Source organism: Paenibacillus allorhizosphaerae, from assembly GCF_042659105.1.
Taxonomy (GTDB): domain Bacteria; phylum Bacillota; class Bacilli; order Paenibacillales; family NBRC-103111; genus Paenibacillus_G; species Paenibacillus_G allorhizosphaerae.
In genome coordinates, this window is sequence record NZ_JBHSRV010000005.1 from 346,030 (window position 1) to 403,700 (window position 57,671).

At 53.5% G+C, this 57,671-nt stretch carries 56 protein-coding genes, 1 pseudogene and 1 riboswitch (2 of these 58 only partly in view); of the genes and pseudogenes, 43 read left to right on the forward strand and 14 right to left on the reverse strand.

Translation table 11 applies throughout. The features are described 5' to 3' along the window. The 3 genes from ACFQI7_RS20580 to galU form a co-directional block, all read left to right on the forward strand. Nucleotides 1–2,862, forward strand: partial view of a WIAG-tail domain gene (locus ACFQI7_RS20580; protein WP_377517474.1) — the 3' end only. Its footprint begins 3,081 nt before the window's first position; the window shows 2,862 of its 5,943 coding nt (coding positions 3,082–5,943); the start codon falls outside the window, past its left edge; the stop codon is at nt 2,860–2,862. A 217-nt stretch (nt 2,863–3,079) separates the two neighbouring features. Beyond that, nucleotides 3,080–3,994, forward strand: a complete 915-nt coding sequence (locus tag ACFQI7_RS20585) for a dTDP-4-dehydrorhamnose reductase family protein (protein WP_218100340.1) — start codon at nt 3,080–3,082, stop codon at nt 3,992–3,994. A gap of 222 nt (nt 3,995–4,216) precedes the next feature. Continuing rightward, nucleotides 4,217–5,122 (forward strand): UTP--glucose-1-phosphate uridylyltransferase GalU, encoded by a 906-nt coding sequence (galU, locus tag ACFQI7_RS20590; protein WP_218100341.1) that lies wholly within the window; start codon nt 4,217–4,219, stop codon nt 5,120–5,122. A gap of 68 nt (nt 5,123–5,190) precedes the next feature. On the opposite strand, the gene ACFQI7_RS20595 is transcribed toward galU, so the two are convergent. The 3 genes from ACFQI7_RS20595 to ACFQI7_RS20605 form a co-directional block, all read right to left on the reverse strand. Beyond that, complete coding sequence (locus ACFQI7_RS20595) at nt 5,191–5,559, reverse strand: beta/gamma crystallin family protein (RefSeq protein ID WP_218100342.1); 369 nt, start codon at nt 5,557–5,559, stop codon at nt 5,191–5,193. 173 nt (nt 5,560–5,732) lie between these two features. After that, the gene (locus ACFQI7_RS20600; protein ID WP_218100343.1) at nt 5,733–6,884 is read right to left on the reverse strand and encodes a glycosyltransferase; all 1,152 of its coding nucleotides are present in this window, start codon (nt 6,882–6,884) and stop codon (nt 5,733–5,735) included. 41 nt (nt 6,885–6,925) lie between these two features. After that, the gene (locus ACFQI7_RS20605) at nt 6,926–8,779 is read right to left on the reverse strand and encodes a glycosyltransferase (protein ID WP_218100344.1); all 1,854 of its coding nucleotides are present in this window, start codon (nt 8,777–8,779) and stop codon (nt 6,926–6,928) included. 218 nt (nt 8,780–8,997) lie between these two features. Between ACFQI7_RS20605 and ACFQI7_RS20610 the strand changes: the two genes are divergently transcribed. The 7 genes from ACFQI7_RS20610 to ACFQI7_RS20640 are packed head-to-tail and all read left to right on the forward strand — an operon-like array spanning nt 8,998 to nt 16,307. Next, complete coding sequence (locus ACFQI7_RS20610) at nt 8,998–9,969, forward strand: phosphotransferase (protein ID WP_230415194.1); 972 nt, start codon at nt 8,998–9,000, stop codon at nt 9,967–9,969. A gap of 15 nt (nt 9,970–9,984) precedes the next feature. Continuing rightward, nucleotides 9,985–11,067, forward strand: coding sequence for a glycosyltransferase (locus tag ACFQI7_RS20615; protein WP_218100346.1), 1,083 nt, complete (start codon nt 9,985–9,987; stop codon nt 11,065–11,067). 2 nt (nt 11,068–11,069) lie between these two features. Continuing rightward, on the forward strand, nt 11,070–11,915 hold the full coding sequence (locus ACFQI7_RS20620; protein WP_218100347.1) for a glycosyltransferase family 2 protein: 846 nt from the start codon (nt 11,070–11,072) through the stop codon (nt 11,913–11,915). Between the two features lie 27 nt (nt 11,916–11,942). After that, nucleotides 11,943–12,803 (forward strand): GT-D fold domain-containing protein, encoded by an 861-nt coding sequence (locus ACFQI7_RS20625; RefSeq protein WP_268966835.1) that lies wholly within the window; start codon nt 11,943–11,945, stop codon nt 12,801–12,803. A gap of 40 nt (nt 12,804–12,843) precedes the next feature. Next, a complete protein-coding gene (locus ACFQI7_RS20630; RefSeq protein ID WP_218100349.1) occupies nt 12,844–14,175 on the forward strand; it encodes a UDP-glucose dehydrogenase family protein in 1,332 nt (443 codons plus the stop codon). Further along, nucleotides 14,172–15,128, forward strand: a complete 957-nt coding sequence (locus ACFQI7_RS20635; protein ID WP_218100350.1) for an NAD-dependent epimerase/dehydratase family protein — start codon at nt 14,172–14,174, stop codon at nt 15,126–15,128. The genes ACFQI7_RS20630 and ACFQI7_RS20635 overlap by 4 nt, the downstream gene beginning before the upstream one ends. Before the next feature lie 21 nt (nt 15,129–15,149). Beyond that, the gene (locus ACFQI7_RS20640) at nt 15,150–16,307 is read left to right on the forward strand and encodes a YheC/YheD family endospore coat-associated protein (RefSeq protein ID WP_218100351.1); all 1,158 of its coding nucleotides are present in this window, start codon (nt 15,150–15,152) and stop codon (nt 16,305–16,307) included. Between the two features lie 141 nt (nt 16,308–16,448). On the opposite strand, the gene ACFQI7_RS20645 is transcribed toward ACFQI7_RS20640, so the two are convergent. The 4 genes from ACFQI7_RS20645 to ACFQI7_RS20660 form a co-directional block, all read right to left on the reverse strand. Then, the gene (locus ACFQI7_RS20645; RefSeq protein WP_218100352.1) at nt 16,449–16,778 is read right to left on the reverse strand and encodes a hypothetical protein; all 330 of its coding nucleotides are present in this window, start codon (nt 16,776–16,778) and stop codon (nt 16,449–16,451) included. Continuing rightward, a complete protein-coding gene (locus tag ACFQI7_RS20650; protein ID WP_218100353.1) occupies nt 16,765–17,121 on the reverse strand; it encodes a hypothetical protein in 357 nt (118 codons plus the stop codon). The genes ACFQI7_RS20645 and ACFQI7_RS20650 overlap by 14 nt, the downstream gene beginning before the upstream one ends. Before the next feature lie 29 nt (nt 17,122–17,150). After that, entirely contained in the window at nt 17,151–17,441 is a 291-nt protein-coding gene (locus ACFQI7_RS20655; protein ID WP_218100354.1) for a nucleoside-diphosphate sugar epimerase, read from the reverse strand. A gap of 137 nt (nt 17,442–17,578) precedes the next feature. Next, the gene (locus tag ACFQI7_RS20660) at nt 17,579–18,592 is read right to left on the reverse strand and encodes a ketoacyl-ACP synthase III (protein WP_218100355.1); all 1,014 of its coding nucleotides are present in this window, start codon (nt 18,590–18,592) and stop codon (nt 17,579–17,581) included. 216 nt (nt 18,593–18,808) lie between these two features. On the opposite strand from ACFQI7_RS20660, the gene ACFQI7_RS20665 reads away from it, so the two are divergent. The 13 genes from ACFQI7_RS20665 (at nt 18,809) to ACFQI7_RS20725 (ending at nt 27,784) form a co-directional block, all read left to right on the forward strand. Beyond that, nucleotides 18,809–19,684, forward strand: a complete 876-nt coding sequence (locus ACFQI7_RS20665) for a sensor histidine kinase (RefSeq protein WP_329958248.1) — start codon at nt 18,809–18,811, stop codon at nt 19,682–19,684. Continuing rightward, entirely contained in the window at nt 19,659–20,330 is a 672-nt protein-coding gene (locus tag ACFQI7_RS20670; protein WP_218100356.1) for a response regulator, read from the forward strand. The genes ACFQI7_RS20665 and ACFQI7_RS20670 overlap by 26 nt, the downstream gene beginning before the upstream one ends. 82 nt (nt 20,331–20,412) lie before the next feature. Next, nucleotides 20,413–21,069: a YcnI family copper-binding membrane protein gene (locus tag ACFQI7_RS20675; protein ID WP_218100357.1), complete on the forward strand. Its 657-nt coding sequence runs from the start codon at nt 20,413–20,415 to the stop codon at nt 21,067–21,069. Between the two features lie 146 nt (nt 21,070–21,215). Further along, a complete protein-coding gene (locus ACFQI7_RS20680) occupies nt 21,216–22,073 on the forward strand; it encodes a peptidoglycan-binding protein (protein ID WP_218100358.1) in 858 nt (285 codons plus the stop codon). Between the two features lie 253 nt (nt 22,074–22,326). Continuing rightward, nucleotides 22,327–22,941, forward strand: a complete 615-nt coding sequence (locus tag ACFQI7_RS20685; protein WP_218100359.1) for a DedA family protein — start codon at nt 22,327–22,329, stop codon at nt 22,939–22,941. Between the two features lie 157 nt (nt 22,942–23,098). After that, a complete protein-coding gene (locus tag ACFQI7_RS20690; protein WP_218092967.1) occupies nt 23,099–23,320 on the forward strand; it encodes a helix-turn-helix domain-containing protein in 222 nt (73 codons plus the stop codon). Nucleotides 23,321–23,620: 300 nt separating this feature from the next. After that, nucleotides 23,621–23,827: a cold-shock protein gene (locus ACFQI7_RS20695; RefSeq protein ID WP_218100368.1), complete on the forward strand. Its 207-nt coding sequence runs from the start codon at nt 23,621–23,623 to the stop codon at nt 23,825–23,827. Nucleotides 23,828–23,839: 12 nt separating this feature from the next. Further along, entirely contained in the window at nt 23,840–24,034 is a 195-nt protein-coding gene (locus tag ACFQI7_RS20700) for a hypothetical protein (RefSeq protein ID WP_218100369.1), read from the forward strand. A gap of 81 nt (nt 24,035–24,115) precedes the next feature. After that, complete coding sequence (locus ACFQI7_RS20705) at nt 24,116–24,385, forward strand: hypothetical protein (RefSeq protein ID WP_218100370.1); 270 nt, start codon at nt 24,116–24,118, stop codon at nt 24,383–24,385. Between the two features lie 342 nt (nt 24,386–24,727). After that, complete coding sequence (locus ACFQI7_RS20710) at nt 24,728–24,928, forward strand: cold-shock protein (protein WP_054796919.1); 201 nt, start codon at nt 24,728–24,730, stop codon at nt 24,926–24,928. A gap of 73 nt (nt 24,929–25,001) precedes the next feature. Continuing rightward, nucleotides 25,002–25,232, forward strand: coding sequence for a cold-shock protein (locus tag ACFQI7_RS20715; protein WP_218100371.1), 231 nt, complete (start codon nt 25,002–25,004; stop codon nt 25,230–25,232). 105 nt (nt 25,233–25,337) lie between these two features. After that, nucleotides 25,338–25,418: riboswitch (ZMP/ZTP riboswitch) on the forward strand. A gap of 72 nt (nt 25,419–25,490) precedes the next feature. Beyond that, entirely contained in the window at nt 25,491–26,990 is a 1,500-nt protein-coding gene (locus tag ACFQI7_RS20720; RefSeq protein WP_218100372.1) for a cyclodeaminase/cyclohydrolase family protein, read from the forward strand. A 206-nt stretch (nt 26,991–27,196) separates the two neighbouring features. Beyond that, nucleotides 27,197–27,784 carry a glycerol-3-phosphate responsive antiterminator gene (locus ACFQI7_RS20725; RefSeq protein WP_268966836.1) on the forward strand — a complete coding sequence of 196 codons (588 nt, stop codon included), beginning with the start codon at nt 27,197–27,199 and terminating at the stop codon, nt 27,782–27,784. Here the strand turns inward: ACFQI7_RS20725 and ACFQI7_RS20730 are convergent. Then, the gene (locus tag ACFQI7_RS20730; RefSeq protein WP_218100373.1) at nt 27,781–29,454 is read right to left on the reverse strand and encodes a glycerol-3-phosphate dehydrogenase/oxidase; all 1,674 of its coding nucleotides are present in this window, start codon (nt 29,452–29,454) and stop codon (nt 27,781–27,783) included. The genes ACFQI7_RS20725 and ACFQI7_RS20730 overlap by 4 nt on opposite strands. Before the next feature lie 283 nt (nt 29,455–29,737). Between ACFQI7_RS20730 and glpK the strand changes: the two genes are divergently transcribed. The 4 genes and pseudogenes from glpK to ACFQI7_RS20750 all read left to right on the forward strand — a co-directional run bounded on the left by glpK (nt 29,738) and on the right by ACFQI7_RS20750 (nt 34,737). After that, a complete protein-coding gene (gene glpK, locus ACFQI7_RS20735; protein ID WP_230415189.1) occupies nt 29,738–31,231 on the forward strand; it encodes a glycerol kinase GlpK in 1,494 nt (497 codons plus the stop codon). Nucleotides 31,232–31,381: 150 nt separating this feature from the next. Continuing rightward, nucleotides 31,382–32,051, forward strand: a pseudogene (locus ACFQI7_RS20740) (YqjF family protein). A 338-nt stretch (nt 32,052–32,389) separates the two neighbouring features. Next, complete coding sequence (locus tag ACFQI7_RS20745) at nt 32,390–33,565, forward strand: DNA sulfur modification protein DndB (RefSeq protein ID WP_218100375.1); 1,176 nt, start codon at nt 32,390–32,392, stop codon at nt 33,563–33,565. Continuing rightward, nucleotides 33,565–34,737: a DNA sulfur modification protein DndB gene (locus ACFQI7_RS20750; protein WP_218100376.1), complete on the forward strand. Its 1,173-nt coding sequence runs from the start codon at nt 33,565–33,567 to the stop codon at nt 34,735–34,737. Before ACFQI7_RS20745 ends, ACFQI7_RS20750 begins: the two co-directional genes overlap by 1 nt. Before the next feature lie 139 nt (nt 34,738–34,876). Here ACFQI7_RS20750 and ACFQI7_RS20755 read toward each other — a convergent pair whose 3' ends face one another. Next, nucleotides 34,877–36,091 carry an ROK family transcriptional regulator gene (locus tag ACFQI7_RS20755; RefSeq protein ID WP_218100377.1) on the reverse strand — a complete coding sequence of 405 codons (1,215 nt, stop codon included), beginning with the start codon at nt 36,089–36,091 and terminating at the stop codon, nt 34,877–34,879. A 230-nt stretch (nt 36,092–36,321) separates the two neighbouring features. On the opposite strand from ACFQI7_RS20755, the gene ACFQI7_RS20760 reads away from it, so the two are divergent. Together ACFQI7_RS20760 and ACFQI7_RS20765 are read left to right on the forward strand one after the other, a co-directional pair. After that, nucleotides 36,322–37,059 (forward strand): class I SAM-dependent methyltransferase, encoded by a 738-nt coding sequence (locus tag ACFQI7_RS20760; protein ID WP_218100378.1) that lies wholly within the window; start codon nt 36,322–36,324, stop codon nt 37,057–37,059. Beyond that, the gene (locus ACFQI7_RS20765; protein WP_218100379.1) at nt 37,059–38,048 is read left to right on the forward strand and encodes an MBL fold metallo-hydrolase; all 990 of its coding nucleotides are present in this window, start codon (nt 37,059–37,061) and stop codon (nt 38,046–38,048) included. Before ACFQI7_RS20760 ends, ACFQI7_RS20765 begins: the two co-directional genes overlap by 1 nt. Here the strand turns inward: ACFQI7_RS20765 and ACFQI7_RS20770 are convergent. Continuing rightward, the gene (locus ACFQI7_RS20770; protein ID WP_218100380.1) at nt 38,036–38,191 is read right to left on the reverse strand and encodes a hypothetical protein; all 156 of its coding nucleotides are present in this window, start codon (nt 38,189–38,191) and stop codon (nt 38,036–38,038) included. The genes ACFQI7_RS20765 and ACFQI7_RS20770 overlap by 13 nt on opposite strands. A 219-nt stretch (nt 38,192–38,410) precedes the next feature. On the opposite strand from ACFQI7_RS20770, the gene ACFQI7_RS20775 reads away from it, so the two are divergent. Next, entirely contained in the window at nt 38,411–39,493 is a 1,083-nt protein-coding gene (locus ACFQI7_RS20775) for a Ger(x)C family spore germination C-terminal domain-containing protein (RefSeq protein ID WP_218100381.1), read from the forward strand. Beyond that, nucleotides 39,490–40,128, forward strand: a complete 639-nt coding sequence (locus ACFQI7_RS20780) for a hypothetical protein (protein ID WP_218100382.1) — start codon at nt 39,490–39,492, stop codon at nt 40,126–40,128. Before ACFQI7_RS20775 ends, ACFQI7_RS20780 begins: the two co-directional genes overlap by 4 nt. Nucleotides 40,129–40,219: 91 nt before the next feature. On the opposite strand, the gene ACFQI7_RS20785 is transcribed toward ACFQI7_RS20780, so the two are convergent. After that, entirely contained in the window at nt 40,220–40,735 is a 516-nt protein-coding gene (locus ACFQI7_RS20785; RefSeq protein ID WP_218100383.1) for a phosphatidylglycerophosphatase A family protein, read from the reverse strand. A gap of 15 nt (nt 40,736–40,750) precedes the next feature. Beyond that, nucleotides 40,751–41,623 (reverse strand): sensor domain-containing diguanylate cyclase, encoded by an 873-nt coding sequence (locus ACFQI7_RS20790; protein ID WP_218100384.1) that lies wholly within the window; start codon nt 41,621–41,623, stop codon nt 40,751–40,753. Between the two features lie 231 nt (nt 41,624–41,854). Here ACFQI7_RS20790 and ACFQI7_RS20795 point away from each other — a divergent pair, with 231 nt between their 5' ends. The 3 genes from ACFQI7_RS20795 to ACFQI7_RS20805 all read left to right on the forward strand — a co-directional run bounded on the left by ACFQI7_RS20795 (nt 41,855) and on the right by ACFQI7_RS20805 (nt 44,466). Then, complete coding sequence (locus ACFQI7_RS20795) at nt 41,855–42,901, forward strand: GerMN domain-containing protein (protein ID WP_218100385.1); 1,047 nt, start codon at nt 41,855–41,857, stop codon at nt 42,899–42,901. A gap of 196 nt (nt 42,902–43,097) precedes the next feature. After that, on the forward strand, nt 43,098–43,859 hold the full coding sequence (gene rph, locus ACFQI7_RS20800) for a ribonuclease PH (protein ID WP_218100386.1): 762 nt from the start codon (nt 43,098–43,100) through the stop codon (nt 43,857–43,859). Further along, entirely contained in the window at nt 43,840–44,466 is a 627-nt protein-coding gene (locus ACFQI7_RS20805) for an XTP/dITP diphosphatase (protein WP_218100387.1), read from the forward strand. The genes rph and ACFQI7_RS20805 overlap by 20 nt, the downstream gene beginning before the upstream one ends. 105 nt (nt 44,467–44,571) lie before the next feature. Here ACFQI7_RS20805 and asnB read toward each other — a convergent pair whose 3' ends face one another. Continuing rightward, the gene (gene asnB, locus ACFQI7_RS20810) at nt 44,572–46,416 is read right to left on the reverse strand and encodes an asparagine synthase (glutamine-hydrolyzing) (RefSeq protein ID WP_218100388.1); all 1,845 of its coding nucleotides are present in this window, start codon (nt 46,414–46,416) and stop codon (nt 44,572–44,574) included. A gap of 314 nt (nt 46,417–46,730) precedes the next feature. On the opposite strand from asnB, the gene ACFQI7_RS20815 reads away from it, so the two are divergent. The 7 genes from ACFQI7_RS20815 (at nt 46,731) to ACFQI7_RS20845 (ending at nt 53,985) form a co-directional block, all read left to right on the forward strand. After that, nucleotides 46,731–47,072 carry a hypothetical protein gene (locus ACFQI7_RS20815; protein WP_218100389.1) on the forward strand — a complete coding sequence of 114 codons (342 nt, stop codon included), beginning with the start codon at nt 46,731–46,733 and terminating at the stop codon, nt 47,070–47,072. Between the two features lie 186 nt (nt 47,073–47,258). After that, nucleotides 47,259–48,167 carry a hypothetical protein gene (locus ACFQI7_RS20820; protein ID WP_218100390.1) on the forward strand — a complete coding sequence of 303 codons (909 nt, stop codon included), beginning with the start codon at nt 47,259–47,261 and terminating at the stop codon, nt 48,165–48,167. Between the two features lie 160 nt (nt 48,168–48,327). Then, nucleotides 48,328–49,629, forward strand: a complete 1,302-nt coding sequence (tig, locus tag ACFQI7_RS20825) for a trigger factor (protein ID WP_218100391.1) — start codon at nt 48,328–48,330, stop codon at nt 49,627–49,629. Between the two features lie 355 nt (nt 49,630–49,984). Beyond that, a complete protein-coding gene (gene clpP, locus ACFQI7_RS20830; RefSeq protein ID WP_218100392.1) occupies nt 49,985–50,575 on the forward strand; it encodes an ATP-dependent Clp endopeptidase proteolytic subunit ClpP in 591 nt (196 codons plus the stop codon). Nucleotides 50,576–50,590: 15 nt separating this feature from the next. Then, on the forward strand, nt 50,591–51,847 hold the full coding sequence (gene clpX, locus ACFQI7_RS20835) for an ATP-dependent protease ATP-binding subunit ClpX (protein ID WP_218100393.1): 1,257 nt from the start codon (nt 50,591–50,593) through the stop codon (nt 51,845–51,847). Between the two features lie 116 nt (nt 51,848–51,963). Then, nucleotides 51,964–53,073 (forward strand): flavodoxin-dependent (E)-4-hydroxy-3-methylbut-2-enyl-diphosphate synthase, encoded by a 1,110-nt coding sequence (gene ispG / locus ACFQI7_RS20840; RefSeq protein WP_218100394.1) that lies wholly within the window; start codon nt 51,964–51,966, stop codon nt 53,071–53,073. A gap of 120 nt (nt 53,074–53,193) precedes the next feature. Next, the gene (locus ACFQI7_RS20845) at nt 53,194–53,985 is read left to right on the forward strand and encodes a divergent polysaccharide deacetylase family protein (protein ID WP_230415191.1); all 792 of its coding nucleotides are present in this window, start codon (nt 53,194–53,196) and stop codon (nt 53,983–53,985) included. Nucleotides 53,986–54,124: 139 nt separating this feature from the next. Here ACFQI7_RS20845 and ACFQI7_RS20850 read toward each other — a convergent pair whose 3' ends face one another. Beyond that, nucleotides 54,125–54,838: an N-acetylmuramoyl-L-alanine amidase family protein gene (locus tag ACFQI7_RS20850; protein WP_218100395.1), complete on the reverse strand. Its 714-nt coding sequence runs from the start codon at nt 54,836–54,838 to the stop codon at nt 54,125–54,127. Nucleotides 54,839–55,065: 227 nt separating this feature from the next. Here ACFQI7_RS20850 and lonB point away from each other — a divergent pair, with 227 nt between their 5' ends. Together lonB and lon are read left to right on the forward strand one after the other, a co-directional pair. Next, nucleotides 55,066–56,769: an ATP-dependent protease LonB gene (gene lonB / locus ACFQI7_RS20855; RefSeq protein WP_218100396.1), complete on the forward strand. Its 1,704-nt coding sequence runs from the start codon at nt 55,066–55,068 to the stop codon at nt 56,767–56,769. Between the two features lie 108 nt (nt 56,770–56,877). Next, nucleotides 56,878–57,671 carry the start of an endopeptidase La gene (lon, locus tag ACFQI7_RS20860; protein WP_218100397.1) on the forward strand. It continues 1,537 nt past the right edge of the window, so only the first 794 of its 2,331 coding nucleotides appear in the window; its start codon is at nt 56,878–56,880; the stop codon falls past the right edge of the window.

A 57,671-nucleotide genomic window follows, 5' to 3' on the forward strand; every position in this document is an offset into this window, starting at 1 on the left:
TCGGAGAAGGTGGCGTCGGGATCGATCGGAACGGATCAGTTAGCCGAAGGCGCTGTGACGTCGGAGAAGGTGGCGTCGGGATCGATCGGAACGGATCAACTGGCCGAAGGCGCCGTGACGTCGGAGAAGGTGGCGTCGGGATCGATCGGAACGGATCAACTGGCCGAAGGCGCCGTGACGTCGGAGAAGGTAGCTGCGGAATCGATCGGGACGGATCAGCTAGCCGAAGGTGCCGTAACGATAGAGAAGCTGGCAGCAGGCGCGGTCGGGGCGGATCAACTGGCCGAAGGCGCCGTGACGTCGGAGAAGGTGGCGTCGGGATCGATTGGAACGGATCAGTTGGCCGAAGGCGCCGTGACGTCGGAGAAGGTGGCGTCAGGATCGATCGGAACGGATCAGTTGGCCGAAGGCGCCGTGACGTCGGAGAAGGTGGCGTCAGGATCGATCGGAACGGATCAGTTGGCCGAAGGCGCCGTGACGTCGGAGAAGGTGGCGTCGGGATCGATCGGAACGGATCAGTTGGCCGAAGGCGCCGTGACGTCGGAGAAAGTAGCGTCGGGATCGATTGGAACGGATCAGTTGGCCGAAGGCGCCGTGACGTCGGAGAAGGTGGCGTCGGGATCGATCGGAACGGATCAATTAGCCGAAGGCGCCGTGACGTCGGAGAGGCTTGCGGCGAGATCGATCGGAACGGATCAACTGGCTGAAGGCGCCGTGACGTCGGAGAAGGTGGCGTCGGGATCGATCGGAACGGATCAGTTGGCCGAAGGCGCCGTGACGTCGGAGAAAGTAGCGTCGGGATCGATCGGAACGGATCAGTTGGCCGAAGGCGCCGTAACGTCGGAGAAGGTGGCGTCGGGATCGATCGGAACGGATCAACTGGCTCAAGGCGCCGTGACGTCGGAGAAGGTGGCAGCGAGATCGATCGGAACGGATCAATTGGCCGAAGGTGCCGTGACGTCGAAGAAGCTTGCAGCGAGATCGATCGGAACGGAACAACTGGCCGAAGGGGCCGTAACGTCGGGGAAGCTTGCAACGAGATCGATCAGAACGGATCAACTGGCTGAAGGCGCCGTGACTTCGAGGAAACTGGCACGTGAAGCCGTAGGAACGGATCAATTGGCTGAAGGTGCGGTCACGTCGGAGAAGCTGAGGGCGGGAGCCGTAGGTACGGAACAACTGGCCGAAGGTGCCGTAACATCGGGAAAGGTAGCAGCGGGATCGATCGGAACGGATCAACTGGCTGAAGGCGCCGTGACGCCTGAGAAGGTGGCAGCGGGGTCGATCGGAACGGATCACCTGGCCGCAGGTGCAGTGACAGTGGAGAAGCTGGTGGCGGGAGCCGTCGGAACGGAGCAGTTGGCCGAAGGCGCCGTAACGTCGGGGAAGGTAGCAGCGGGATCGATCGGGACGGATCAGCTGGCTGAAGGTGCCGTGACGTCGGAGAAGCTGGCATCCGGATCAATCGGAACGGATCAACTGGCTGAAGGTGCCGTGACGCCGGAGAAGCTGGCATCCGGATCAATCGGAACGGATCAACTGGCTGAAGGTGCCGTGACGCCGGAGAAGCTGGCAGCAGGATCGGTCGGAACGGACCAACTGGCCGAAGGCGCAGTGACAGTGGAGAAGTTGGTGGCGGGTGCCGTCGGAACGGAACAGTTGGCCGAAGGTGCCGTGACGTCGGCGAAGGTAGCAGCGGGATCGATCGGGATAGATCAATTGGCAGAAGGCGCCGTGACGTCGGAGAAGCTTGCAGCGGGATCGATCGGAACGGATCAACTGGCCGAAGGCGCAGTGACAGTGGAGAAGCTGGTGGCTGGAGCCGTCGGAACGGAACAGTTAGCCGAAGGCGCCGTGACGTCGGCGAAGGTGGCAGCGGGATCGATCGGGACGGATCAACTGGCTGAAGGTGCCGTGACGTCGGAGAAGGTTGCGACGGGTTCGATCAATACGGATCAACTGGCTGAAGGCGCCGTAACTTCGAGGACGCTGGCACGTGAAGCCGTGGGAGCAGATCAGTTGGCCGAAGGTGCGGTCACGTCGGAGAAGCTGAGGGCGGGAAACGTCGGAGCGGATCATCTGGCCGAAGGCGCCGTGACGTCGGAGAAGGTGGCAGCCGGATCAATCGGAACCGATCAACTGGCCGAACGCGCCGTAACGTCGGAGAAACTCGCGGCAGGGGCTGTCGGAACGGATCAGCTCTCCCAACGAGCGGTCACGGGAGAGCACATCCGGGTGGATTCAATAGAAGGCATTCACCTCAAGCAGGAATCGCTCTCCGGTTATCATCTCATCCCTGGTACGGTATCTGTGCTCCATCTGGAGCCGATACTCCAAACGCTGATCGGCGAGCTGTGCGCCGAACGCGCAGCCGCACTTGCATTGCCATTTTCCGAGGAAGAGCGGGCCATCGTTGAGGCTGTGGAAAGCAATTTTCCTCAGGAAGACGCTATCGCTGAAAACTTTTCATGGCAAGAAATGACCGGAGCAGCGGTATCCATATCCGCGGTTTCCGAACTGGAGACGGAAGCGTTCACGCTAGCGGAGCCACCGCTTCAGCAATCCGTCAAATTGCCAGTGGCGTCGCAGCAGTTCGGACTCGCGACATTCCTGCTTCAAGACGGGGCAGATGCCGTGAGCATCCATTTAGCTTTCGATCATCCTTTTGCCGACGTCAGCTACGCGCTGGTAGCGACGACAGATCAGGCCGGCTGCTATGCCATCGTGAGCAGCAAGACTAACGGCGCTGCGGAACTTCAGATCGTCCGCAGGGATGGAAGCCGGCGCAGAGGTAAAGCGGCAGGTGCCGCCGACCTGTCAGGAACGGTCAACTGGATAGCCATCGGAACGGTTGAAGCATAACGATAAAGTTTTCCCGATGAAGCCCGCGGAAACGCCGTACGGCGCATTCCTCGGGCTTTTCCTTGCCCTTGTGCAGGCGATTAGGCAAAGGCCAATTTTTCGCGTGTACTCCGTATACGTCTGTCGATCGCTCTCGAAGGGGCATATGATAATATAGCGATACCAATTGGAATAGGGGTAACCAAAATACATCCGATATGCGTCAAGGAGTCGCCCAATGGCAGAAGCCGCTGTTATTTCATTCGACCGCGAAGCTCCGCTGAGAGAGGAAAATTGGCCCATGAGGATTGTTGTCATCGATAGCAAGTCATTAACAGGACATATGATATGCCAATATTTATTGGAACGAAACAGGCACGAACTGTACTCTACTACTAAGGATCCCGGGCGTTCTCCGAATCGGTTATATCTCGACCCCCTCGACTCGCTGATGGTTGAGAAGTTACTGCAATCGCTTCGTCCCGACGTGGTCATCAATTGCTCCGGTATCGTATACGATGAAGCGCGCCAGCACGAGGTCGACGCATACCGGGTTAACGGCTTGCTGCCGCATCAACTCGCCGAACTCGCAAGCAGGCTCGGATTCAAATTGATTCACCTTAGCACGGACAGTGTTTTTGACGGGGAGCGCGGCTCATACGAGGAACGCCACGTGCCGAACGGCAGCTCCGTCTATGGCAGGACAAAAGCGCTTGGAGAATTGATCCAGCCGCCGTCCTTAACGGTGCGAACCTCTTTGCTTGGCCCTGCGGCAGAGGGACGGGAGGAAGGGCTGCTGAACTGGTTTTTACATCGAAAAGGGACGGCGCGAGGGTTTGCTAGCGTGTTGTGGAACGGCATCACGACTCTGGAGCTCGCCAAATTTATTTCTTATGTCATCGATAACGCCATTGAACTTGGCGGTATCGTTCACTTGACAGCCTCGCAAACCATTTCAAAGCATGATTTGCTGCTGCTGCTTCAGGACGTGTTCGAACAGCGTGACATTTCCATTCATGCCGACGATTCGGTCGTATTGAAACGAACGCTTGCGTCTACCCGGCCGGATGTCCGTTACCCGACCCCGTCCCACATCGAAATGATTACGGAGCTTCGCGACTGGATGATCAAATATGAAATGCAAGGGCGCTGAGTATTCAATCAGCGTCTTTTTTGCTGCCGCTTATAGTACAACTCTCCGGAAAAACCGTTTTATCGCAGGACATACGCCAATTTTCCTAAGCAAGGTTATTGGTCTATGTCTTGTCTAGGTGATAGGGCATATCATTTAAGAAGTGGTTTAGTTTTGTGGTTGTCGATTTGACAAGCGCTTAGGCCATGTAGAAGTAAACATGCAGAAGGAAGGTGAGACCTGATGAAGGTCCGTAAAGCAATCATTCCGGCCGCAGGCCTCGGAACGCGATTTTTGCCGGCCACCAAAGCGATGCCCAAAGAAATGCTGCCAATCATTGATAAACCGACGATTCAATTTATTGTGGAAGAAGCGGTGGAGTCAGGCATTGAAGATATTATTATTGTAACAGGCAAAGGAAAGAGAGCGATTGAGGATCATTTCGATGCCGCTTTCGAACTGGAGTACCACTTGCTGCAAAAAGGCAAGCTCGAACTTCACGAGAAAGTGCAACGACCGTCGCAAATGATCGATATTCACTATATTCGCCAAAAAGAGCCGAAAGGCCTCGGTCATGCGGTTTGGTGTGCTAGAAAGTTCATCAAGGACGAACCGTTCGCCGTGCTGCTTGGCGATACGTTCCTTAATGCGAATCCTCCTTGCTTAAAACAAATGATCGACTACTATGACCGCTACAAGACATCCATTATCGGCGTACAGCCTGTGGAACGAAGTCAGGTGTCCAGCTACGGCGTTGTGGATGCCCGCCGGCTGCAGGATCGGTTATATATCATCGACCGGCTGGTAGAGAAGCCGAAGCCGCAGGAGGCGCCGTCCAACCTGGCGATGATCGGAAGATATATACTGACGCCTGCCATCTTTGAAATATTGGAATACCAGGAAGCGGGAGTAGGCAAAGAGATTCAGCTTACGGATGCCATTGCCACGCTGAACTTGCAAGAGGCCGTCTATGCATGCGAAGTAAGCGGCATTTGGCACGATGTCGGCGATCATCTCGGGTATATTAAAGCGATGCTGTGGATTGCACTGCATCGCGACGATTTGAGAGAACCGGTCGTCCGGTATTTGAAGCAACTGCTGGACGGCAGCTCGGGAGAAAACGGCAAGCTGCTGCGAAAGGAATCGTAAAAAAGCAAACGGGACGGAGCATATATATCCGCTCCGTCCCGTTTTTGTTTCATCCTGCTGCGATCATATTATTGACGAATGATCAAAATATCGCGAGGAGGGGTGCCCGTTCTGCGGATGGTGTTGATTTCGCTATTGCTCAAGTTCCGCCCGATGAGGAGAAGTGACTCGGTTCTATCGTTGAAATCGCCCAAGCTAGCGACGTTCTGGGTGCCGCGAAACACGCGAAAGTTCCCTTGAAAATTATCGCGGGAAAATAAAACCAATGTGACTTCGTTTCTGGATACGACATTCCTCAGCCGGAAGCTGGAAAGCATTTGATCGAAGCGAATCGCCTGCATGTTGGTGATTGCCACGCCTCCGCGTCTGAACTGAACACGACGGCCTCCGAAGTTGTTGTCTTCGAAAATAGCCAATCTTACGTCTCTATTTGCCAATGTTAGAAACCTCCTTTGTATTGATAATACAGTCTATGCATGTTTCCACGGGATGCACTGGACGAGTAGCCTGTGGCATAAGCCAAAGTTGTGAGACGACTCGCGAGCAAAAACGGGACGAAGCAGATGTGCTGCTTCGTCCCGTTTTATTTTCAACCCTGCGAGGTATTGGCCTAACGATGACTCGCGTTTCTAATAATCACTTCATCGTAAAATGATTTTTGTTTTTCCAGCTGGCGCGATAAATTGAAATCCGCCTCCACTTTTTTACGCGCTTCCAGCCCGTAACTTTTCCATGCCTCGGGATGCCCGGCTAACCAGATCATCGCTTTGGCCAGCTCCGCTCTTGACTTCTCGGGGACGAGCAGCCCGGAAACTTTATGCTTGACGAGCTCCGGAATTCCTGCGTGGGTCGTGGAAATGACAGGCATTCCCGTAGCCATGGCCTCCTTGACCGTGTTCGGAATCCCCTCCTGGTTTCCTTCCTTATCGGTGCAGCTCGGCGCGCAAAAGATATGGGATTGGTAATACTTCTTCTGTATATCGTGGTAACTGACCCAAGGGATGATCTGGACGCTGCGGCCCAATCCGTAAAGGCGGATCAGCTTACGGTATTCCGCTTCGCAAGGCCCTTGGCCGATCAAAGTCAGTTTGACTAGCGGAATTCGTTTTTTGACGACGGCGAAAGCGTAAATCAGATCGGCAAATCCTTTTTTCTCTACGAACCGGCCAATCGCCAGAAAACGGATCTTTTTCCCGGGCTCCCACTGGCGGGGACGGTCCTGGAACCGCTCCAAGTCGACGCCTCCGTACAGGACGCGCACTTTTTCCTCGGGGCATCCGAGTTTGACGATCATTTTTTTCAAATGATTGCATACGGGGAAAAACAGATCGCCGGTCTGAAACAGCTGTTTAAGTTCGGCACGGCCTTGTTTTTTCTTCGGGTATACGGTGGCGTCTTTGCCGCGAAAGCTGACGAACAGCGGGATGTCGTGCTTTTCTTTTAAAAACAAAAATTTCGGAGCGAGCGATCCATGGTGAATATGGACGCCCGAAATATGAAGATGCTTAAGCAGACCGGGCTCACGCTTAATATCTTCCAGCGAGACAATGGATGTCGCGGGCGCCGCATCGGATACGTTGAGCAGCTTCAGACGGTCGGATTCTTCCGATGGAGAAGCTACGGAGGCAAACGGAATTTCTGTCTGTTTCGAAATGGCATCTTTGGTCAGCATAATGCCTTTATACCCCTCAACACGACAAATTTGCGCTGCCACATGACCGTCTTCCAATGAATATTTGTGGTGAAGAATTACTGGATTCACGGGTGTTCCTCCCTATGGTTTGGTATACATCGGATTTACGCTTACACTCGATTCCTGTAGCGGCGCAGCGAATACCTCCGCCTCTTGGTGTACTTTCTGGCAAGCGCGTGCAAGGTGGTCGTTTTCCACCTGTACAGTTTCGTTGCAGTACGCCTGATCTTCAGATGGCGGCGGTAAGAGGGAATGAATTTCCGTTTGTGTCTGCGGTATACGGCGAGCGGCGTTTTTTGGCAATACCCCCGGTAATAACGTGCCAGGCGGAGCCACATATCCCAGTCCTGCGAGTACCGGTAATTGGGATTGAACAGCCCGACTTTGTCGAAACAGCTTCGGCGTATGACCGCTGTCGATGTCCGGATGGTAAATTTTCGTTTGTAGAGATAATACCGAAATTTATTGAGTTTGGAAGGCGCTTTGACGTTGCGGACGATTTTTCGCTTTTTGCCGTCTCTTCGATCGTAATACCAGCTGTATAAAAACCGGCAGTTCGGATTTTTATCCAAATACTGCTTGTTTCGCTGCAATTTATTCGGGAGAAAGACATCGTCCGAATCCAAAAATGCGACGTATTGGCCTTTGGCGAAACGAATGCCCGTATTTCTAGCCTCGGAAGGACCGCTGTTTTTTTGGTACACATACCGGACGCGCGTGTCGTACGACTGAACCACTTTGGCCGTGTTATCCGTCGACCCGTCGTCAACGACAATGACTTCGAAATCTTTGTATGTTTGCTTCAGGACGCTCTCAATCGCTCGGCCGACATATTGATCGCGGTTGTACGTCGGGATAATAACGCTGAAAAAAGGGACTTCGCGTTCCCGGGCTTCATGGGTATGGATAATCCGGTCGAACAGTTGCTCCAGTTTGCCGATTTGTGCTTTCCGGTTGAACTCGGACTCGATTTTGGTTCGCGCATTCCAGCCTAGCTGCTGCCAGGTTTCCGGCTGTCGAATGACCCCGATCAGTTTATCGGCCAGTTTCTTCGAGCTGTTCTCGGCAACCAAGTGTCCGTTTATCCCGTCATCAATCAATTCGGGGATGCCGGCGTGGAAGGTCGATATGACGGGAAGTCCGCAAGCCATCGCTTCTTTCAGCGCATTAGGAATGCCTTCCTGGTTGCCCATACTGTCTTTTTTGCTCGGAAGACAGAAAAGATGGGCTTTCTCTAATTGCTCGGCTACCTCCTGATGCGATAAAGCTCCTTTAAACTCAATATGGTTTTCCAAACGCAGCGACTTGCTCAATTGCTGCAGCCTTCTTCTTAATCTCCCGTCCCCGATCATGATGAGTTTGGTTTGCGGGAACTGCCGATGCACTTGCCGGAATGCCCTGATCAGTACGTCGGGTCCTTTCTTTGCCACCAGGCGGCCTACGTAAACGATGTTCACCGGCCCTTCCTCCGGAAAAAATCTTTCCTTATAAGTGAATTGCTCCACATCGATACCGCTGTAATACACTTCGATTTTGTCGGCCGGACAGCCGTGCTTGATTAATTCCCTTTTCATGGCTTGGCAGGGGACGGTAAAGCAATCTCCTATTTTAAACAAGCGCTGCAGCGACGTTCTGTGCTTCTTCATTATATTGGAACCGGGCGTATCGTAACCGTGAAACGAAGTGACGAGCGGGACTTTCCATTTTTGCTTGAAGGGGATCATCCGTATGCCTGATGGAGCAAAACGGGCATGGATGAGCTGAAACGAACGATTTTGCAGCATCATGTTCAATTTCACGAACCGGGGGTCGATATGGACTTGTGCATGAGGAAATCGGTGTTCGTTCAGCCGCTTCCGGCAAAAGACGTAAGGATCGTATTTTTTCATTTGCCGGATTTCTCCGTAAATAAATGTTTCGCTGATCGGTAAAAAGGTGGATCGTATAACAGCTATACGGTTCAACGAAGAGCCTCCCTTACCTATTGATGGTTTCTTATAATCTTATTCTTCTAGGGATTTGGATGTATAGACGACCGTGGAGAAAATACGGTGATTTATCAATAGGAGGCATTTGTCAGCAGGGGAGCTTTGCCCACACATTATATATGTACGTGAATACTGTGTTAGGGAAATCAATAAAAGCAACGGAGGCGGGGACACTGGAGGAGCTATTGCGGCAAGTGCAGAGGGAGTTCGGATTCAAAGCCCAGACCTGGAACTTACTCAAACATATAGCCCAGTCCAGCCTGGTTGCTCGAATCATTGCAAAAGACGGCAAAAGCTATTTGCTTAAAAGCCTCTTTATCCCTGAGGAACGCCAGCACTTTATTGTGAAGTCCGAGCAGCTGTTGGCACAGGAAGGAGTGAAGCTTGCACGTCCGATAAGCACGGTGAACGGAGACCCGTTCATGATCTATAACCAAATGCCGTACGTGTTATATGAATGGATTGATGGCAAACCTGGCGTACTCCGCAATCGCAGCGCCTTTACGGCGCTCATTCAAGTGATGGCCCGGTTTCATAAGCGGTCCAGCCGGGTGGTTTATCCGGATGATGTCACCGTATACGGGCACCTGCATTGGGAAAAAGAATACCGGGAACGCATTCACTCCATGAAGCGTTGGTCTCTGGCCAACGCATCGCCGAAATCGCCTCAAAAGCACATGCTGCGCCACTTTCTACCGTTTTTTGAGGAAATGGCCGAAAGAGCGCTGAAGGAGCTGATGAAAAGCGATTACGAGAACTACATTAACGGACATGTTGCCGCCAAAAGTTTGATCCATGGAGACTATCACCAAAAGAATCTCATTAACCGTAAGGGAGAGTGGATTCTGATCGACTTTGAAGACGTTCGTTACGATTTTCCCTCGAAAGATATGCTGCGCCTTTACGGCATGTATACCAGAAGACATCCTTTCGATGCCAAAACATTCAACGGCATGATGGAAGCGTATTACAGCAAACATCCGCTGCCCGCAGGAGCCAAACATCTGATGCTCACCGATTTCCTATTCCCGCATATTGTCGAGAGAACGCTGCGCAAGAAGGATTACGTACACATGAGCCCGGAAATGCTGGAGCACCGATTGCAGCAGGAAAAGCGCAAAGCGATGTACGTATCCTCGATCTTGTCCGACAAACAGCGGCACTAAGCCAAGGGGGTGATTATGTTGAAGAAAATTGCTTTTGTTCGAACTCGTTATCTGCCTGCATCTGAAACGTTCATTTACGAAGAGTTGAAAAATATAAGAAGGTTTAAGGCAATCGTATTCGCGCGAAAAAGATTCAATTTGAAACGGTTTCCGTTTCCGAGAATCAAACGTCTGCCCCGCAGCACAAAAAAACTGGTGCGAGCCTTCCGCAGGAAGCGAATCCGTCTCATCCACGCGCGCTTCGGTCCTGCAGGCATTCGCATGATGAAGGTGAAGCGCCGTCTTCGCATTCCGATGATTACGTCTTTTCACGGATTTGATTTGCCGGCCAAAATAAACCGCAAGAAAAAGTATTACCGCAAGCTGAGAAAGCTGTTCAAAGTCGGCAACAAGTTTACGGTTCCATCCCGGCAAATGAAACGGCAGCTACGGCGATACGGATGCCCGAAGAACAAAATTAAAATTATGTACAGCGGGATCAACGTGAAAAAATTCCGTTACATTAAACGCCACACCTCTACCAACAATGTGACGATCATCTCGGTAGGCCGGCTGCATAAAAAGAAAGGCTTCCGATATTTAATCCGCGCTTTCAAGAAAGTGCATGCAAAAGCACCGTCAAGCCGGTTAATTATCGTTGGCACCGGAGTGGAACGCAAGAACCTGAAGCGGCTCATCAAGAAGAAAAAGCTGAAGGGTTCCGTTCGCCTGAAAGGCTTTGTTCCCCACAAACGGCTGATGAGGTTATTGAAGCGCGCGGACATTTTCTGCTTGCCGTCCATCACGACCAAAGATGGAAATCATGAAGGCATCCCGAACGCGATTAAAGAAGCGATGGCAACGGGACTTCCAATTGTCGCCACTCGTCACGGCGGTATCCCGGAGCTTGTCACCAACGGCCGTGAAGGGTTTCTGGTACCGGAAAAAAATGTGCGTAACTTGGCAAGAAAATTGAAGCACTTGGTCAAAAATCCGTCGTCACGGCTGAAGATGGGGAGAAGAGGGCACAGAAAAGTGGCAAAGCGGTTCAATTCGAGGAAACAAGTCAGAAGACTGGAATCCATTTATCGCCATTTAATTAAGAAGGGACGAAAATAATCATGGATCAAACCGAAGGGCAGGCCAGAGCTCGGATTTCGGGAAAAAAATCGGGTAGAAAATCGCCTTTGGTTACCGTCGTGATTCCGACCTACAACCGCGCCAAATTCATCAAACGGGGGATCAAGAGCATCTTACGCCAAACAACCGGCCGTTGGAGGTTGCTCATCTTGGATGACGGTTCTACCGACAAAACGGCGAAAGTCGTCAAACCGTTCTTGAAAGATCCCCGAATTCGCTACGTCAGACGCAGAAAGAACCGGGGTGTGTCCGCAACGCTGAATCGCGCCTTATCCATGGTCAAAACCAAATATTTTTCGCAGCTGGATGCGGATGACTGGTATGAGCGCCGTACGCTGGCGACCTGCCTGAAAAAGATGAGGAAGTCGAGCCGCAAAGTCGCTGTCGTTTATGGAAACGAGAAAGTATGGAAATTGAAGAAAGGCAGGCCGAGATATAAAGGCACGAAGGTCAAGCGTCAAATTCACGGCAAATACGACTTTATTACGTTCCACCCGATGATCTATCCGCGGTTTTACCGGACCCAGGCGCTCCGCAGCGTCGGAGGCTGGTCCACGAAGGTGCCCCAAGGCGGCCGCTTTGCCGAAGACAGGCAAATTTTGCTTAAGCTGGCGGGACGCTATAAATTCAAAGCGGCGCACAAAGCGTTATATAACCGGTTGCGGCACAAGAACAACAATTCGAGGATTCAAAACCGGAAGAAATACGCCAAAGTAACCAAGTACCTGTACAAAACCGCTTTAAAACGTTGGGGCAACCGGTATAAAGCGAAGTTCGTCTGGAAGAAAGGCCGGCTGAAAGTAGGCCGGATCGTCAGAAGACGTTAAAAAACGATAGAATAGCGGGGAACAGCGATGGGCAGAGACCAGCAAAACTGGTTGTCGACTTTGGAAGTGATTGAGGAGATCGAAAAGGCCATGGAACAGAAAAAGCCTCTCTCCGTTGTCCGTGTCGGTGACGGGGAGAATCTCTGCCTGGCCCAATATAAGGTGTGGCCGATACGGAAAGTTCTTGCTACACGCTGGGCCAGATTGTCGCGCAGCACGAATTGGAAAGGGGTTCGCCTGCCGAATATCGAGCTGCGCGACAGTTTGATCAAATCGATCAAAAAAGCGGACATTGTCGGCATACCTTACCGAAACGATAAGGAAATATTGGCGGAGCAGCATCAATATTTGCGTCCTTTGACAGATGCCTGCTTCGGCAGATTCGATATCGAGCCCGCCAAGCTTTGCCATACGTTTATTAACCGGCACATGGTCGAGTACTTGCAATTTTGGGAAATGCTGCGAGGCAAACGCGTCGTCGTCATTTCCCGGTGGGCCAATCAGTTCAAGCGGTTGGTCGGGAAAAAATACGGCGATTTCGACATCGAGATCGTTAAAACGATCCGGATCGACCGCTATGAAGAAATACCTGCGGTGGTGCAAAAGATGAAATCGGTGGAATGCGATATCGTCTTTATTTCCGCAGGCGTCAACGCCGTCATTTTGGCGCAAAAGCTGGCGGAAAAGCAGGGAAGGGTTGCTGTTGACTTCGGCAAATCCGCAATATTTATGATCAAAGGGAACCCGAAAGTCCGGGCATGGAGTCCGAAGCGTGACGGCGGCAAGCGAATACCGGAGAAGCCTTCGGTAGAAGCGGAAGCGCAAATATCCGCAGAGCGGTCCGACGAAACGGAAGATCCGGGCACCGTCCCTCCGTCTTCCGATTGAGTGCGGCCGGACACGACGTTATTGCAAAGGAGAGAGAGACTTGAAAGTTACTGTCGTCGGTTCGGGATACGTCGGTACGACAACGGCTCTCGTACTCGCCGGTCTTGGACATCAAGTAATCGGTTATGATATCGACGCCGGCAAAGTCGAGAGGCTGAATGACGGTGAGCTGCCGTTTACGGAACCCGGACTGGACCAGATGCTCCGGGACCTGCTCGGAAGCGGGCGAATTACGTTCACTTCCGACAGCCGGAGCGCCGTGACGGAAAGCGAAATCTTGATGATTTCGGTCGGGACACCATCGATGCCAAACGGCGGCGCCGACCTAACGTATTTGCGTCAAGTGTTGGATACGATCGCAGCGCATATCGATGGACCGAAAATCGTTGTCACGAAAAGTACGGTGCCGATCGGCACGAATCGCTGGATGAAGCAGCGGCTCTCGGATATCATCGATACGCAGAAATATCCGGTTGAGGTCATATCGAACCCGGAATTTTTACGGGAGGGCGAAGCGCTGTACGATTCGCTCCATCCGTCCAGAACGGTGATCGGCGGGGAGAACGAGTCCGCGATGGAACAAGTGAAGAAGCTGTACGAATCGTTGCAAACAACTTATCTCGTCTGCAACTATGAAACGGCTGAAATGATCAAATACGCCTCAAACGGTTTCCTGGCCGCCAAAATTTCGTTCATTAACGAAATCGCCAGGTTGGCCGACCGGGTAGGGGCGGATATACGAGGGGTAGCCAAAGGAATGGGTATGGATCCTCGCATATCGCCACACCACTTGTATGCCGGGATCGGGTACGGCGGCTCCTGCTTTCCGAAGGATGTCGACGAACTGCTTTACTTCGGCAGCCAGCAGAAGACGGAATTGCACTTGCTCCGTCAGGTCAAGCGAATTAACGATTCGCAAATCGCCTGGTTTGCCGATAAGATGCAATCGATCCTTCCGTTGGAGGGCAAACGGATCGCCGTGCTGGGCGTCGCTTTTAAGGAAAATACGGACGATCAACGGGAATCTCCGGGCATCAAGATGATCGAGCAATTATTAGGTCGGGGCGTGCAGGAAATCCGCGTCATCGATCCGACGGTTGCTTCTTTGGAGCAAATTCATTGGAGCAAAGGATTCGATCGCACGCAGTTGTCGAGAGTGGGCGTGTTGACGGATGCCCGGGAAGCGGTTGCGGGCGCTCATGCGGTTGTGCTCGCGACCCCTTGGCCGCAATTTGCCGACTATCCGTGGGAAGAATGGGCGCAAATCGCCGAAAGCACCTACTTCTTCGACGGACGCAACTATCTCGATCCTGTGGAAATGCGCAGCAAAGGCTGGCATTTCACGGGCATCGCCAGAGGTGAAACGACATGAACATTGTGGTTACCGGGGCGGCGGGTTTTATCGGGTCGCATTTATGTGAAGCATTGCTCAGTCAGGGTCATCTCGTGAAAGGCATTGACCAGCTACAACCGGCGTCTGCTCTGAAGATCAAGGAAGACAACTTGAAAAACGTGCTGGCGCATCCGAACTTTGAATGGCAGCCCGCCGACCTGCTCGGCATGGATTTGGACCGCGAGATTGACAAGGCCGATATCGTGTTTCATCTGGCGGGTCTGGCCGGCGTCCGCAACAGCTGGGGAAAGACTTTCGCCGATTACTTGCAGGCAAACATTTTGCTTACGCAAAAAATTCTCGAAGCGTGCAAGCAAGCTTCCAGGCTCAAAAAGCTGGTCTTCGCTTCATCCTCCTCCGTCTATGGCGGAGGAGGCGGGCAATATAATTCCGAGTCATCGCCGACACAACCCATCTCCCCATACGGGTTAACGAAACTGGCAGGAGAGCAGCTTTGCTATCTTTACCATAAACAATACGGGGTTCCGTATACAGCGTTACGATATTTTACCGTGTACGGGCCGAGGCAGCGCCCGGACATGGGCTTTCATCGTTTTATGAGGAACGCGTGGCTGGGACAGCCGCTGTTGATATACGGCAACGGAGAACAAACGCGCGACTATACGTATGTAAGCGACTTGGTTGACGCCAATATCAAAGCGATGCACTATGCCAAGCACGGCACGGTGTTTAATATCGGCGGCACCGAAACGGCGTCAATCAATGAAGTGGTGCAAAAAATCGAACGGCTTGCCGGGAAACCGCTGAACATCACGTATTCGCCGGAACAGCCGGGAGACCCGTTCGCAACCAGAGCCGATATTGCGCTGGCAAGCGCGGAGCTTGGATATCAACCGAAGGTTTCGCTGGACCAAGGCTTGGGGGAGCAATGGAGTTATATTACCGCGCTTTATGAAAACCAAAATCCGTAATTTTTGAACGGAGGTTATGCGATGATCGGAATACTATATCCGCCCTCGCTCCTGAAGCGGCTCATGAGCGGTCAAAGCAGCTTTGAGAAGCCGGCCTTTTACATCGCAGCAGCCCGCAAAGAGGGAGAAGAAATCATTTTCTTTTCGCTGTTTGATATCCATTGGAGCAAAAACACGGTGCTGGGCTGGACGGGAACCGCTCGAGTGGAGAGGCCGCTGCCCGCTGTCATCATCAATCGAACGAGAACGAATCTCCTGTACGTCAAAAGGGCGATCTTGCGTTTGAAACAGATGGGAAAAGTCATTTTCAACCAGCATAATGTCGTTTCCAAACTGAGAATTCATCGCATTTTATCCGAAAACGAATTGCTGCTGCCGCATCTGCCGATGACCGACGATGTGACCTACGATTCGGTGAAACAGCTTTTGGATCAAAACGCATGTCTGTTTTTGAAGCCGCGCACCTCGTCCGTCGGGAATGGAATTATTCGCGTCCGCAAAGAGAACGAGGACATGATTGCGGAAATCAACATGCTCGGGCGGACGAAGCGGAAAAAAGTAGGGATTCACCAGCTCGTCAACATCGTCAAAGCGAAGAAACAAAATTACTTGGTGCAGCAGGGAATTGCGATGATGAAGTACAAGGACAGCCCGGTCGATTTCCGGGTATCGGTGCAAAAGAACGGCAGCGGCGTTTGGCAGTATACCGGCATGGTGGGAAAAGTGGCGAGAAAGGGAGCCATCGTCACCAATATTCACTGCGGAGGAGACTCGCTGAAAGCGTCCGAGTTGTTCGAGCATTGGGGCTGGAACGCGGCAGGCGTCGAGCAGAAAATCGCCAGAATGGCGCTCCGTATCGCATCCACGCTGGATGAAGAACTGCCTCACATTGCCGATCTGGGACTGGACATCGCCATCGATGAGGCGCAGCATCCGTGGCTCATCGAGGTGAATTTCCGGGATTTGCGGATCACATTCCAAATTGCGGGGGAAAGGGAGAAATGGCGGGCTACCTTTGCGACTCCGGTGAAGTATGCCGCGTATCTCAACCGTCAAATCAAAGCGCGGGAGCGGATGAACCGGCGGGCGCAGAACGCGGCGGTCGCCGCGAAGGGCACGGCAGGGGAGTCCGGTGCCGTGCCCGCAGACCGCCCGGGAGCGGAACCTGCGCTGCCGTAACGACCTCCGGCAAAGTCAAAAAAAATCTTCCTCAGCATAACGTGAGGAGGATTTTTTCGAGCGCCGAAGGACGAGCCTGGCCAAAGTATGTGCGCTGCGCTCGGCAGCAAAAAAAAACGGAGATGGTTAGCTCCGTTTCCATTAAGCTTCCGTTGGATCGACTTCTCTCGTATCGCTGTCGGAGCCGTGCCGGCGGTTCGCCGCACACCCTGCTGCCACCATGGGATGGATCCAGGGCTTTCCCGGCAGCCCGAACGTTTTGCGGCGAATCCGGATGCCGATCATTTTGACAGCGATTTGGCGTTGGTACCGGCTGATGGCATCGATTTGCTCGATCAGCGTTTTGCCGGCGTTCGTGCTTTCCGCGGATTCGGCCATAACCTCGATGATTTTGGCCAAGGCGCGCTGGCTTCGGGCCAGAGAGTTCAAAATATGAAGCTTGGCGCGTGTCGTTTCATCAGCCGGATGCATCGTTGGTTCCCCCGAGTGACATCATGTCTCCGAAGTTCTCCGTGCCTCCTGCCGCTTCCGGGGCTACCGGTTCCGGCTCGGTAAGCAGCGCCTGGAGATTTTTGGCGAGCGCTTGCTCCATTCGCGTCAAGCCGTTAATCACTTCGAGCAGCTGATTATGGATTTCTCCGGTTCTTCTTACCTGCTCGTAATGATTCATAAAATGGGATGAATCCAAATGATTGCACACCCAGTGCTTGGAGCGGGCGGCTTCGAACGCCTGCGCATCCAAGATCAAGGCAATGTTATGCTGAAACTCTTGTATCGACCGCAACATTTTATTATAAGAGGCGGATCTGCTCATGTCATACCCTCATTTCCGTCATCCATATACTATTCTCCATCATTCGGAACAACAACCTCTTTCATAACCATGAGCAAATTATCTGCTATGGCATCTTCCAGGTCCGCCAAACCGACCAAATAGGATGCGACGATCCGGTTGACGCTGAGCGTACATTCCGTCAGCATGTCGATACTGCCGAAGCTCGGGTCTTCCTTGGGGATGTCGGTTGTCATTTGCGCCATGTGGTTGACGATTTGACGGTTGGCCTCGATAATCCGTGTCATATTCCAATGAGAAGAGGCCATATGTTCGATGATTCTGGTAACCTGACGCTCCACCTACAGACCTCCTTCATAAAGATATCTCTACATATCTATATGCAGGGAAGCGAATCAAGTGCCATGACATGAGCCCAGTTCAACTGCTGATTGTCCGCTTGCGAGTAAACAGGATTGCTGCGTGCGTCAACCGTAATTTACGCTAGCGTCCTCCAGTTCAGCAGCAGCCCGCCGTAAACAAAGCCGCTCCCGAAGCCAAACAGCAGCACGGTGTCGCCTTCCTTGATGCGTCCTTCCCGGATGCCCTGGTCGAGCGCCAGAGGAATGGTCGCCGCCGACGTATTGCCGTACCGTTCGATGGTATGAAGCGTCCGTTCCAGCGGGATGCCGGTCTTCTCGCAAACCGATTCGATAATCCGCAGATTGGCGCTGTGCGGAATGAACCAGTCGACGTCGGACGCCTCGATACCGGCCATCTCCGTCAGCTCCGCTACGCCCTTTGGAACGGTCTGCACGGCGAATTTATACACTTCACGGCCGTTCTGTACCAGTTTTTCGCTGTCGTGAAGCCGGATGCCGTTCAGCGAAGAGGCGGTGAACGTTTTGTACAGATGCACGCCTCCGCTGCCGTCGGTTCCTCCGGTATAAGCGAGGAAGGAAGGCTGCTGCGCTGCGGAATCATCCCGCTCCACCAGCACCGCACCCGCGCCGTCCCCGAATAAGATGCAGGTGGTGCGATCGGTGTAGTCCGTTATTTTAGAGAGCGTCTCCGCGCCGATAATGAGCACTTTGCGGTGGAGACCGGAAGATACCATGCCGTCGGCCAGATGCAGCCCGTACACAAAGCCGGCACAAGCCGCGCTGAGATCCATTGAGGTCGTCTGCGTGATACCGAAATGCGCCTGCACCAAACAAGCGGTGCCAGGAAATGTGAAGTCGGGCGTGCTGGTACAGACAAGCAGCAAGTCTACATCGCCCACGGTAGTATTGTAGCGGTCGAGCAAATTTTGCACCGCTTTGATGCACAGATGGCTCGTATACTCCTCATCTTCGCTGATGCGGCGTTCGCGGATGCCTGTGCGCGGGACGATCCATTCGTCGCTCGTATCGACCATTTTCGCCAGATCGTCGTTCGTCAGCTTACGTTCCGGCACGTACGTGCCGATAGCGGTAATGCGGGATCGGGAAGCGGATGTTGCAGCGTTTGTCACAGGAGATCACCTCATAATTAAAAGATTTGATGAGATTATTACTAAGATTTAATACTAAGTATTAGTACCAAGTACTAAAATAAACTTACACCAACTTGCTGCTTCTGTCAATGTATGGATGTGGATGCATGCGTTTCTCCGTACTGCAAAGGGTGCGTTTATTTTGGTGGTCGTTGTATAATAAGACAACAAAGCTTGGGGAAGGCGGGATTGCCGGTGAAACGTAAACCGAGCGCAGGACCGACCTATGTGTCGATGCGCACGTTAAAAATTTTATCTATTCTTCTTCCTCCGACGCTGATTGGAGGATTTGAATATTTTCGCCACGATTTTTTACTGCATGAGCTGTCCATGGAAACCGGAAATTTGTACATTACGCTGTTGACGCTGCTTCTGTCGTTTTTATTTACGACGTGGATGTTCGGCCGGATCCGAACGATGAACGCCCGGTTGTCCAAGGAGCAGGCAAAGCGCGCCGTATACGAGGAGCGGGAACGTCTTGCGCAGGAGCTGCACGATAATATTGCGCAAATTTTATTCTTTTTGAACGTTCAGTTAAAAAAAGGCCAGATCGACGAGGCGCGTTCGGCGGTAACGGAAATCGACCTGCACTTGCGGCAGGCGATCTTCAACCTGCGCACACCGCCGGAGGAGGGCGAGAATTTCGCCGCCCGCCTTCGCGCCTGGCTGAAAGAATGGAGCGCGCTCAGCGGCATCGCCGTCGAAAGCCGCATCTCCGAATCGGCCGAAAGTCTCGCACCATCCACGGAGGTGCCTCTGTTCTCCATCATCCGCGAAGCGTTCACGAATATCCGCAAGCATTCCATGGCCGATCAGGCGATGATTGAGCTGGGGAAGACGGATGACGAGGGCGGCTGGCGTCTGTACATTCGAGATAATGGTGCGGGCTTGAGCGGGGAGTCATTACCGGAAACGGGCGGCCGGTACGGTCTCTCGATGATTCGGAAGTGGGCTGAGGAGCTCGGCGCCACGCTAGACATTCACTCTTCCCGGGAGCATGGCATGGAATTGACCGTGACGGGACCGATAAAGAAAGGGGCAGCCGATGAAATCAAGAGTGCTCGTAGCTGACGATCATCCGCTTGCACGTAAGGCGGTTCGTTCGTTAATCGAAGGGGTGGACAGCTTCGAATGGGTCGGAGAGGCCGGAAGCGGGGCCGATGCCATCCGGCTGTGCGGAGAGCTGCTGCCGGATTTGGTGCTGATGGATATCCGCATGCAGGACATGAACGGTTTGGAGGCGACCCGTCGCATCAAACAGATTTATCCACATATCCGCGTCGTCATCCTGACGGTATCGGACGATGCGGCTGACTTATTCACGGCCATCCGGTACGGGGCCCAGGGCTACCTGCTGAAAAACATGGACCCGGACGATTGGATCACCTACCTGCAGGGGCTGCTGGACGAAGACAGCGAAATTTCCCGGCGCATGGCCGATCGTCTGCTGCAATCGTTTCGCACGGCTCATGAACCTCCTGTGTCGGAAATAGGCCCAGTCGTGCTGTCGCCCAGGGAATGCGAGATTTTGTCCTGCGTCTCCAGCGGCCAAAGCAATCGGCAAATTGCGGAAACGCTTGTCATTACCGAGAACACGGTAAAAAATCATATTAAAAATATTCTTGCCAAACTCGAGCTCGACAATCGGGTGCAGCTTACCGCTTATGCCGTACGTCACGGCTTGACACAGATCAGCCATAAACCGGGGGGAAAATAGCCCGATCGAGTCATGTTGCTTATCCAGCGGATTACGGTACATTGTTAATGGAGATAATGACCGCTGAAAGGCAGGAAAGACGATGAGAAAAATATCCGTATTATTTTGTGCCATTTTTTTAATTTCGATGCTGGGGGCCACGCTGGCAAGCGCGCATGTGACGGTGCTGCCGAATGAGTCGACGCAAGGGGCATATGAGAAGTTTGCCGTCCGCGTACCGAACGAAAAAGACATTCCGACGGTAAAGGTGGAAGTGAAGTTTCCGCTGGACGCCGTATCCGTCTCCCGCTTTGAACCGAAGCCGGGCTGGAAATACGATTTGAGCAAGGACGCCAACGGCAAAATTACCGGCGTGATCTGGACGGCGACCGGCGAAGGGCTTGGTGCAACGGAATTCGCAGAGTTTTACATGCAGGGCAAAGTAGCAGATAACGCAGCTTCGATCTCTTGGAAGGCGTATCAAACCTACAAGGACGGCAGCGTCGTCGAATGGGTCGGCGCCCAAGGCTCCGACAAGCCTGCTTCCGTCACGAAGGTGAACCCGAAACCGGCCGGCGCGTCAGCCGACAGCCACGGCAACATGACTGCGGCTCCGGGAACCGCCGGTGCACAGACCGGTCATCCGGAAACGGGCGGGGCGCCGTCCTCATCGGTGCCGTTGTACTTGTCCATCGTGTCGCTCGCGCTGGGCGTGGTTTCCCTGATCGTTGCGATCTCGGCAAAAAACAAGCGAAAATAATAAGGAAGTGCAATTATGGGCGAAATTGCTCGGAAGGCTCCGGCAATGCAGCATAATGGGTTCGTTTCATAAAATTGCCCGGCACGGGGGAACATGGAATTGGATAATGAAATTCAATTGCATACCTTTGGGAGGAATTGAACCGCATGCTGCAAAGCTTTCGTAAAAGAAAAACAACGATGCTGCTGGTTGTTTGCCTCATCGTAAGTCTGATGTTTTCCGCTTACGCTTTTGCGTTCGGCAAAGGCACCCAAGGCCCGGACGTCTACGCCGTTCAAGGGATGCTGAAGTCGCTTGGATATTTCCAGGGCAGCATTACCGGGTACTACGGCTCTTCGACGGAAAACGGCGTGAAGCAGTTCCAGAAAGCTTACGGGCTTCCAGTAACCGGAGCGGTGGACAGTCAAACGCTGCAGTCGATTTTGTGGGCGTACGGCAACTTGAAAATTCCGAAGCAGCCGGCGCCTCAACCGACGCCAAATCGTGGTCCGACACCAAGCCCTGTGCCTACACCAAACCCTGGCCCGACGCCGAGCCCTGCGCCGGCACCGAATCCTGTGCCGACGCCGAATCCTACGCCGCCCCCGCCCCCTGCCCCGACGCCGGAAACGGGCCCGGAGCTGTCCGCGGAAGAGCGGCAAATGATCGACCTCGTGAATAAAGCGCGCGCGGCAGCCGGGCTGCCGGAGCTTGCCTTCGATGGGGAGCTATCCAAAGTGGCTCGGCTCAAAAGTCAGGATATGGTGGACAAAAACTATTTCTCGCACCAGTCTCCGACATACGGCTCTCCGTTTGATATGATGAAGCGGTTCGGGATACGCTACAGGACGGCAGGCGAGAACATCGCGTGCAATCAGAACGCCCAAGCGGCTCACAACGCACTGATGAATTCGTCCGGGCATCGGGCCAACATCCTGAGCAAAGACTTTACGCATATCGGCATCGGGATCGCAGACGGCGGTCCCTGCGGCCAAATGCTCACGCAGCAGTTTATCGGCAAATAATCGATATACCGCAATCCCGGCCATTCTATCGGCCGGGATTTTTTGCCCTTTTCTCGAGTGCACACGCACTTGGATCGCAAATTAGGCAAAAAGCCTGTTTTCATAATATTAAGAAAAACTTTAGAATTAATAGTACTTGTTCCGAACATTTTTAGGTTATGCTAAGAGGTAAGACTGAATCCTATACACGCGAGCATTCTTTCAATATTTTCATTGTTTTCATTATTTTCGTCATATAAAGGGGAAAAGTTTAATGATAAACGATATGCTGCTTTCGATGATCGGACAATACGGCTATGCCGCGTTGTTTTTCGCTTTATGGCTTGGTATCGTAGGGATGCCGATTCCGGATGAAGGCATTGTAATGACGGGCGGTGCGATCGCCGCAAGCGGACTTCTCAAGCCGGTGCCCGCGTTTCTATTAACTTATCTCGGCGTCGCTTCAGGGCTTTCGCTAGGCTATGTGCTGGGCCGGTTTATCGGCACGCCCGCCATGGAGAAGCTGAAGCGGAAGAAGAACATGGTCAAATACATTCATCGATGCGAACAGCTTGTCACCAAATACGGCAGCTTTGCGCTCGTCGTCAGCTATTTCTTCCCGGTCGTTCGGCATGTGATGCCGTATATCGTCGGGGTGAACAAAATGCGTTTCCGCACGTATGCCCTCTACTCGTACACGACCGGATTCGTATGGACGCTGCTGTTTTTCATCGCCGGCAGCTTGGCGGGCAGCCATGCGGCGGCCGTTGCCGATGTCGTCTACCGATACGGGCTGAAGCTGCTATGGATTCCGGCTGCGGCCATCGTTATCTTCATCGTGGTAAAACGGTTTTCCGCCGTCAAAGCGGAAAGGAAGCCGGCGGAGTAATTTCATGAGCTACTGAAGTGGGCATCCGTGACGGATGCCCATTTTTTATATACGACCCATACTTACAGCACCAATGGCGCCGCCTTTTCATAAAATGTTTTGACTGTATCCCTAGACCTTGTATTGAAATAAAAACCCGGGCAAGGAGGGGTGACACTTGAAGGGCGAACATAAAAGCAAATTTCTATTGACGAATCGCGAACGCGAAGTTTTCGAGTTGCTGGTACAAGACAAAACGACGAAAGATATCGCGCAGCAGTTGTTTATAAGCGAGAAAACTGTGCGTAATCATATTTCGAACGTGATGCAGAAACTAAACGTAAAAGGCCGTTCGCAGGCAGTAGTAGAGCTGATCAAGCTTGGGGAGCTGCAAATCTGATCGATTAGTCGAAGCTGTGGATCCAGTTTAAGGAATCAACCGCACCCAGCCTTCTTTTTAACCTTTCCGGCTATGGAAAGTTTAAGAAGAAGGCTCTTTGGTTTTCGGAATGGCAGGAAACGATGCTGAGCAAATTTTGTTTCGTTGGATTATTCCCAAAATGATGCTATAATGGATCATATTCGCGTATCTGAAAATCACACGTTATAAAGAGTATCGGTCTTCTGAAAGGTACTTTTTATTATGTGTGATTTTTTTTATTACGATATGTGAAGCAGAACGAACATGGGAGGATACGATATGCAAACAGGTACGGTGAAATGGTTTCATAACGAAAAAGGTTTTGGCTTTATAGAGGTTGACGGAGGAGGAAACGACATATTCGTGCACTCCAGCGCGATTACCGGCGATGGATTCAAATCATTGGTCGAAGGACAAAAGGTGCAGTTTACGGTGGGGCAAAGCATACGCGGTCCCCAGGCTGAAAATGTCGTAAAAATATATTAAGGGTGAAAGCTGATGTTTACAAAGAATGAATGGCTTGTAGACCCAGCCGATTTTGACAATGCGATGTTTTTGGAAATTCCGGTCTCGGTATGGCGCGGAAATCAGTATATTGATTACGGAGGTGTTATAAAAAAGCATGACGCTGTTGCCGTTTTTATTGACGGCAATTGTTTTCATAAAAAGGAATTCAGATTTAAGATCAGATAAACGAACATTGCGGCACAAAAAGAGTTATTCGTTCTACTTTTTCGTCCCCTTGAATAAGGATACAGGAAGGAGGTGTCGTGAATGGTCGTATACAATTATAACGAAGTACCGAAAGAACTATTGGTAGATCACTCGTACACATTGCGACAAATTAGATTGTTTATGACCGTCAATAAAAATTGCTTGTTTCTTCATAAAGACTTGAACGCGCTGGATGCGGAATCGAATAAAAAAGTATCCGTCGTTTCGAGAGACGAGTACTACATTCATCAGTATGTAGAACGTTCATACCTGATCCCGTACGAGAAGAAGGTCGTATTTTTATTAAGCCAAGCGGATGATGGGACATAATGTGGCGAGTCAAGGCAAATACGCAGGATATAGCTGATAAGGCGTGAAAGCGAACGTCCCCGTAGCATAGAAACGTTACGCGAACATGGCGCCTTGTCCGGGGAATCTCTCGGGTTGCGGCGTTCTTGTTTTTTTGGGATCTGTCTGGGTTACGAAAAACATGAAAAAACAATTTGCTTTTCGCTTATATGTGTGATAGTATTACCTTATCATATATTTGAAACCTGAATTCACATATTGCAAAGGGTATCATTTGTGCGATGGAGCCTTTTTCAATGTGTGAATTTTTTATTTGATTCAAGAATAAAAAGTACATGTTAAATAAAATTTGGAGGTAATACAATGCAAACAGGTACAGTGAAATGGTTTAATGCGGAGAAAGGTTTCGGCTTTATCGAAGTGGAAGGCGGCAATGACGTATTCGTTCATTTCAGCGCCATCACGGGCGACGGGTTCAAATCGCTGGATGAAGGCCAACGCGTAGAGTTCAATGTAGTGCAAGGCAACCGCGGCCCGCAAGCCGAAAATGTTGTAAAGCTGTAATAGCCCAAATCAAACTGCCCTTAACAATGTGTTGAGGGCAGTTTTTCTTTTAGATCAGAAGGAGGGGTTATTCGTGTATTTTCAGAAAAGATCGTCTGAGCCTGTTCCAAAGGAAAATACGATGATATGGTCATGCGAACAAGAAGGCTGTAAAGGCTGGATGCGCGACAACTTTTCTTTTGCATACGCACCCACCTGCCATCTGTGTCAGTCCCCGATGGTTAGCAGCATGGAAATGCTTCCCTTGCTGGTAAACTCGAATATCAACATGAAATTGCTAAAGGAAGGCGTGCGGATCTTGTAGCTGCAGCCGCGCATAATTTTGCCAGTTCAATGAACGGTTCGACCTTCTTATTATATTACCTATGTTGTCAAAATTCGTTTTTTTCGCTATGATGGGGATAACAACGAACTCGTGCGCAACTGGCGATAAAGGTGGATCACCACCGGGGAGCGCAAGGGATAACGGCCGGTCGCCTGGGCAAAGTATTTGGTTCTTCGGAATCGAATACTTTTTTTGTTTTCCGATGATGGATTCAGGAAAAAAGAGGAGGCGCACAGGATGGGATTGCGGATGAGAGGAAAGGAACCGGCCGATTTGCTTGCGGCCGACATTGCAAGGCAGGCGGAGGATTGGAAAGCGAGAGGGCATGAGCCGCGCATCGTTACACTGCTGGTCAAGGGGGACCCGGCTTCGGCTTATTACGCGGAAGCGAAACGGAAGGCGGCCGAACGGCTCGCCATCCGTTTCGAGCTGCACGAATTCGAGCCGGATGTGCAGGAGTCGGCGCTGCTGCGGGCCATTGCACAATGGAACGGCGACCGGACCGTCCACGGCATCATGGTGGAGCTGCCGCTGCCGCCGCATCTCGATACATCTAGCGTGACGGCGGCGATCGATCCGCTCAAGGACGTAGACGGCGTCACGCCGGTGAACAAGCTGGCGCTGCAGTCGGGCGCGGACGGCATCTACCCGGCGACGCCGCTCGCCTGCATCCGGCTGCTGAAGCATTACGGCTACGAGCTTGCGGGGAAGCATGCGGTCGTCATCGGCCGGGGAGAGACGGTAGGAAAGCCTCTGGCGCAGCTGCTGCTCCGGGAGCAGGCGACGGTTACGGTGTGCCATTCACGCACCCCGGATCTGGCGAGGCATATTCGGCAGGCGGATGTTTTATTTGCCGCAGCGGGTCGCAGGGGGCTTATAACGCCGGATATGACGCATAGCGGCCTTGTCATCGTGGACGCAGGGATCAACGAAGGAGACGATGGGCGAATCACAGGGGATACGGCGGTGGAAACAGCAGACGCCGTTGCCGCAATGAGTCCGGTGCCCGGGGGTGTCGGAGGCGTTACGACCATGATGCTGTTCCATAATCTGATGCTCGGCATGGAGCGTCAGCTGGCCCACGGGATCTCTGAGGCGGATCGGCCGTTTGAACAAACGATAGGCGCTTTTCTCACGGCAGCAGCTTCCTCTGCGCCAACGCCGGGCGGAGGCGGCGTCGCCGCCGTCGCTTGCGCGCTTGGAGCCGCCATGGGGGCGATGACTGCGAAGCTGTCCGTCGGTCCGAAATACCGCGAATGGGAAGAGCGCATGAAGGAAGCGGCGCGCAGGCTGGATACGGTTGCAGCGGACTGTGAGCATGTCGCGGCGGGAGACGCGGACTCGTTCCGCCATTACATGAAGGCGCTGAAACTGCCGAACCAATCACCGGAAGAGAAGGAACTGCGCAAGCAGGCGATTGCGGCAGCCGCGGAGCAAGCGACGAAGATTCCGCTGGAATTGATTCGTCTTTGCGTTGACACACTACAAATAATCGACGGGATGAAAGAAGGAGCCAATCCCAATGTGCTGTCCGATCTTGGCATCGGCGCCGTTCTTGCCGAAGCCGCCGCGCAATCGGCGTGGCTGACCGTGCACATTAATTTACCGGCCATCCGCAATTCGGAGACAAGGCAACGATTCCGAGATATGGCGAATGAACGGATGGAAGCGATCCGCTCAAGGAAAGAAGCCGTTCAAGCGATGGTGATCGGCCGGTTGAAGGAAGACCGAGGCTAAAGGAGAGGAAGATCCGCCACGGCAGGCAGCCCGGCTGAAATGAGCCGACTTGACTTAGTGGGTCGATCGTAATATGCAGCTTCGGGGGCCAAGAAAGAACGGTTGCCGCCTCATGGGGAACGGGTCGAACGGCGGGAATGGATTTACAGTTGCCGTTCGACAGGATATGATAAAGTCAAACTACCTACCCCGAAGGAGTGGCATGCTTGCTAAGTTCCCACTTTCACGGCCAAAAGGTTTTACCGGCGATTCGGAAAATGAAGGATTTGGAGCATCTGATGTCGTCCAACTACACGACGCTCGTTCTTCTCGACAGCCATATTGCGCAATTGGCCAGTATCGGGCAGCTTGTAAGAAAGCACCGCAAACAGCTGCTTGTACATGTAGACCTGATCAACGGACTGAAAAATGACGATTACGCCATCGAATTTGTATGCCAAACGATGCGGCCCGCAGGAATCATCTCGACCCGCTCCAGTGCGGTGATGACGGCGAAGAAGCACAAAATCCTCGGCATCCAGCGGCATTTTCTGCTCGACTCGACCGCGCTGGATATGACCTACAAGCTATCCGATAAGATCCAGCCGGACTATATCGAAGTCATGCCCGGCATTATGCCCCATATTATTGCGGAAATGCGGGAGCGGATCGATATCCCGATCTTGGCGGGCGGACTGATCCGGACGCCCGGCGATGTCGATCTGGCGCTCGGTTCCGGAGCGATCGCCGTGACCACATCGCTCAAAGAGCTGTGGGACGCATTCGCCGATCAAACGCCAAAGGCGCAGGATTAATCCTGCGCCTTTGGTTCGACTGCATCATGGATCAGCGTATCGAGCAGACGGGTATGAGCCCCGGTCTCTTCTTCAGACCACCCGAAACGGTTTGCCATGTAATTAATGACTTGCGTCTTCCACTGTTTCGCCCAAGCGATATCAAAGTACACGGCACCGGTACGGCGAATAAAGAAGTCCGCCGGCGTAGCCGTCATTTCTTCCTCGATGCTGTAGAGCAGCGAAGCGAACACGTCCTGCGGCAAGCCGGCTTGTTCCGCCTCTTGTTTGGCACTCAGTCTGCCGTATACAAGGCCGATATTGGAGCCGTAGCGCTGAGTCAGCTTGGCGGCTTGCTCGCGGCTCAGTCCATACTGATGCACGCCTTCTTCCGTCTTTGACTTCAAGTAAGCGGCAAGCCCTTGCGAACCGCCGACGTCGCCGCCGGAGAGACGGACTTTATCCGTCGTACAACCCGGATAGGAGCCCTTGCCTTCTTGCTGCAGCTGATTCGCCACCATGTCGACGATCCGTTCCGCCATCTTTCTGTAGCCTGTCAGCTTCCCGCCCGCGATCGTCATCAGACCGGACTTTGCAAGGAAAATCTCATCTTTCCGCGACAGCTCGGAAGGGGATTTGCCGTCTTCATGAATGAGCGGCCGCAGGCCGGCCCAGCTCGACTCGACGTCTTTGTTCGTCAGCTTGATCGTCGGGAACATGAAGTTGGCGGCAGCGATAATATAATCGCGGTCGGCCACCGTCATGCGCGGATGCACGATGTCTCCCTCGTAGTTCGTATCGGTTGTGCCGACATACGTTTTGCCGTCGCGCGGAATCGCGAACACCATTCGGCCGTCCGGCGTATCGAAGTAGATCGCTTGTTTCAGCGGGAAACGGCTGCCGTCGATGACCAGATGCACGCCCTTGGTCAAGTGCAGGCGTTTGCCGAACTTGGAGCCGTCCTTTTCGCGAATCGTATCGGCCCATGGCCCTGCGGCATTGACGATTTTGTGAGCGTAGATTTCGTAAGACTCGCCGCTCAACTGATCGACGACGCGAACGCCTTTCAGCTTTCCGTTATCGTACAGCAGTTCTTCCGCTTTCGCGTAGTTTACGGCAAGCGCGCCGCGGCTTACCGCCGCTTTCATCGTCTCGATCGTCAGTCTGGCATCGTCCGTGCGGTACTCGACGTAGTAGCCGCCGCCTTTCAGCTTGTCGGTGCGAAGAAGAGGCTCGCGGCGCAGCGTTTCTTCCTTGGACAGCATGATGCGGCGTTCGCCGCGTTTGACGCCTGCAAGCATATCATAAACGTACAAACCGACGGAGCTGGCAAGCTTGCCGTACGTGCCTCCCTCGATTACCGGCAGCATCATCCATTCCGGCGTCGTGACATGCGGCGCATTTTCGTATACGATGGCACGCTCTTTACCGACCTCTGCCACGATCTTGAACTCAAGCTGCTTCAAGTAACGCAACCCGCCGTGAATCAGCTTGGTGGAACGGCTCGACGTGCCGGAGGCGAAATCCTGCATCTCGATCAGGCCGATGTTCATTCCGCGGGTGCGCGCGTCAAGCGCAATGCCTGCGCCGGTAATGCCGCCCCCGATGACCAGCAAGTCGAGAGGTACGGCAGCCATTTGCTCGAGCAGCTGGCTTCTTCGTTCACTGGAAAATGTGATTGCGTTTGTCATAAGTAAGATCTCCCTTTTCAGTAATCTGTCTCAAAGACATAAAAAAAAGAGAAGACGCGGACAATGCTCTTCGGCATAAACATGCCGGGAGTTTGTATCGCGGTCTTCTCTGGTTCTCTGACCTTGATTAACTTGTTGGTATCATCATAGCACGTAGCGAATGCGAAAGCAACCATTTTTCATCGGTTTTCAAACTACCATTGACAGCGAAAAAGAGCGTATGTTAGATTGCGAGTGCAAGCAAATCGGAATCGATTCATTCGTTCATTGGGGAGGGAAAGCTGTGACAAAACCTGGTTATATATTATCCCTGGATCAGGGAACGACGAGCTGCCGCGCCATATTATTCGATCATGAAGGCGCTGTCATTCATACGGCACAAGAAGAGTTTCGACAAATTTTTCCGGAGCCTGGCTGGGTGGAACACGATGCGGATGAAATTTGGAAGGTACAATGGAAAGTAATGAAGCAGGTCGCCGCGAAAGTACCCTCAGGATCGATCGCCGCGATCGGTATAACGAACCAGCGGGAGACGACGGTCGTATGGGACCGCGTAACCGGCAAACCTCTGCACAACGCCATCGTTTGGCAGTGCCGCCGGACGAGCGCGCTGTGTCATACGTTAAAGGAACAAGGCATGGAGTCTTCGATCAAGGAAAAAACCGGCCTGGTGCTGGACCCGTACTTTTCCGGGACGAAGCTGAAATGGCTGCTTGATACGTTCCCGCATATTCGCGAGAAAGCGGACAAAGGAGAGGCGCTGTTCGGAACGATTGACTCCTGGCTGATCTGGAACTTGACCGAAGGAAAAGTGCATGCTACCGATGTATCGAACGCGTCGCGTACGCTGCTGCTCAACATTCATACCTTGCAATGGGACGATGAGATACTGGAGCAGCTTAACATTCCGAAGACGATGCTGCCGGAAGTCCGGCCGTCCAGCGGTTTGTACGGGCATACGGCGCTGCTTGATCCGCGGCAGCCGGTGCCGATTGCCGGCGCGGCCGGAGACCAGCAGGCGGCGTTGTTCGGTCAAGGCTGCTTCCGCGAAGGCATGGCGAAGAACACATACGGCACCGGCTGCTTTATTTTGAATAACACGGGGGATAAGCCGGTGCTCTCGAAGAACGGCCTCCTGACAACCGTAGCATGGCAAATCGGGGATCGCGTGGACTACGCGCTCGAAGGCAGCGTTTTTATTGCGGGCGCCGTGATCCAATGGCTCCGCGACGGTCTCGGCGTGATCGGCGATGCGGCGGAAACCGAAGCGCTTGCGCGCTCCGTCGAAGACACGGAAGGCGTCTATTTTGTTCCGGCCTTCGCCGGCCTTGGTACGCCGTATTGGGAGCCGGACGCCAGAGGCATGATCACCGGTCTGACCCGGGCATCGGGCAAAGCCCATCTGGTGCGCGCTTCGCTGGAAGCGATCGCTTATCAAAGCCGCGACGTGCTCGAAGTCATGCAGCAGGAAACGGGCGTACGGCTCAGCGAGCTGCGCGTGGACGGCGGCGCCGTGCGCAACGGCTTCCTGATGCAGTTTCAGGCCGATTTGATGGGCGTTTCGGTCGTCCGGCCGAAAGTCACGGAATCGACCGCTCTCGGCGCCGCGTTCTTGGCTGGTCTTGCGGTCGGCTTCTGGGGCGGGTTGTCCGAGCTTGAGCAGCTCAAAGGACTCGACCGGGTATTCCAGCCGGAGCGCGACGAAGCGTACCGCGAAACGAAATACGCCGGTTGGCGGCGGGCGTTGTCATACCAATTGAATCTTCGGGAAGTCTAATACCTGACTGACAGCTGACGGAAGGAACCGAGTGAGGCCGAACCGGTTCTTGAGGGGGAACGAGCGTTGGAAAGGAACGACGATTGCAAGCGAACATCCTGCGAGGTGCACAGCCGGCGTCCTTGGCCGCTGCCTTCATGGCCATGGATCATGAAGCAGACATGGCGCGACTTGCTGTTTGCCCACTGGCCGGTTCGCCCGCATGCCGCCGGAGCTTCCGCTGGATACGTACGGCGGAGAAGCGTGGATCGCCGTAGTGCCGTTCCATATGAGCGGCATACGCCCGCGCTTCCTGCCGCCGCTGCCGGGAGCAAGCCGCTTCCCGGAAATCAATGTACGTACGTATGTGACGCTGCAGGGAAAGCCCGGCGTTTATTTTTTTAGCCTGGACGCATCGCATGCGCTGGCCGTGAAGCTGGCCCGGCGGTTTTATCATTTGCCTTATCGTCTTGCGAACATGCGCGTGGCTGTGCAGCCAGGTTCCGGCGAAGTCCATTATTTCAGCAGCCGCAAGGGCGGAGGTGCGGCGTTCGAGGGGACATACCGGCCGATTTCCGCCCCTTTCCGGTCGTCCGCCGGTTCGCTCGAGTACTGGCTGACCGAACGTTACTGCTTGTATACGCTGGACGGGGAACGAAACGTGCTGCGCTGCGACATCGATCATGAGCCTTGGCCGCTGCAGCTTGCGGCAGCCGACATTTCGCTCAACACGATGGTACCGGGACAATGGCATGACTTGCTGACGGATACGCCGCCGCTGCTTCATTTTGCGAAAAAACTTGACGTACGCATCTGGCCGATTCTACGGGGCAACTCGTAAGCGTCGGCTTTTTTTTATGCAAGAAAACCCTCATATCCTCCTGCATCCCGCGCATCATATATATTCCAAACCTCCCATATGCTGTGCCACGTCGCGCAGAAGTTTAATTCGGCACCCCATCTGCGTTATAATCAGTTATGGAGCCCTTTGATTCCATAGACCGAGATTGTGTAACCGAACCGGTATGTCAAGCGCCATATTATCAAAAAATGGACCAAAATCTCCCAATATCCTGAATGTTTCGGTACTTTTCGGTGTATAATGGAATTATATGAACCTATTTATAGTAAAATACTATAACGCTTAACTTTCCAAGTGAGCCAAGGAGGAATATGGTTATGGATCAAATCTCTTCTCTGTCGGAACTGCTGGCGGAGCAGAAAACATCGTCTTACATCGAAATCCCGGGAGTCGCCTCCAGAACGTTCGGTCAAAGGACGCTGTCCACTACATTGCCGATGAGCAAGCTTTTTGCCATCTATGAAGTCGATTTGGAGGTTCAGCGTTCGATCGTTCCGCAAAACTTGTCCAAAATGATGGATTATATCATGCTGTATCTGGATCACGGACAGGGCATCTATTTTCCGGGCATCATTTTGTCGGCGCGCGGTGCGGGCGAATACGACGAGGATGCGAAGATGTATCGTCTGCAAGCGATCGAGAAGCTGTACATCGTTGACGGGCAGCACCGTCTTGCTGCGTTCCGCCGTTTGATGGAAACGCTGCAGAGCGCGATGGCGCGAGCCAAAGACCGCCGGGAATACGACCGGATGGAAGAAATTTCAGCCAAGCTGAGCAAGCTGTATGCATTCCCGATGTCTACGATGATCTATCTTGACATCAATGCAAGACAGGAACGCCAGCTGTTCTCCGATATCAACAAGCTTCCGCGCAAGATCGGAGGCAACCTGGCCGTGCTTCGCGAGCAGCGCCGATTCTATCACGTGCTGGCTACGCGCCTTGCGCTGGATGCGCCTGTCATGAAGCAGCTGTCCGTCGATATGTTTACCGAGCGGGGCAAAGGGCCGGAGTACTTGTTCTCGTACCATTTGCTGATCGAGATCATGACGGGGCTGTTCGAAGGCCGCTTGAAATCGGCTGCGCGCAACAACGGGTACTACTTCGAAGAGAAAGAAGTGGAAGAGCATTTGAAGCTGGCTTCCTTTTACTTCGAGCATTTGCTGAAATATTTGCCGGACCCGGCCAAAGGCGAGCTCTGCTGGTCGGAAAACTTGCAGATCGCGCTGTCCATGTTCTTCCACGGCGAAGTGACAAAAACCGGCACGTTCAACAAATATGCGCTGCAGTACGTTTCGAAAATATTGCCGCACATCGATTGGAACGCCATTTATACGGGAGATGAGAAAGACCGCCTGCCCAGACGTTCCCGCATCATGAAGGCGTACCAGTTTATCAAAGAATTTTACGAGGAGCATCACCTGTTCCTGATCCGGGAAGACGATATAATCGATGAAGATATGACAGGTCAAAGCACGAAGGAGGATGCGAGCTGATGGAAGGTTTGAATCTGAAAATGACGATACACCCGTTTTGCGGAAAATATGGTTTGGCTACCGTACCGGTTCAAGTGCAGGATCTGCTCAACTATACGATGATCGATCCGATGGTACAGCGGAAGCTAAGCGCCGGACAACGGCGGAAAATCGCCAATTATTTGCAGGAACGCGAGCTCGACCGCGTCTTCTTCGGGCCGGTTACGCTCAGCTTGCGCGACGTAAGCAGCCTGGCCAAAACCGAAAACGGCCTGTACCTGCGTCCGGGTTCGAAAATCAGTATTCTTGACGGGCAGCATCGCATCCTTGCGCTCGGCTACGTCAACGATCAAATTTTGAAGGAAGCACGGAGCCTGGAGAAGAAATTGGCCGCCGCCAAAATCAAGCAGCGGAAAATGCCGGACGACGCCGAGGCAAAGGAAGAGCTGGAGCAGTTGCAAGGCCAAGTGGAGCAATTGGAGCGCCGCCGTCTGGAATTGATGGAGAGCGAGCTGGCTGCGCAAATTTACATCGGGTTGAGCGAAGAAGAGGAGAAGCAGCTGTTCGGCGACATCAACTCCAAGGTGCAGCTCGTCAGCAAAGAGCTCGGCCATTCGTTCGACTCGATCGATCCGCTCAATCTTGTCATTCAACAGGTCGCCGATCATAACGTATTCCTGAAGGCCGCCGGCGTCGAGCGCCGAGCCAACTTGACGGCCTACAATAAAAATTTTTCGTCGTTCAGCTGGCTCTATTCGACAGCGGTCATGCTGTTCACCGGCAAAATGCAGCCTTCGTATGAGCTGGCTCGCAAAATCAAGAACGATCCGTCTACGTTTATCGAGATTTTGCATCAGTTCTACAGCACGCTGCTGCCGCTGATGCCGGAACAGCCGGGACTGCCGCAGTACAGCTCGTCGGCTCGCGCAATGCAGGAAAGCATCGCGCTGTATGCGCACCGCCACCTGTTCTTGGACGGCAAATACGTGAAAAACTGGACGTCCTGCCTGAGCATTTTCGAAGGCTTCGATTGGTCGCACGACAACGAGCAGCTGATCGAACGGTTCGGAGTGCTTGATAACGGCAAACTGAACCTGATTCACGAGAAGTCGCTGCGCAAGCACGGCAAACTTGTACGCTTCTTCCAGGAACTGCACGGCGATCCGGTAGAAGAAAACGAAGCGACCGCGTAATCAAGCGGCGCGTCGCTCTCAAGGACTCGCCGCACTAAGCCGCATAAGTAAAAGCTCCGCATTTTCATCGATCGACTCGATGGTGAGCGGAGCTTTTTTGCGCACAAGCGGGCTTGCTGTTTTTGCGCTTAACAATAGTTCAGCTCAGTTCCGTCAATTTGCCGACAATCATGAGCGCCGCCCCGGTGGCAACCGCCTCTTCGCCGAGCGAGCCTTGGCTGAACACAACTTGGTATTTGGGGTAATAATACGCTCTCTGAATCGCAATGCGGGTGGCGTTATGGAAGAAACCGGAATGGCTGCTGATCAGGGAGCCGCCCAGGATCACCTTCTCCGGATGCAAAATATTGAGCAGGTTGGACAGGCCGATCCCGAAGTAAGTGGCCGCTTGGGTGAACAACTCGACCGTCAGCGGATCGGTTTCCCGGAGCGCCTGCTGCAAATGCGCGAATTGAATTTTGTCCGGGTCGCTCTCCATGCGGAGAAGAAGACTGTCCCGGCCTTGCTTGAGCCGAGAACGCGCTTGCAGCTCCAGCGCATGGATGGAAGCGTACGATTCCAGCGATCCGAAGTTGCCCTGACCGAGCAGGCGAGGACCGTCCGTCTGGATAATCATCTGGCCGATCGAGCCTTCCATGTCGACCGCGCCATAGACGACTTTGCCCCCGGTCATCATCGCCGAACGCAGGCCGACGCCGACATGCACGTACAGCAGATGCCGGTAGTCCCGGTCCCGGTCCGTCCACGACTCGCCGAGCAGTGCCGCATTCGCGCCGTTATCCAGCAGTACGGGGATGCCAAGCCGCGCTTCCAGTATGCTTTGGATCGGAAGGTTGCCCCAGCCGGAAGAGGGAAAGTAAATCGGGTCGAGCAGGACGCCGGATTCCCGGTCGAGCGGTCCGACTGCGCCAATCCCCATGCCCAGAACCGAATCGGATGCAAGGCTGCGGCTTGAAAGCATGGCCGCAGCGGCTTCGGAGACTTGCTCCAGCAGTACGGACGGTGTCAATTGCTCGGTCATCTGCCAGTGTTTGGATGCCAGCCTGTTCATCGCAAGGTCGAATAAGCTTAAACGGGTATGCATGCGGGAAATATCGAGACCGAGTACGTAGGCGTATTCAGGGTTCGTTTCATACAAAATCGGCCTGCGGCCGCCCGTCGAATCGCCGAATCCCGCCTCCCTAATCACTCCTAGGTCGGTCAGCTCCTCTAACGTGCGGGTCAAGGTACTGCCGGTCAGTCCGCTTCGTTCGAGAAGCTCGATTTTGGAAACGGTGCCCGCCCTGCGGATAATTTCAAACAGTTCTTTCTGCTTGCGGCCTGCAAGCCTCGATTCAATCGGCATTTGTTCCATTACGTGTCTCCGTCCTTGGAAGATTCCGGAATGTCTAAACTTAATTTACTCTATACTTAACCGGGTTGTCCATCCTGCCGCAAGATGCGGTTCGAGAAACGGGATTATCGATTTGAAGAAGTTGTGCTTTTCCGCGCGGAAATCTGGTAAAATAGGGCTTGACGTCACGTGGCACGCCGGAAATACAAGGTGACACAGCATGGTTTTGATGCAGAAAGGAAGAGTCGGACATGTCGGAATGGTATGAAAAAAGTTTCGGAGACGATTATTTGCTCGTATATAAGCACCGCGATTTGCAGGGAGCGTACGAAGAAGTACGCAGCATGATGGAATGGCTGGAGCTGCCGGAAGGCGCGGAAGTGCTCGATTTATGCTGCGGTATGGGCCGGCATTCGATGGCGCTGAACAGTTTCGGTTTTAAAGTGACCGGCGTCGATCTGTCCGAAGTGCTTCTCGCCGAGGCGAGAAGGCTGGATACGGACGGTGAAGTCAACTGGGTTCACGGCGATATGAGGGACGTGCCGCTTGCAGGCCCGTTCGCGGCCGTAGTCAATCTGTTCACCTCCTTCGGCTACTTTGATGCGGACGCCGAGAACGAGCGGGTTCTTCGGGAAATGTACCGCCTGCTGGTGCCGGGAGGACGATTTATTATCGATTACTTGAACCCGGAGTTCGTAAAGGCGAGCGTGGTACCGCATTCGGAACGAAGGGACGGAAACCTGCGGATCGTGGAGGACCGGCGTATCGAGGACGGCTTTGTGCGGAAAAGAATCGTGCTGCAGGGGGATGGGGAAGCGGAACAGCGCGTATACGACGAGCAGGTGAAGCTGCTCGGCCGGGAATGGTTCCAGTCGCATCTGAACGAGACGGGTTTGGCCGTCGATGCCGTATACGGCTGCTATGACGCTTCGCCGTACGAGCCTGCGACCTCGAAGCGGCTCATCCTGGTCGGACGGAGGGAATCGTGATGACCGGACATGCTTCTGCCGCTTCCGCCGTAAAAAAGCATGGAGATATCGTGCAGGTCAAGGTGCCGCTGCCGTTTCCGCTGCGCTGGGTGAACAGCTATCTCGTTCCCGGCCGCAGCGGCTGGACGCTCATTGACCCGGGGCTTCGGACGGAAGCCGCCGAAGCGCTGTGGGATACGGCGCTGGCCGAACTCGGCATCGCCTATGGCCAAATCGAGCGCATCGTGCTCACCCACCACCATCCCGACCATTACGGTCTCACCGGGTGGTTTCAGCAGCGCTCGGGCGCGCCCGTCCTGTTGTCGCGTACGGGCCTGGAGCAAGCCCGCCGCCTGTGGGGCGACGGGCAGCCGATGACGGAACAGTTGCTTGCGCTGTTCCAGGGCCACGGCCTGCCGCCGGAGCTTCGTGAACCGATGCGGGAGCACATGGACGGCTTCGTGCCGTCCGTGTCCCCGCAGCCGGACGTCACCGCCCTAGAGGCGGGCGACACCGTGTGTCTCGGCGACGACGCGTACGTGTCGATCTTGACGCCCGGCCATGCGGCGGGGCATCTATGCTTTTACCGGGCGGAGACGGGGGTGCTGTTTTGCGGCGATCACGTGCTGCCGCAAATTTCGCCGAACGTCAGCTATTTGCCCGGCGGCATCGACGAGAACCCGCTGGACAGCTACATGCGCAGTCTGCGGGACATCGCCGGGCTCGAAGTGCGGCTCGCTTTCCCGGGCCACCGGGAGCCGTTCCCGCATTTGGCGCAGCGTGCGCACGAGCTGATCCGCCATCACGAGGAACGGCTGGAAGGCATGCGCCAGCTGCTTGCGCAGCCGAGGACGGCTTACGACGTATGCCGCCTGACCTTCGGCGACCGTCTGAGCTTGCATCAGCTCCGGTTTGCGCTGTCGGAGACGATCGCGCATCTGATTTGGCTGCGGGAAGCGGGACGAGCCGAGGAATACGGGCGTGACGGCGTCGTTTGTTACAAACAGTAAGTAGACAACTCCAGATGCGGCGCGCTTCTTTTCGCGGGAAAAGAAGCGCGCCGCTTTTCTTTTCTGCCGTCCGCCATTCGATACGAACGTCGCTTCGCTGCATCCCAACCCGTGCGAATTCGCCTGATGTGCATTTTCGCCATTGCAGCAGCGCATCCCACTCATTCTTGGCGTTTCTACACTGGATGGCAGCGCCCCGACTCCATAAATGAAGACCGGCAGGACAGCACCGCCAGGTTCTCTCGCTTTACAGTCGGCGGGACATGACAAATGCCGCCCTCCTGTGCGTTCCGTGCATAGGAATGCCGTAATTTGGGAAAAATTAACGGACGATGTTGTTGAACAGGGAAGGGGGTACGCAAGTGGATCGCCAGCTTGGCTTGATCCGTCGCCGACAGACATCGGTGTTGATGGTGTTAACGGCCTCGATGCTGCTGGCCGGTTGCGCCTCGTCCGGCTCCGGATCGCCTCGCGCGATGGTGGAGGAGCGCGGTTCGATTACGGTGGTAGGCGTCGATACGGGCGCCGGCGGGATGAAAATGACGGCTGCGGAAATGCTCCCAGCCGGATCGCAGGATCGGCTGCAAGCTTACGGTACGCCAATCGTGCGTACGCAGTCATTCGTTTCATTGGCGGATGCGGTATGGCAGTGGGAGCGGAAAGGCGCGCCGCAGCTTGTTGTTATAGGCGAGGAATGGGTGCGCATGCACGGATTCGCTTCTTCGTGGGCGAATCAGATCGCCCGCCTCGGATTCAAGGACGGACGCAGGCCGCTTGTAGCCGTCACGGAAGGAGCGGCGGAACATATCGTTCGCAGCAGCACCGCAGCGAGAAGCAGCGCCGCTCTTCTGCGTCAGGCAGACTGGACGGCAAACCCGCTGCGAGCGCGGTCCGTAAGCTACGAGGAAGATTTGGTTCTTCCATACTTAACGAGAACGCAGGAGCACGATCGTGCGGAGAAGGTTTCAGTACAGGCTGTGCTGTTTAAGAAAGGGCAGCTTGCGGGCATGCTCTCTCCGCAGCAGAGCGGTATGCTTTCCTGCTTGCGGGGGGCCGCGAACTTGCCTGAACTTTCGTGGCCGATGCCTGAGGCTGACAACGGAGCGGCTATGCTGGAACGCGTCTCCTGCCGTTCCGAAGTGCGGGGCAACGGCAGCTTAACCGGCCCCGTCCTTACGGTCGATGTCGCCGTCCAAGGAGAAAGCGCCGCATTCGGTTCGGCATCCGCAGCGCAGGCCGAAAGCGCCGCGCGGGCGCTGCTTGCCGCAATGACCGCGCTTGTCCGCGATTTGCAGGAGCGCCGCATCGATCCGCTCCATGCAGGCGATTCTTTCCGCCAGCAATATGCCGGCGTATGGTCGCCGGATCGATGGCGAGAATCGTTTGCCAAAGCCGAGGTGAGGCTGTCGGTCAAATTGAACCTGATCGGAGGAACGAACCCATGAACAAGACAATCACGACATTGAACCATCGAAAGCTGACGAAAACGGCTCTCTGGTTTTTCGTGCTCATTGCCGCTTTTTCCTTGACGGCCGGCTGCGGCAAGCCGCAAGCAAAGCCCGGTGAGAATGCCGGGCAAGGGGCGGCGAATCCTCCGCAGCAAGGAGGAACGGCGGGACAGCTGCCGCAGACCGGGACCGGACAGGGCCAGGGCCAAACCGGCCAGCCGTCCAAGCAGCCGGAATCGGCTCCAAAGCTGACGACGATCGCTTACTCCGACGCGGATAAGCAGATCTTGACGGCAACGGCCAAATCGTCCGGAGTGAAGACGGTCTATATTCCGCAGCAGGGGGCGACGGACGATAAGCTGGATGTCGTTCGCGGCACCGCCAAGCAAATGACGCTGCAGTATTTGAAGATGGTCGTTGTTGAATCAGCGGAGCAATTGGTCCCTGTCGGTAAAGTAACGGACCAGACGGAAGCGAAGCTGAAGAACGGCACAGCGCAATGGATGAGCGTTAACGGTCAACCGACGCTTTACGTTAAGCTGGGGGATACGTTCATCTCGATCAGCTCCGCCAAAGCCGTTTCGAAGCAGGAGCTTGAAGCGATCGCCGATACGCTGACTCCGCTGAAATAAAAATGCTCGGGTGCATCCCGATCGCGCAAAGAAGCCTTCACCGCTATCCGTCCGGGTGAAGGCTTCTTCTTTATGTTGTTTGCGGGCTTGATCAGTGTCCGCCTTTCTCCCGTTCTTCCTGTTTGCGGTGTGCGATCCGGGAGCTGGCTGCCGCCGCGATCGCGCCTACGATATCGTCGAGAAACGTATGTTTGTGCTTGCCGGTTTTATCGTTCAGCATCTTGAGAATGCCGGGCTTTATTTTATCGATGTAACCGAAATTGGTCATACCGATACTACCGTATACGTTCACGATGGACAGCGCCAATATTTCATCGCAGCCGTACAGTCCTTCGTCGTTTTCGATCATTTCCTGGAGCGGAGAGAGCAGCTTTCCTTCTTCGGCCAGCAGATCAAGCTGAATTCCGGTAAGAACCGCATTTTGCACCTCGCGTTTGGTCAGCACTTGTTCCACGCTTTGCACACATTCCTCCATGATCAGCGTTTCGTAATAATCCTTTTGCAGGAAATAAGTCAGCTCGGCAATATCTTCGATGCGAACGCCCCGGCTGAGCAGCCATGCCCTGGAAGCCTCGGCTACTTTTTTACTGTTCAGGCTATAGGTCAACAGAAAGGCCTCCTCTTATTCAGTGTTCGAGTAAAAATGAAAATGGTTTTTTCCTTGCAGTTTCGATGCGTACATGGCGGCGTCCGCGTTTTGGAGCAGCGTCTCGCTGTCATCTCCGTGCTCTGGGAAAAAAGCGGCGCCGATGGAACAGGTCAGCGTAATTTTTTGCCCGTTCAAATCGAACGGCTGGTTTAACGCATTGGAGATGCGCCGCGCAATTTTGGCGATATCGTCCGGCAGAAGAAACTGCTGGAGCAAGAGCACGAATTCGTCTCCGCCCATGCGGGATACCGTATCCGGTTCGCGGATCGAGTGGGACAGACGGGAGGCGACTTTGGTGAGCAGCTCATCGCCTGTCGCATGACCGTACGTATCGTTTATATTTTTAAAATCGTCCATATCCAAATACATGACGGCAAGCTTATGTTGGTATCGCTTTGCGGTATGAAGCGCTTGCGACATCCGGTCCTGAAACAGCCTCCGGTTCGGAAGTCCGGTTAAAGGATCGTAATAAGCGAGCCGGGTCAGGCGGTCTTCCATTTGCTTGTATTGCGTAATGTCTTTGGCCGACAGCGCAGCCCGTTTCTGCCCGTCCGGCGCGAGGAAGGCATATCCGCTGCCTTCCAGCCACACGCACAAGCCGTCGGGCTGCACGACCCGGAACGCCGCCCGAAAAGGAACGTACAGGCTGAACAGCCGATCGCAGGATGCCCTCACACTTGCTAAATCGCTTTCGTACACCGTCTCATACAGGCCGATGCCAGCGCAGGACGCAGGAGCAACGCATACCGGTAACCCGGAGGCGCCGAATATCCATAGCCAGTCCGGAGATTGCTGCACGGCTGCCCGTAATAATCCATCGGCAAAATCGGAAAGATGGTCATCCATGCGTCAGAATCACCTCTATTTGGAAAAAAGACATCTTTATTATAGTCTTCCGGTACCGGTGAAATCAAGGATCATCCGCGCCTAAAGTACCAAATCGATTGCCGGGGAAATGCGGACAAATTGTTGTCATAAACTTGTCTCCGGGCCGTATACATTAAGTAAAACGGACGAGTTGCAACGAGCCCCGGCCACCGCCGAGATACGTTGACAACAGCACAAGGAGGAAAAGCAATGAAACCGTATAAATGGACAAGGTTGGCCGCTGTAACCGGAATAGGCGTAATGTTGGTGACATCCGGCTGCTCGGTTTTGAAGCCGAAGGAACAATCTCAGCCGATTGATCCTCCGCAGGCCGGGTCGGACGCCGCCGCAACCAGTGCGAAAGCTGCCGGCGTTACGATTGCCAATCCGATGCAAGTTACCGTGTACGCCAAAGACGAGAAAGGGTTTGTCGCCCCGATCGCCATCCAGGTGGAGAAGACCGAAAGTACGGCCAAACGAGCGCTAGAATATATGGTCGAGGGCGGACCTTCCCAAGGGCAGCTGCCGGCGGGCTTCGTCAGTCTTTTACCGAAAGGCACGCAGGTCAGAGGGATCAATATCGTGAAGGATCAAAAGCTTGCTATAGTAGATTTCTCCAAATCGTTCACGGATTATAACCTTCAGGACGAACGGAAAATATTGGAGGCCGTTACCTGGACGCTGACCGGTTTTCCGACCGTAGAGAAGGTGCAGATCCGGGTGGAAGGCAAAGCGCTGAAAGAGATGCCGGTCGGCGGCACGCCGCTGGATGAACCGTTAAGCCGATTGATGGGCATTAATCTTGAGAAGCCGGAGAGCGTCGAATTCGGCCAATCCACACCGGTTACGCTGTATTTCCTGAATCAGAATCAAGCCGATTATAAATACTATGTTCCGGTCACCAGGCTGATCCAACGGACGGATAACGTCGCGGAAGCGGTCATCAAGCAGCTCATTGCAGGCCCGGACGCCAAAAAAGGGCTGGCCGCCGTCATGACGCCGGGCGCCGAGCTGTTGAAAGTCAGCAAGGCGGAAGATATCATCACCGTCAATTTTTCGGATAAGGTGCTCGGACCGGATAAGAAGGCGCCGGCAGAGGCGCTCAAAGCGGTCGTCCTTTCTTTGACAGAAAACGCGGGCGCTTCGTCCAAGGTGCAAATTCTTGTGAACGGCGACGCCAAAGTGAGCGCGACCGACAACCAGAACTATGCCAAGCCGGTTACGCGTCCGGCTACGGTAAATCAGGTCAAATTGTAAATATTCCGGTCGAAGCGATTCGATCGGAACGATAGAACGACGTCCTCTCGGCTGCCAGTGAGATTTATTCGCACTGCGGGAAGGGCGTTTTTTTTCGAAAAGGGAACGGAAGAGCACGACATCTATCCACGTTTGGTTTTCCATATGCGCTCTGGTACAATGAAAACGGTAAAGCAAAGGAGGTAACATTGAACCGATGAGAAACGATGGAAGAGCAGCAGATCAGGCGCGTCCTGTGAAAATTACGACCCATTATAACAAGCATGCGGAAGGTTCCGTGCTTATCGAGGTGGGCGATACGAAAGTCATTTGCACCGCCACGGTGGAAGAGCGGGTGCCTCCTTTTATGAAAGGGCAGGGGAAAGGCTGGATTACGGCGGAATACTCCATGCTTCCGCGGGCTACCGCCGTGCGCAATCAGCGCGAGTCTGCCAAAGGGAAGCTGGGCGGCAGGACGATGGAAATTCAGCGCTTGATCGGCCGTGCGCTGCGCTCCGTAGTGAATTTGGAAGCGCTGGGCGAGCGCTCCGTTACGCTTGACTGCGATGTCATTCAAGCTGACGGAGGCACAAGGACGACCTCGATAACCGGCGCCTTTGTGGCCATGGCGATAGCGATTGACAAGCTGGTACGTGAACGGCATTTATCCCGATATCCGATTACCGATTTTTTAGGCTCGATTTCCGTAGGCATTATTCAAAATCAGGCGCTCTTGGATTTAAATTATGAAGAGGATTCCAAAGCAAAGGTCGATATGAACGTGGTGATGACGGGCACCGGCAAATTTGTCGAAGTTCAGGGAACAGGCGAGGAAGCGCCATTCTCCAGGCAGGAGCTGGATGAGCTGTTGGCGCTGGCCGAATCGGGCATCGCCTCGATGATCCTCGAACAAGAGCAGGCGCTCGGACCGATCGCCGACCGCATCAGGGGGGCTTCCGGTGCTGCCGCTAGGATCTGAAATCATCATCGCCACGCGGAACAAAGGGAAGATGAAAGAGTTTGAACCGATGTTCCTGCGGCAAGGCATCGCAGTCCGAAGCCTGCTTGATTATCCGGATCTTCCGGATATCGTCGAAGACGGCCACACGTTCGCCGCCAACGCGTTGATTAAGGCGAGAGCGATCGCGCTCAAGTTTGGCGTTCCTGTTGTCGCCGACGATTCGGGCTTGTGCGTAGACCGGCTCGGCGGCGCTCCGGGCGTCTATTCTGCCCGTTATGCGGGGGAGCCTTCGGACGATGCGGCCAATAACCGGAAGCTGCTCGCGGAGCTGGCCAAGCTGGAAGACAGCTCTCCGTCGGCAGAGCCGGCCCGGCTCAGCCCCGCCCGGTTCGTATGTGCGATCGCGCTCGTCGATCGGGCGGGTCATCCCGTTGCCGAAGTCGAAGGCTCTTGCGATGGCGTCATCATCGATAAACCGCGCGGAGAGCACGGCTTCGGCTACGATCCGTTATTTTACATACCCGAATTGGGACGAACGATGGCGGAGCTGACGGTGAACGAGAAAAACGAGCTAAGCCACCGCGCGCAGGCGCTCGGCAAATTGTGGGAAGCGTTATCCAAGTAAGCAAGGGACAGCGCTAAAAACAAGGGACGGCATGCGGATTGAAACATTTCCGCATGCCGTCCCGTTTTGTAATAACGTCATGGAAAAGCTGAAAGCGGCCACCGGTTACCGGATGGCCACTTTATATTTACGAAGCCACATGTCTACTTGCGCAAGGTAGGCAAACAGCTGCGGGCCGGTCATCAGCTGTCCGAACCAGGGCAGATTGAATTGCCCGTTGTCGTTTTCGGCCAGCGCCCTGATTTTGGCCGTATCGATAAATTGCAGCAGCGGCGATGAGCTGTCGTTCAATATATCGAGCACCCAGGAGCGAACGGCTGCCAAATAATTCGGATTGTGCGTCTTCGGGTACGGGCTTTTTTTACGGGTGAGCACGTCTTCGGGCAGCACGCCGCGGAGCGCTTTGCGCAAAATGCCCTTCTCCCGGTCTCCGGCGGTTTTGACTTCCCACGGAATATTCCAGACGTATTCGACGAGCCGATGGTCGCAGAACGGCACGCGAACCTCGAGGCCGACGGCCATGCTCATGCGGTCTTTCCGGTCGAGAAGCGTCGGCATGAATCGCGAGATGTTGAGATACGACATTTCGCGCATCCGGTTTTGCTGCTGGTTTTCCCCTGCGAGCCGCGGTACTTCGGACAACGCCTGGCGGTACCGTTCCTGCACGTATTGCTCCGGCTTCACCCAGTCGACGAATTCGGGCGACAGCAGGTTAACGCGGTCGCGGGTCGCGAGCGCCCACGGAAACGTATTTGCGTTCAGCGATTCTTCCCGGTGAAACCACGGGTAGCCTCCGAATATTTCGTCCGCGGCTTCGCCGGAGACGGCAACGGTGGCATGTTTTTTGATTTCACGGCAGAACAAGTAGAGCGAGCCGTCGACGTCCGCCATGCCGGGCATATCGCGGGCATATACGGCTGCTTTCAGCGCTTCGACCAATTCGGGTGTGTCGAACTCGAAGGCATGGTGTTCGGTACCGAGAAAGTCGGTCATCCGTTTAATCCATGGCGCATCCGAATTCGGCTGGAAGACGTTCGCCTTAAAATGCTTGTCGTTGTCGACATAATCGATCGAGAACGTGTGGAACGTATCCATACCCGATTCTTTGTAATAATTAGCGGCAAACGTCGTTAAGGCACTGGAATCAAGCCCGCCGGAGAGCAGCGTACAGATCGGCACGTCGGAGGCAAGCTGTCGGATGACCGTGTCCTTCAGCAACTCGTGCACCTTCGCCGCCGTCGTCTCTACATCGTCTTCGTGGGGCTTGCTCTCCAGCTTCCAGTACGCGCGGATTTGCAAGCCGTTCGCATCCAGCAGCGCGCAATGACCGGGCTTCAGTTCATTCATATTTTTATACACGCCGTGTCCGGGGGTCCGTGCCGGTCCGACAGCGAATATTTCCGCCAGCCCTTCCCCGCTGATTTGCGCAGGAAAATCCGGATGCGCCAAAATCGCCTTCGGTTCCGAGCCGAACAGCAGCCGGCCGTCTTGATAAGAATAAAAGAAAGGCTTCACCCCGAGCCGGTCGCGGACGAGGAAGAGCGTCTGCTCCTCGTCATTCCAGACCGCGAAGGCGAAGATGCCGTTTAATCGGTCTACGCAGGCGCGCCCCCATTCGATGTAGGATGCAAGGAGCACTTCCGTATCGCATGTGGTTTGGAAGCGATGGCCTCGAAGCTCCAGCTCCTTTTTCAGCTCGGGCGCATTGTACAGCTCGCCGTTATATACGATCGCGAATGTATTCTCGCCGGCTTTGCGAATCATCGGCTGCGCGCCGCCCGCCGGATCCATGACGCTGAGACGGCGATGACCTAGAGCGCAGCGGGCGGTAATCCAGGTGCCGGAGGCATCCGGGCCCCGCAGGCTCATCGTATCCGTCATCTTTTCGAGAATGAACGGATACTGGGTCAAATCTTTATTCCAATCAACCCATCCCGTAATTCCACACATAGACTTCATCCTTTCTGGTCTCAAAGTTCGGCGGCTATTGACAAGCCCCTTGGTCAAGGGACGGCAGGATGTTAAAGGTTATGCGTCTGAAAACGCGAAAATGTCTGTCCCCCCGGGCAGAAAACTGAAAAACTTGGCGAAGAAATGGACAAACGGTCGAAGAAAAGTTACACTACCGATAGAGGCAATGGTAAGTTTTGCACATCCTATCAGGTTTCTATGAATAGAAACCGCTGCTTTTGTCCCACCCTATCCATATGGGTATGGAAGAACATGCGAAGGCAGACGATCAACATGAAAAGGTGGTCATCCCGATGAAAAGAACACTCTCCGCGCAGCAAAAAGAATATAAAGAAGCCAAGGAACATTTCGAACAGGTCAACAAAGATTTCGAACAAAAGCTTGCCACGACCAAGAAGCTTGGCACCGTTACGCAGGAAACGATGGAGCGGCTCGTTGAAGATACCGGATTGCATACGGCTCTGAACAAACTCGGCGCGGCGGAGGCGGCGCTGCTGAAATGGTCTCATGAAATGATTCAGAACGAGCGCGATTATTTGCAAAATAAAGAAGCCGTCGACCGCATGTACGCCTTTATCGACAAAAACCCGCACATTAAGGCTCAGCTTATTCAAGCGGCCATGAAGATGGACTAGTTTTTACTATCAGGCACGGGATGCCGAATGATGCCGGTATGACCGTATTCACGCCCTGAGCCCGAAACGGATGTTTTCGGGCTTTTTGGCTTGCAGCGGGCAGCCCGGGCCAGAGAAATTTTGCATTCCGCCCGATTTTTGGTACACTGCTTCCTATATAGATGCCAGCAGGAAAGGCGGTGTTTTATGACGGAACAGCCGACTGATAATGTAATTTTATTTCCGAAAACCGTCGAGTACTACCAGTTTGAGTTAACGCGTTTATTGGAAACGGAGAGGTACGGAGAAGCGATCGGGACGCTGCGCTTTTTGCTGGCCTGCCAGACGGGCGACAACCGCGCCAGGGAGGAGTGGCAGTCGCTGCTCGATTGGCTGCAGCTGATGTTTCCCGATTTGTCGATGGCGGAGCTGGAGGAGCCGGAGGAGGATACGGATGAGGCGGAGCTGCTGAAGCGGCATTTGCATATGAAAGCGGAGCAATCGCCTGATTACGCGAACAAGCTGTTGGAAAGCTTGTTTCAGCAAAAATCCGCGGATAAGCAGATGCTCGCGCTCGATCAGCTTGCCTTCATCGAGCATCCCGGCATAAACGACGCGCTGATCCGCTTTTTGACCGAGACGCCGCTGCCGCCGTTCATCCAGTTTCGCACGCTTCAAACGCTGAAGAAACGGGGAGCGGAAGGACCTGTTACGCTAACCAAGAACGGAGAAGCGGCACGTATCGATATCGAAGAGACGCCTGTCGATTTCGACCAGTTTCCATCGCAAATTCAAGAGATTATTAGCCGCGTGCGGGAAATTAGCGAAACGCAGCATCCGGCGCTCGCCTATTTTGCCGAAGAGACATGGAACGAATTTCTCGCGTTTATATTCGGCACATCTTCGTACCGGCAAATGCTTAGGCAGGATGCGGCCTGCGTGGACGTTTGGGCTTGCGCGCTTCATTTGACGCTCTTGGAGCGGGTTTTTGACGGAGGCGACAAGGAGGAGCTTTTCGAGCTGTATGGCATTACGTCGGAGCTTGCATTCCAGTGGGAGCAGGCCTATCGAATCATGCAGCAGTTCGCTCAGGCGGTATTTCCCGGTAAAGCCTGAATTTAAAAATGGTTCCTTATATTACGTATAGCAAGTCTTGAAAACGTAAACTATTATGGTTATAATAGAATGGTTATATTCCGGGGTAAGCCGTGTTTGAAGAATGAAAGCATATGAAATCTAAAATGTGATGGATAATTTTTGGAGGGGAAAGCATAAAATGAAAGCAAGCTGGGAAAAGATAGAGAAGAACGTTGGAGTTCTTGATATTGAAGTGGATGCGGATCAAGTTACCGATGCTTTGGACAAAGCATTCAAGAAAGTCGTAGCGAAAGTGAATGTTCCGGGTTTCCGCAAAGGCAAAGTGCCGCGCGCGATTTTCGAATCCAAATTCGGCGTTGAAAGCTTGTACCAGGACGCTCTTGACATCATCGTTCCTGATGCTTACGTGGCCGCTGTCAACGAGACAGGAATCGTGCCTGTAGACCGTCCGGAAGTGGATGTGGAACAATTCGGCAAAGGACAAGTTCTCAAATTCAAAGCGAAAGTCACTGTGAAGCCTGAGGTGGAACTTGGCGAGTACAAAGGCCTTGAATTGGAAGAAGCGGCAGCCGAAGTAACGGAAGAAGAAGTGAACGCTGAGCTTGAAAAGCTGCAAGCCCGCCATGCGGAGCTGATCCCGGTTGAAGAAGGCGCAGCGGAGAATGGCGACGTCGTTTCGATCGACTTCGAAGGTTCCGTTGACGGCGTTCCGTTCGAAGGCGGCAAAGCCGAAAGATATTCCCTGGAGATCGGCTCCGGCAGCTTTATCCCAGGCTTTGAAGAGCAGGTAGTCGGCCTTGAGAAAGGCGGCGAGAAGGACATCACCGTAACTTTCCCTGAAAGCTACCATGCGGAAGAGCTGAAAGGCAAAGAAGCCGTGTTCAAAATTAAGCTCCATGACATCAAACGCAAAAACTTGCCGGTACTCGACGATGAGTTCGCGAAAGACGTGAGCGAATTCGAAACGTTGGAAGAGTACAAAGCCGATCTTGCTAGCAAAATCAAAGAACGCAAAGCGGCGGAAGCGGACAATAAGAAGCAAACGGAAGCGGTAGAAAAGGCGTCTGCTGCAGCGGTTGTGGAAATTCCGGAAGTGATGATCAATGACGAAGCGGAGCAAATGGTGAAAGAATTCGAGAGCCGTCTGCGTACGCAAGGCATGAACATCGACATGTACTACCAGTTTACCGGTCAAGACGCTGAGGCGCTCAAAGGCCAAATGCGTGACGATGCTGCGAAGCGCGTTCGCAACAATCTGGTCATCGAAGCGATTGCGAAATCGGAAAATATCGAGGCGACCGAAGAAGAAATCAACGAGGAGCTTGCGAACCTTGCACAAATGTACGGCCGCTCGGCTGACGAAGTTCGCAGCATTTTCGCAGCGAACGGCAATATGCAAACGCTCGTGAACGACCTGGTTTCCCGTAAAACGGTGAAGTTCTTGGTGGATAACAGTAAATCTGTTGCAAGCGCCGTATAATTGAACAGGGCGATACTATAAGAGGCAAAGGCACGTGTATTTCAATGCGTGCCTTTGTTTTACCCTAAAAAGGCGCGACCGCCCAAAAGCCTTACATAAATGTTAACGGAAATACATAACAAGTGAGCATGGAAATACATAAACCCGGTGAAACGGGGCATAAGTATCATTTAGCAATACATAAGGGAGTATATATTGGTTTGAAGCAAGGCACTTGAACGTAAACGCGCTTGTCAAAACTCCAACATCTCACCCGGTATTACCGCCGAAATGACTTTACAGACAAAAGATGCTACAATGGATACGGTAACGTTTTTTGCAATGCTACTCTAGTGGGGTAAAGGGGTTGGAAACGATGAGTCTGGTACCTATGGTTGTAGAACAGGAAGGCCGCGGCGAACGCTCTTACGATATTTACTCGCGTTTGCTTAAAGATCGTATTATCTTTCTGGGCAGTGCGATCGACGATGACGTCGCCAACCTGGTTATTGCCCAGCTGTTGTTTTTGGCGGCGCAGGATTCCGAGAAGGACATCAGTTTGTACATTAATTCCCCCGGTGGTTCGGTAACTGCCGGTATGGGTATATATGATACAATGCAGTTCATTAAACCGGATGTGTCGACGATTTGCGTAGGTATGGCTGCAAGTATGGGTTCTTTGCTTTTGACGGCGGGAGCGAAAGGGAAACGGTTCGCTTTGCCGAACAGCGAAGTCATGATTCACCAGCCGCTCGGCGGCGTCCGCGGGCAAGCGTCCGATATTAAGATTCATGCCGATTGGATCATCAAGACCAAACAAAAGCTGAATCAAATTTATGTGGAGCGCACGGGACAGCCGTACGAAAAAATCGAGCGCGATACGGACCGTGATAATTTCTTGAGTGCCGAAGAAGCCAAGGCGTACGGGCTCATTGATGCGGTTATCACTCGCAGTGATTTGACATAGAAGAGGAGTGATCCCATGTTTAAATTTAACGATGAAAAAGGCCAACTGAAATGCTCTTTTTGCGGCAAATCGCAGGAACAAGTGCGTAAATTGGTTGCCGGACCCGGCGTATATATATGCGATGAATGCATTGAACTATGTACGGAAATCGTGGAAGAGGAATTGGGTCACGAGGAAGAGCTTGACCTGAAAGACGTTCCGAAGCCGAAAGAAATCCGCACGATTCTGGATTCGTACGTCATCGGGCAGGAGCAAGCCAAAAAATCGCTGTCCGTTGCGGTGTATAACCATTACAAGCGAATCAATTCCGGTCAAAACAAACTGGAAGATGTCGAGCTGCAAAAGTCGAACATCGTGCTTGTAGGACCGACCGGCAGCGGGAAGACGCTTCTGGCTCAGACGCTGGCAAAAATTTTAAATGTGCCGTTTGCGATCGCGGACGCCACTTCCTTGACGGAAGCCGGTTACGTGGGCGAAGACGTGGAAAATATTTTGCTTAAGCTGATCCAGGCGGCCGATTATGATGTGGAGAAAGCCGAGCGCGGCATCATCTATATCGATGAGATCGATAAAGTAGCCCGTAAATCGGAGAATCCGTCCATTACGCGTGACGTATCAGGCGAAGGCGTGCAGCAAGCGCTGCTCAAAATTCTTGAAGGTACCGTTGCTTCCGTTCCGCCGCAAGGGGGCCGCAAACATCCGCATCAGGAATTCATCCAGATCGATACGACGAACATTTTGTTCATATGCGGCGGCGCTTTCGACGGTTTGGAACAAATCATTAAACGCCGTATCGGTAAAAAGGTGATCGGATTCGGCACCGACGGTATGAAAGCCGATTTGAAGCCGGGTGAATACTTGTCGCTCGTGCTGCCGGAAGACTTGCTGAAATTCGGCTTGATCCCGGAATTTGTCGGCCGTCTGCCGGTGATCTCCACGCTCGAGCCGCTGGATGAAGCAGCGCTTGTCCGCATCTTGACCGAGCCGAAAAATGCGCTCGTCAAGCAGTATCAAAAGATGCTTGAAATGGACAATGTGACGCTTGAATTCGAGGCCGAAGCGCTTGAAGAAATCGCCAAAGAAGCGATCAAGCGGAATACCGGAGCGAGGGGACTGCGCGCGATCATTGAAGGCATTATGCTGGAAGTGATGTACGAGGCGCCGTCGCGTACGGAGAACTCCAAGTGCGTCGTTACCAAGGAAGCGGTGCAAGCCAAGATCGCTCCGTCGATTACGGCCGTCGATGTAAAGAAAAAAGAAGAGAGCGCGTAAGCGTACGATCATATTAAACCGGACACCTCCAATCCGCTGCCAAGTCCCTTGGAAATTTAAGGGTAAGCTTGCAGCGGAGCGGAGGATGTTTGGTATCATGGGAGAGAAGAAAACGCATGTTTCACAGAACGGAAACGGTTCCGGTTAAAGTGGGCAATCTGACGATCGGCGGCAGCAACGAGGTCATCATTCAAAGCATGTGTACAACGAAGACGGCTGATGTGAAAGCGACCGTTGCGGAAATTCACCGGTTGGAAGAAGCGGGCTGCCAAATCGTTCGCGTGACGGTGAACAACAAAGAAGCGGCAGCGGCGATTAAAGAAATCAAGAAGCAAATTTCGATTCCGCTCGTCGCCGACATCCATTTCGATTACAGGCTGGCGCTGCAGGCGATTGAGAACGGGATTGATAAAGTAAGAATCAACCCGGGGAATATCGGCCGCCGGGAAAAAGTGGAAGAGGTCGTGAAAGCATGCAAGGCACGGGGCATCCCGATTCGCATCGGGGTCAATGCCGGTTCTTTGGAAACCCATTTGCTTGAGAAATACGGTTATCCGACGCCGGAGGCGATGGTGGAAAGCGCGCTGTTTCATATCGGGATTCTCGAGGAGCTGGATTTTCACGATATTATCGTATCGCTAAAAGCATCCGATGTTCCAATGGCGATCGCCGCGTACACAAAGGCAGCCGCTGCTTTCAAATATCCGCTGCATCTCGGCATTACGGAAGCCGGAACGCTGTTCTCCGGCACGGTGAAAAGTGCGGCAGGGCTCGGCGCGCTGCTCAGCATGGGACTCGGATCAACCATACGTATCTCGCTAAGCGCGGATCCGGTGGAAGAAGTGAAAGTATGCCGCGAGCTGCTCAAGTCGTTCGGGCTGATTACGAATGCGGCTACGCTCGTTTCGTGCCCGACATGCGGCAGACTGGACATCGATTTATTCTCCATCGCCAACGAGGTCGAAGCGTATATTTCCAAGCTAAAAGTGCCGATCAAAGTATCCGTCCTGGGCTGCGCCGTGAACGGACCGGGCGAAGCGAGGGAAGCGGATATCGGCATTGCCGGAGCCCGCGGCGAAGGGATGCTGTTCCGTTACGGAGAGATGATTCGCAAAGTGCCGGAAGCGGAGCTGCTCAGCGAGTTGAAGAAAGAAATCGACATTATCGTAGATCATTTCGAGAAAACGGGAGAAATTCCTGGAAGAAAACATCACGCACAAGTATAATCGCATTCGATAGGCCCGCTGCGGAGTGAATACTCCTAAGCGGGCTTTTTCCGTGTATGCATAAAATGGCCGATGGCAACAAATAACAAGAGTATGGTCAGAAAAGGGGGAATACAGCTCATGAGGCGTATGAAATGGTGGAACAAAAGGCTGGCTGTACTCATAATGGCTGGAACGACATTATGCTCTTCGTCATTGCCATTGCAGGTGGAAGCTTCGGAACCGTCAGAGCCTACAGCCAAAAAACGAATCGCGATCGTCATCGACGATTTCGGCAACGGCATGTCCGGAACGGAGCAAATGATGCAGCTGCCGATTCCGTTCGCTGCAGCCGTCATGCCGTTTTTGCCGACGACGAAAAAAGATGCCGAAGAAGCGCATCGGCTGGGGAAAGAAGTGCTGGTGCACATGCCGATGGAGCCGCAAGTCGGCAAACCGGAGTGGCTTGGCCCCGGCGCTATTACCACCCGTTTGACGGACGAAGAAGTCAGACAACGGGTCGAGGCCGCCATTGCCGATGTCCCCCATGCCATCGGCATCAACAATCATATGGGCTCCAGAGTGACGGCTGATGAGCGTGTAATGCGGATCGTGCTCACGGTATGCAAAGAAAAAAAATTATTTTTCCTCGACAGTCGTACCACGAACAAAAGCGTCATCAAGAAACTGGCTTCCGAGCTCGGCGTGCCAACTACGGAGAACGATGTTTTCATGGACGATGTGTACACCCGCAGCCACATTTTGAAACAAGCGCTTGTCGTGCAAAAGCATGTAAAATCCAATGCGGATACGGTGGTTATCGGCCATGTCGGACCTCCGGGAAAGCATACCGCGGATGTATTGAAACAATCGATTCCTACGCTGCAGGGACTTGGTGGGGAGTTTGTCCCGCTTTCGCAAATGATCCATTAAATCAAGCAACGAGACCGCTCCCGCCAGGCAGCGGTCTTATTCAATGCCGGACCATGACAAACGGGTGCCGCCTAATGAGTTGTGGAGCCGCCCGGTTATGTTTGTGATCGGTAGGTCACTGCGCCTTTGGGAGACTTTTCTACAGCTGCAAATACTTTGTTATCCCCTCGGTAATTTTCTCCGATATCGTCCACTGTATGCTTTGCTTTTGCAGCATTTGCCGGTCTGCCGCATTCGTAATAAAACCAAGCTCAACAATAACCGCAGGGACCTGCGTATGCTTCAGCAGATAATAAGTGCGGCCTAGTACCGGCGTTTCCGATACCCCATAAAGCGGATTTAAAGCCGACTGCAGCGCGGTGGCGAGCTGTTTGCTGCGCACGTTTTTTTGATGCAGAACGAGCGGCCCGCGCCTGTCCGGGTTTCTCGCCGAATTGACATGAAGGCTGATCATTACTTTTGGTTTGATCTCATTGGCCAGATGGCTGCGCTGGGCCAAATCTTTCATATGCCGCGAACGCGTTCGGAGCCAGCCGTTCTCCGAACTGAGCGCATAATCGCCGCTGCGATTAAGCAGCACGATATAGCCTTTTTTTCGCAAACATTCGAATGTTTTTTTGGCAATGGCCAAATTGATATCTTTTTCCAGCAATGACCCGTAGCTTGTTCCGGGGTCGACCCCGCCGTGTCCGACATCAATAAGCACATCGGCATTCGTTAGAGCGGGATGATTCGCGCGGATTTCCGGAAGCAGGAACGAATCCGGCGAAGCGTCTACGGTATGGGACCAAGGGCATAACGCCAGAAGTATGGAAAGAAGCACGATTTTCGCAGGATTCAAATGGCTGGACATAGGGAATCAACTCCTCGCTATTTTAAATGTTTGTTGCACCTGCTTTTCATAATCAAGCTTAAGCTTGCACTACCGGTACCGACCTCTTATTTATCATCTCCCAAAAAGTTTCTGCACCAAGAACGATTAATGCTTCCATAGGAGGGCAATACTACCAAATATATTGCGGTTTGCAGACGCCTTCTTACCGGTGGCGCCGCTAGCGAACAGGATGGAGGTTGAGAACGATGAGCATAAGTGTAATTTTGATGGTGATTCAGCTGTTTTTTGCCATTGTGATCGGATTGTATTTTTGGAATTTGCTGCGAAACCAGCAGACCAACCGTACCGCTGTCGACAAAGAGTCGAAGAAAGAGTTGGAGAAGCTAAGAAAGCTTCGCTCCATCTCATTAAATAAACCGCTTGCCGAGAAGACCCGTCCGTCGGCGATGGACGATATCGTCGGGCAAAAAGAAGGGCTTCGCGCATTGAAAGCGGCACTGTGCGGTGCGAACCCGCAGCATGTTATTATTTACGGTCCTCCGGGCGTAGGAAAAACGGCAGCGGCCCGCGTTGTTCTCGAAGAAGCGAAGAAAAATCCCGAATCGCCGTTTCGGCCTGACGCCAAATTCACGGAAATCGATGCGACCACGGCGCGATTCGACGAACGAGGAATTGCCGATCCGCTTATTGGCTCTGTTCACGATCCGATTTATCAAGGCGCAGGCGCGATGGGAGTCGCCGGCATCCCCCAGCCGAAGCAGGGTGCTGTCACGAAAGCGCATGGCGGCATATTATTTATTGATGAGATCGGTGAATTGCATCCGCACCAGATGAATAAATTATTAAAGGTGCTGGAGGATCGAAAGGTGTTTCTGGAGAGTGCTTATTACAATTCGGAAGACACCAACATTCCAAGCTACATTCACGACGTATTTCAGAACGGGCTGCCCGCCGATTTCCGGTTGGTCGGAGCGACGACGCGCAATCCCCAGGAGCTGCCGCCGGCTATTCGCTCTCGCTGCATGGAAATATACTTCAGGCCGCTGCTCCCGGACGAGATCGGCATGATCGCATCGAAGGCGCTGAAAAAAATCGGATTCCCGGAAAACGATTCGGCGATCGAAGTCGTAAAAAAATACGCGACAAACGGTAGGGAAGCGGTCAATATCATCCAGCTTGCCGCGGGTATGGCATTAACCGATCAACGAAAAGAAGTTTCGGCTGCGGATATCGAATGGGTCGTCAACAGCTCGCAAATTCCGCCGAGACCGGAAAAGAAAATCGCACAAAGCCCGGAAGTGGGATTGGTCAACGGTTTGGCCGTTTACGGCCCGAACCTCGGTACGCTTCTGGACATCGAGGTGACGGCGATCCCGGTCGTTCAACCCGGAACAGGCAAGTTCATCATCACCGGCGTGGTGGACGAGGAAGAGATGGGCGGCGGTTCGCGTACTTTGCGTCGAAAGAGCATGGCGCGCGGATCGGTCGAAAATGTGCTTACTGTGCTGCGCAGGCTCTCCATTAACCCTTACAATTTCGATCTGCATATTAATTTCCCGGGCGGCGTTCCGATTGACGGTCCTTCCGCCGGCGTTTCGATGGCTGTAGCGATTACTTCCGCTATTAAGCAAATTCCGGTGGACAACCATATTGCGATGACCGGTGAAATTAGCATTCACGGGAAAGTGAAGCCGGTGGGCGGCGTAATTGCCAAAGTGGAAGCCGCATTCCAGGCAGGGGCAACGAAAGTGATTATCCCGAAAGAAAACTGGCAGGAAATTTTCGCCGGATTGAGCGGACTTGAGGTGATCCCGGTTGACTCCATCGAAGAGGCGCTGCACCATTCGCTCGGACTGGAGTTCATTCGATCCACGGATCATGCCGTCTTATCGCAAGAAACGGCTTCACCTGCTTCCATTACGATACTGCACGCCGATGCGCTTGAATAGAGCCGCGGCGTCTCTTTTTTAAGAGAGCGGACCGATATTGGTGTTTTGAAAACAATTTTGTTAAAATGTAAATCACAGTATGTAAGTCTAATCTGGAGGTGCTCGAGGGTGAGACCGAGCAAACAAAAGGTGCGACGCTTGCCGCTGCTTCCGCTCAGGGGGCTGCTGGTGTATCCGAGTATGGTGCTGCCTTTGGATGTGGGGCGCGAAAAGTCCGTACGGGCACTGGATAAGGCTATGGTCGACGACAGCATGATCCTGCTTTGTTCGCAGTCCGAAGTGAACATAGAGGAGCCCCGGACAGAGGATATATACCGGATCGGCACGATCGCCAAAGTAAAACAAATGCTCAAGCTGCCGAACGGAACGATCCGCGTGCTCGTTGAAGGCGTGACCCGCGCGGAAATAACCGAGTTCCTCGATAACGACGAATATTATGAAGTGAATGTTAAGGAGCTGCCCGAGCAGGAAACGACGGACCCGGAAATCGACGCCTTGATGCGAACGGTGCTGAACCAGTTCGAGCATTATATCAATCTTTCGAAGAAAGTGACGCCGGAGACGCTCGCCGCCGTATCGGATATCGATGAGCCGGGCCGACTGGCCGACGTCATCTGCAGTCATTTATCATTAAAAATCAAGGATAAGCAAGAAATACTCGAAACCGTCGATGTGCGGCAGCGGCTCGAAAAGCTGCTTGGCATCTTGAACAACGAGCGGGAAGTGCTTGAGCTCGAACGCAAAATTAGCCAGCGCGTCAAGAAGCAAATGGAAAAGACGCAAAAGGAATATTATTTGCGCGAGCAGATGAAGGCGATTCAGAAGGAACTCGGGGACAAAGAAGGCCGCGCGGGTGAAGTCGACGAGCTGCGCAACCAGTTGGCGGAAGCGAACGTGCCGGA

Bases quoted from the DNA above. Each gene is read 5' to 3' on its own strand.
- clpX (WP_218100393.1), top strand. From the start codon at position 50,591: ATGTTTAAATTTAACGATGAAAAAGGCCAACTGAAATGCTCTTTTTGC.
- ACFQI7_RS20640 (WP_218100351.1), top strand. From the start codon at position 15,150: ATGATCGGAATACTATATCCGCCCTCGCTCCTGAAGCGGCTCATGAGC.
- ACFQI7_RS20815 (WP_218100389.1), top strand. From the start codon at position 46,731: ATGAAAAGAACACTCTCCGCGCAGCAAAAAGAATATAAAGAAGCCAAG.
- ACFQI7_RS20780 (WP_218100382.1), top strand. From the start codon at position 39,490: ATGAACAAGACAATCACGACATTGAACCATCGAAAGCTGACGAAAACG.
- rph (WP_218100386.1), top strand. From the start codon at position 43,098: ATGAGAAACGATGGAAGAGCAGCAGATCAGGCGCGTCCTGTGAAAATT.
- ACFQI7_RS20585 (WP_218100340.1), top strand. From the start codon at position 3,080: ATGGCAGAAGCCGCTGTTATTTCATTCGACCGCGAAGCTCCGCTGAGA.
- ACFQI7_RS20680 (WP_218100358.1), top strand. From the start codon at position 21,216: ATGCTGCAAAGCTTTCGTAAAAGAAAAACAACGATGCTGCTGGTTGTT.
- ACFQI7_RS20790 (WP_218100384.1), bottom strand. From the start codon at position 41,623: ATGGATGACCATCTTTCCGATTTTGCCGATGGATTATTACGGGCAGCC.
- ACFQI7_RS20645 (WP_218100352.1), bottom strand. From the start codon at position 16,778: ATGCATCCGGCTGATGAAACGACACGCGCCAAGCTTCATATTTTGAAC.
- ACFQI7_RS20635 (WP_218100350.1), top strand. From the start codon at position 14,172: ATGAACATTGTGGTTACCGGGGCGGCGGGTTTTATCGGGTCGCATTTA.
- ACFQI7_RS20710 (WP_054796919.1), top strand. From the start codon at position 24,728: ATGCAAACAGGTACAGTGAAATGGTTTAATGCGGAGAAAGGTTTCGGC.
- ACFQI7_RS20670 (WP_218100356.1), top strand. From the start codon at position 19,659: ATGAAATCAAGAGTGCTCGTAGCTGACGATCATCCGCTTGCACGTAAG.
- ACFQI7_RS20695 (WP_218100368.1), top strand. From the start codon at position 23,621: ATGCAAACAGGTACGGTGAAATGGTTTCATAACGAAAAAGGTTTTGGC.
- ACFQI7_RS20755 (WP_218100377.1), bottom strand. From the start codon at position 36,091: ATGGAACAAATGCCGATTGAATCGAGGCTTGCAGGCCGCAAGCAGAAA.
- ACFQI7_RS20720 (WP_218100372.1), top strand. From the start codon at position 25,491: ATGGGATTGCGGATGAGAGGAAAGGAACCGGCCGATTTGCTTGCGGCC.
- ACFQI7_RS20820 (WP_218100390.1), top strand. From the start codon at position 47,259: ATGACGGAACAGCCGACTGATAATGTAATTTTATTTCCGAAAACCGTC.
- ACFQI7_RS20625 (WP_268966835.1), top strand. From the start codon at position 11,943: ATGGGCAGAGACCAGCAAAACTGGTTGTCGACTTTGGAAGTGATTGAG.
- lonB (WP_218100396.1), top strand. From the start codon at position 55,066: ATGAGCATAAGTGTAATTTTGATGGTGATTCAGCTGTTTTTTGCCATT.
- ACFQI7_RS20675 (WP_218100357.1), top strand. From the start codon at position 20,413: ATGAGAAAAATATCCGTATTATTTTGTGCCATTTTTTTAATTTCGATG.
- ACFQI7_RS20760 (WP_218100378.1), top strand. From the start codon at position 36,322: ATGTCGGAATGGTATGAAAAAAGTTTCGGAGACGATTATTTGCTCGTA.
- ACFQI7_RS20615 (WP_218100346.1), top strand. From the start codon at position 9,985: ATGTTGAAGAAAATTGCTTTTGTTCGAACTCGTTATCTGCCTGCATCT.
- ACFQI7_RS20770 (WP_218100380.1), bottom strand. From the start codon at position 38,191: ATGGCGAAAATGCACATCAGGCGAATTCGCACGGGTTGGGATGCAGCG.
- ACFQI7_RS20745 (WP_218100375.1), top strand. From the start codon at position 32,390: ATGGATCAAATCTCTTCTCTGTCGGAACTGCTGGCGGAGCAGAAAACA.
- asnB (WP_218100388.1), bottom strand. From the start codon at position 46,416: ATGTGTGGAATTACGGGATGGGTTGATTGGAATAAAGATTTGACCCAG.
- ACFQI7_RS20750 (WP_218100376.1), top strand. From the start codon at position 33,565: ATGGAAGGTTTGAATCTGAAAATGACGATACACCCGTTTTGCGGAAAA.
- ACFQI7_RS20730 (WP_218100373.1), bottom strand. From the start codon at position 29,454: ATGACAAACGCAATCACATTTTCCAGTGAACGAAGAAGCCAGCTGCTC.
- ACFQI7_RS20795 (WP_218100385.1), top strand. From the start codon at position 41,855: ATGAAACCGTATAAATGGACAAGGTTGGCCGCTGTAACCGGAATAGGC.
- ACFQI7_RS20765 (WP_218100379.1), top strand. From the start codon at position 37,059: ATGACCGGACATGCTTCTGCCGCTTCCGCCGTAAAAAAGCATGGAGAT.
- ACFQI7_RS20685 (WP_218100359.1), top strand. From the start codon at position 22,327: ATGATAAACGATATGCTGCTTTCGATGATCGGACAATACGGCTATGCC.
- ACFQI7_RS20700 (WP_218100369.1), top strand. From the start codon at position 23,840: ATGTTTACAAAGAATGAATGGCTTGTAGACCCAGCCGATTTTGACAAT.
- ACFQI7_RS20850 (WP_218100395.1), bottom strand. From the start codon at position 54,838: ATGTCCAGCCATTTGAATCCTGCGAAAATCGTGCTTCTTTCCATACTT.
- ACFQI7_RS20705 (WP_218100370.1), top strand. From the start codon at position 24,116: ATGGTCGTATACAATTATAACGAAGTACCGAAAGAACTATTGGTAGAT.
- ispG (WP_218100394.1), top strand. From the start codon at position 51,964: ATGTTTCACAGAACGGAAACGGTTCCGGTTAAAGTGGGCAATCTGACG.
- ACFQI7_RS20845 (WP_230415191.1), top strand. From the start codon at position 53,194: ATGAGGCGTATGAAATGGTGGAACAAAAGGCTGGCTGTACTCATAATG.
- clpP (WP_218100392.1), top strand. From the start codon at position 49,985: ATGAGTCTGGTACCTATGGTTGTAGAACAGGAAGGCCGCGGCGAACGC.
- ACFQI7_RS20650 (WP_218100353.1), bottom strand. From the start codon at position 17,121: ATGAGCAGATCCGCCTCTTATAATAAAATGTTGCGGTCGATACAAGAG.
- ACFQI7_RS20620 (WP_218100347.1), top strand. From the start codon at position 11,070: ATGGATCAAACCGAAGGGCAGGCCAGAGCTCGGATTTCGGGAAAAAAA.
- tig (WP_218100391.1), top strand. From the start codon at position 48,328: ATGAAAGCAAGCTGGGAAAAGATAGAGAAGAACGTTGGAGTTCTTGAT.
- galU (WP_218100341.1), top strand. From the start codon at position 4,217: ATGAAGGTCCGTAAAGCAATCATTCCGGCCGCAGGCCTCGGAACGCGA.